45 protein-coding genes and 1 pseudogene (1 of these 46 running past the window's edge) are annotated in these 57,671 nt (G+C 33.7%); 15 read left to right on the top strand and 31 right to left on the bottom strand.

What is annotated here, in order from left to right; translation table 11 throughout:
- A protein-coding gene (gene uhpT / locus IDG66_RS12845) for a hexose-6-phosphate:phosphate antiporter (RefSeq protein WP_001008722.1) crosses the window boundary here: on the bottom strand, positions 1–228 show its 5' portion. 1,152 nt of this gene lie to the left of the window's left edge; only the first 228 of its 1,380 coding nucleotides appear in the window; its start codon is at positions 226–228; its stop codon lies beyond the left edge, outside the window.
- Positions 229–460: 232 nt separating this feature from the next.
- Between uhpT and IDG66_RS12840 the strand changes: the two genes are divergently transcribed.
- A complete protein-coding gene (locus IDG66_RS12840) occupies positions 461–955 on the top strand; it encodes an isoprenylcysteine carboxyl methyltransferase family protein (protein ID WP_000603755.1) in 495 nt (164 codons plus the stop codon).
- Between the two features lie 360 nt (positions 956–1,315).
- Here IDG66_RS12840 and IDG66_RS12835 read toward each other — a convergent pair whose 3' ends face one another.
- The 8 genes from IDG66_RS12835 to IDG66_RS12800 form a co-directional block, all read right to left on the bottom strand.
- Positions 1,316–2,284: a sugar phosphate isomerase/epimerase family protein gene (locus tag IDG66_RS12835; protein WP_000690419.1), complete on the bottom strand. Its 969-nt coding sequence runs from the start codon at positions 2,282–2,284 to the stop codon at positions 1,316–1,318.
- Positions 2,285–2,338: 54 nt separating this feature from the next.
- On the bottom strand, positions 2,339–3,379 hold the full coding sequence (locus IDG66_RS12830; protein WP_000163809.1) for a Gfo/Idh/MocA family protein: 1,041 nt from the start codon (positions 3,377–3,379) through the stop codon (positions 2,339–2,341).
- 24 nt (positions 3,380–3,403) lie between these two features.
- Complete coding sequence (locus IDG66_RS12825) at positions 3,404–4,480, bottom strand: Gfo/Idh/MocA family protein (protein WP_000153469.1); 1,077 nt, start codon at positions 4,478–4,480, stop codon at positions 3,404–3,406.
- Positions 4,481–4,553: 73 nt separating this feature from the next.
- Positions 4,554–5,393 carry a sugar ABC transporter permease gene (locus tag IDG66_RS12820; protein WP_000162661.1) on the bottom strand — a complete coding sequence of 280 codons (840 nt, stop codon included), beginning with the start codon at positions 5,391–5,393 and terminating at the stop codon, positions 4,554–4,556.
- Position 5,394: 1 nt separating this feature from the next.
- Positions 5,395–6,663 carry a sugar ABC transporter permease gene (locus IDG66_RS12815; RefSeq protein ID WP_000166888.1) on the bottom strand — a complete coding sequence of 423 codons (1,269 nt, stop codon included), beginning with the start codon at positions 6,661–6,663 and terminating at the stop codon, positions 5,395–5,397.
- Positions 6,664–6,665: 2 nt separating this feature from the next.
- The gene (locus IDG66_RS12810) at positions 6,666–7,937 is read right to left on the bottom strand and encodes a maltodextrin ABC transporter substrate-binding protein (protein WP_000034961.1); all 1,272 of its coding nucleotides are present in this window, start codon (positions 7,935–7,937) and stop codon (positions 6,666–6,668) included.
- 12 nt (positions 7,938–7,949) lie between these two features.
- On the bottom strand, positions 7,950–9,047 hold the full coding sequence (locus IDG66_RS12805) for an ABC transporter ATP-binding protein (protein ID WP_000818914.1): 1,098 nt from the start codon (positions 9,045–9,047) through the stop codon (positions 7,950–7,952).
- A 382-nt stretch (positions 9,048–9,429) separates the two neighbouring features.
- The gene (locus IDG66_RS12800) at positions 9,430–10,008 is read right to left on the bottom strand and encodes a M23 family metallopeptidase (RefSeq protein ID WP_000166919.1); all 579 of its coding nucleotides are present in this window, start codon (positions 10,006–10,008) and stop codon (positions 9,430–9,432) included.
- A 208-nt stretch (positions 10,009–10,216) separates the two neighbouring features.
- Between IDG66_RS12800 and IDG66_RS12795 the strand changes: the two genes are divergently transcribed.
- Together IDG66_RS12795 and IDG66_RS12790 are read left to right on the top strand one after the other, a co-directional pair.
- The gene (locus IDG66_RS12795) at positions 10,217–10,843 is read left to right on the top strand and encodes an FMN-dependent NADH-azoreductase (protein ID WP_001151450.1); all 627 of its coding nucleotides are present in this window, start codon (positions 10,217–10,219) and stop codon (positions 10,841–10,843) included.
- Positions 10,844–11,032: 189 nt separating this feature from the next.
- Positions 11,033–11,806, top strand: a complete 774-nt coding sequence (locus IDG66_RS12790; RefSeq protein ID WP_000643623.1) for a tandem-type lipoprotein — start codon at positions 11,033–11,035, stop codon at positions 11,804–11,806.
- Positions 11,807–12,118: 312 nt separating this feature from the next.
- On the opposite strand, the gene ggt is transcribed toward IDG66_RS12790, so the two are convergent.
- From ggt to IDG66_RS12770, 4 genes are read right to left on the bottom strand one after another with little or no spacing between them, the layout of a single operon-like run.
- Positions 12,119–14,125: a gamma-glutamyltransferase gene (gene ggt / locus IDG66_RS12785; protein WP_000236409.1), complete on the bottom strand. Its 2,007-nt coding sequence runs from the start codon at positions 14,123–14,125 to the stop codon at positions 12,119–12,121.
- Positions 14,126–14,162: 37 nt separating this feature from the next.
- Positions 14,163–15,938, bottom strand: a complete 1,776-nt coding sequence (locus IDG66_RS12780) for an ABC transporter substrate-binding protein (protein ID WP_001837284.1) — start codon at positions 15,936–15,938, stop codon at positions 14,163–14,165.
- Between the two features lie 16 nt (positions 15,939–15,954).
- Positions 15,955–17,118, bottom strand: coding sequence for an ABC transporter permease (locus IDG66_RS12775; protein WP_000240104.1), 1,164 nt, complete (start codon positions 17,116–17,118; stop codon positions 15,955–15,957).
- Positions 17,119–17,123: 5 nt separating this feature from the next.
- A complete protein-coding gene (locus IDG66_RS12770) occupies positions 17,124–18,602 on the bottom strand; it encodes an ABC transporter permease (RefSeq protein WP_001796914.1) in 1,479 nt (492 codons plus the stop codon).
- Between IDG66_RS12770 and IDG66_RS12765 the strand changes: the two genes are divergently transcribed.
- Entirely contained in the window at positions 18,559–20,151 is a 1,593-nt protein-coding gene (locus IDG66_RS12765) for an ABC transporter ATP-binding protein (RefSeq protein WP_000067350.1), read from the top strand. The genes IDG66_RS12770 and IDG66_RS12765 overlap by 44 nt on opposite strands.
- 264 nt (positions 20,152–20,415) lie before the next feature.
- On the opposite strand, the pseudogene IDG66_RS14230 reads toward IDG66_RS12765, so the two are convergent.
- From IDG66_RS14230 to IDG66_RS12725, 9 genes and pseudogenes are all read right to left on the bottom strand, one after another.
- A pseudogene (locus tag IDG66_RS14230) lies at positions 20,416–20,487 on the bottom strand (hypothetical protein); the annotation flags it as partial.
- A gap of 173 nt (positions 20,488–20,660) precedes the next feature.
- Positions 20,661–20,858 carry a helix-turn-helix transcriptional regulator gene (locus tag IDG66_RS12760; RefSeq protein WP_000794565.1) on the bottom strand — a complete coding sequence of 66 codons (198 nt, stop codon included), beginning with the start codon at positions 20,856–20,858 and terminating at the stop codon, positions 20,661–20,663.
- A 165-nt stretch (positions 20,859–21,023) separates the two neighbouring features.
- Positions 21,024–21,746 (bottom strand): ATP-binding cassette domain-containing protein, encoded by a 723-nt coding sequence (locus IDG66_RS12755; protein WP_000960712.1) that lies wholly within the window; start codon positions 21,744–21,746, stop codon positions 21,024–21,026.
- An 11-nt stretch (positions 21,747–21,757) separates the two neighbouring features.
- Positions 21,758–22,222, bottom strand: coding sequence for a stage II sporulation protein M (locus tag IDG66_RS12750; RefSeq protein WP_001793228.1), 465 nt, complete (start codon positions 22,220–22,222; stop codon positions 21,758–21,760).
- Between the two features lie 37 nt (positions 22,223–22,259).
- Positions 22,260–23,978, bottom strand: a complete 1,719-nt coding sequence (locus IDG66_RS12745; RefSeq protein WP_001837290.1) for a hypothetical protein — start codon at positions 23,976–23,978, stop codon at positions 22,260–22,262.
- 37 nt (positions 23,979–24,015) lie between these two features.
- Entirely contained in the window at positions 24,016–24,237 is a 222-nt protein-coding gene (locus IDG66_RS12740) for a putative cyclic bacteriocin (RefSeq protein ID WP_000915920.1), read from the bottom strand.
- A 206-nt stretch (positions 24,238–24,443) separates the two neighbouring features.
- Positions 24,444–25,622 carry an ABC transporter permease gene (locus IDG66_RS12735; RefSeq protein ID WP_001233397.1) on the bottom strand — a complete coding sequence of 393 codons (1,179 nt, stop codon included), beginning with the start codon at positions 25,620–25,622 and terminating at the stop codon, positions 24,444–24,446.
- Positions 25,619–26,299, bottom strand: a complete 681-nt coding sequence (locus IDG66_RS12730; protein WP_000571408.1) for an ABC transporter ATP-binding protein — start codon at positions 26,297–26,299, stop codon at positions 25,619–25,621. The genes IDG66_RS12735 and IDG66_RS12730 overlap by 4 nt, the downstream gene beginning before the upstream one ends.
- The gene (locus IDG66_RS12725) at positions 26,296–27,051 is read right to left on the bottom strand and encodes an efflux RND transporter periplasmic adaptor subunit (protein WP_001253185.1); all 756 of its coding nucleotides are present in this window, start codon (positions 27,049–27,051) and stop codon (positions 26,296–26,298) included. The genes IDG66_RS12730 and IDG66_RS12725 overlap by 4 nt, the downstream gene beginning before the upstream one ends.
- 125 nt (positions 27,052–27,176) lie before the next feature.
- Here IDG66_RS12725 and IDG66_RS12720 point away from each other — a divergent pair, with 125 nt between their 5' ends.
- Positions 27,177–27,776, top strand: coding sequence for a hypothetical protein (locus IDG66_RS12720; protein WP_000059054.1), 600 nt, complete (start codon positions 27,177–27,179; stop codon positions 27,774–27,776).
- A 146-nt stretch (positions 27,777–27,922) separates the two neighbouring features.
- On the opposite strand, the gene IDG66_RS12715 is transcribed toward IDG66_RS12720, so the two are convergent.
- The gene (locus tag IDG66_RS12715) at positions 27,923–30,712 is read right to left on the bottom strand and encodes a type I restriction endonuclease subunit R (protein ID WP_000331353.1); all 2,790 of its coding nucleotides are present in this window, start codon (positions 30,710–30,712) and stop codon (positions 27,923–27,925) included.
- A gap of 212 nt (positions 30,713–30,924) precedes the next feature.
- On the opposite strand from IDG66_RS12715, the gene IDG66_RS12710 reads away from it, so the two are divergent.
- The gene (locus tag IDG66_RS12710) at positions 30,925–31,206 is read left to right on the top strand and encodes a hypothetical protein (RefSeq protein ID WP_001550030.1); all 282 of its coding nucleotides are present in this window, start codon (positions 30,925–30,927) and stop codon (positions 31,204–31,206) included.
- A gap of 193 nt (positions 31,207–31,399) precedes the next feature.
- On the opposite strand, the gene rpiRb is transcribed toward IDG66_RS12710, so the two are convergent.
- The 4 genes from rpiRb to mupG are packed head-to-tail and all read right to left on the bottom strand — an operon-like array spanning position 31,400 to position 35,695.
- Positions 31,400–32,275, bottom strand: a complete 876-nt coding sequence (gene rpiRb / locus IDG66_RS12705) for a pentose phosphate pathway transcriptional regulator RpiRB (protein WP_000181832.1) — start codon at positions 32,273–32,275, stop codon at positions 31,400–31,402.
- Positions 32,276–32,277: 2 nt separating this feature from the next.
- Positions 32,278–33,732, bottom strand: a complete 1,455-nt coding sequence (locus IDG66_RS12700) for a PTS transporter subunit EIIC (protein ID WP_103143662.1) — start codon at positions 33,730–33,732, stop codon at positions 32,278–32,280.
- An 11-nt stretch (positions 33,733–33,743) separates the two neighbouring features.
- Positions 33,744–34,640 (bottom strand): N-acetylmuramic acid 6-phosphate etherase, encoded by an 897-nt coding sequence (gene murQ / locus IDG66_RS12695; RefSeq protein WP_000432017.1) that lies wholly within the window; start codon positions 34,638–34,640, stop codon positions 33,744–33,746.
- Positions 34,640–35,695 (bottom strand): 6-phospho-N-acetylmuramidase, encoded by a 1,056-nt coding sequence (gene mupG / locus IDG66_RS12690; RefSeq protein ID WP_000145558.1) that lies wholly within the window; start codon positions 35,693–35,695, stop codon positions 34,640–34,642. The genes murQ and mupG overlap by 1 nt, the downstream gene beginning before the upstream one ends.
- Before the next feature lie 584 nt (positions 35,696–36,279).
- Between mupG and ptsG the strand changes: the two genes are divergently transcribed.
- Positions 36,280–38,325, top strand: a complete 2,046-nt coding sequence (gene ptsG / locus IDG66_RS12685; RefSeq protein ID WP_001227724.1) for a glucose-specific PTS transporter subunit IIBC — start codon at positions 36,280–36,282, stop codon at positions 38,323–38,325.
- Here ptsG and IDG66_RS12680 read toward each other — a convergent pair.
- Positions 38,304–38,405, bottom strand: coding sequence for a hypothetical protein (locus tag IDG66_RS12680; RefSeq protein ID WP_000979526.1), 102 nt, complete (start codon positions 38,403–38,405; stop codon positions 38,304–38,306). The genes ptsG and IDG66_RS12680 overlap by 22 nt on opposite strands.
- A 192-nt stretch (positions 38,406–38,597) precedes the next feature.
- Here IDG66_RS12680 and IDG66_RS12675 point away from each other — a divergent pair, with 192 nt between their 5' ends.
- The 8 genes from IDG66_RS12675 to IDG66_RS12640 all read left to right on the top strand — a co-directional run bounded on the left by IDG66_RS12675 (position 38,598) and on the right by IDG66_RS12640 (position 47,782).
- Entirely contained in the window at positions 38,598–40,238 is a 1,641-nt protein-coding gene (locus tag IDG66_RS12675) for an alpha-keto acid decarboxylase family protein (protein ID WP_000813532.1), read from the top strand.
- Between the two features lie 66 nt (positions 40,239–40,304).
- A complete protein-coding gene (locus tag IDG66_RS12670) occupies positions 40,305–40,862 on the top strand; it encodes an isochorismatase family protein (RefSeq protein WP_000606890.1) in 558 nt (185 codons plus the stop codon).
- A gap of 275 nt (positions 40,863–41,137) precedes the next feature.
- A complete protein-coding gene (gene brnQ1, locus IDG66_RS12665; protein WP_000728180.1) occupies positions 41,138–42,493 on the top strand; it encodes a branched-chain amino acid transport system II carrier protein BrnQ1 in 1,356 nt (451 codons plus the stop codon).
- A gap of 252 nt (positions 42,494–42,745) precedes the next feature.
- Positions 42,746–43,930 carry an ornithine--oxo-acid transaminase gene (gene rocD, locus IDG66_RS12660; RefSeq protein WP_032099349.1) on the top strand — a complete coding sequence of 395 codons (1,185 nt, stop codon included), beginning with the start codon at positions 42,746–42,748 and terminating at the stop codon, positions 43,928–43,930.
- A 38-nt stretch (positions 43,931–43,968) separates the two neighbouring features.
- Positions 43,969–45,000 (top strand): N-acetyl-gamma-glutamyl-phosphate reductase, encoded by a 1,032-nt coding sequence (gene argC, locus IDG66_RS12655; protein ID WP_000598483.1) that lies wholly within the window; start codon positions 43,969–43,971, stop codon positions 44,998–45,000.
- 11 nt (positions 45,001–45,011) lie between these two features.
- A complete protein-coding gene (gene argJ / locus IDG66_RS12650) occupies positions 45,012–46,253 on the top strand; it encodes a bifunctional glutamate N-acetyltransferase/amino-acid acetyltransferase ArgJ (protein ID WP_000682611.1) in 1,242 nt (413 codons plus the stop codon).
- 15 nt (positions 46,254–46,268) lie between these two features.
- Positions 46,269–47,033, top strand: a complete 765-nt coding sequence (gene argB, locus IDG66_RS12645) for an acetylglutamate kinase (RefSeq protein ID WP_000668894.1) — start codon at positions 46,269–46,271, stop codon at positions 47,031–47,033.
- 269 nt (positions 47,034–47,302) lie between these two features.
- Positions 47,303–47,782, top strand: coding sequence for a YagU family protein (locus tag IDG66_RS12640; protein WP_001802886.1), 480 nt, complete (start codon positions 47,303–47,305; stop codon positions 47,780–47,782).
- Positions 47,783–48,109: 327 nt separating this feature from the next.
- Here IDG66_RS12640 and ausB read toward each other — a convergent pair whose 3' ends face one another.
- The 3 genes from ausB to IDG66_RS12625 all read right to left on the bottom strand — a co-directional run bounded on the left by ausB (position 48,110) and on the right by IDG66_RS12625 (position 57,639).
- Positions 48,110–48,754: an aureusimine biosynthesis 4'-phosphopantetheinyl transferase AusB gene (ausB, locus tag IDG66_RS12635; RefSeq protein WP_000215724.1), complete on the bottom strand. Its 645-nt coding sequence runs from the start codon at positions 48,752–48,754 to the stop codon at positions 48,110–48,112.
- Between the two features lie 12 nt (positions 48,755–48,766).
- Entirely contained in the window at positions 48,767–55,942 is a 7,176-nt protein-coding gene (gene ausA / locus IDG66_RS12630; RefSeq protein ID WP_103143663.1) for an aureusimine non-ribosomal peptide synthetase AusA, read from the bottom strand.
- A gap of 446 nt (positions 55,943–56,388) precedes the next feature.
- Positions 56,389–57,639 carry an MDR family MFS transporter gene (locus IDG66_RS12625; RefSeq protein WP_000826862.1) on the bottom strand — a complete coding sequence of 417 codons (1,251 nt, stop codon included), beginning with the start codon at positions 57,637–57,639 and terminating at the stop codon, positions 56,389–56,391.
- Between the last annotated feature and the right edge of the window lie 32 nt (positions 57,640–57,671).

The raw sequence follows: 57,671 nt of genomic DNA, 5'->3' as shown, positions 1-57,671 counted from the left end.
CGTGATACTAAATGCTAATCCGATATAACCAAGTTCTAATGTAGATAATCCAATTTCCTCTTTTAAAAACGGTTGGGCCGCCTTAAAGTTGTTTCGAATTAAATACATAGCCATATAAACAAAGAACACTACAAAGAAAGCTTGCATGAAGTTTCTAAGCCATAATTTACGTTGTACCGATAATGGAATGCCTTTGTTCGGAATCTTATGGATATCAAAAAAGTTCATCTCTGTCACCTCAATCATTTTCGTTAAGCCAAATATATCACGTCGGTGTAAGCGCTTAATATCCTTAAAATTATTAAATTATCCAAAATACTGAACATAAACACATACTTAGAAACATATTTATGTACTAAAATTAATAAATAGTTAATAGTATTTGACAAGTTTTATCTATAAAATACTTTATGTTGTCAAAATCAACGCTTATACATATGACATAATGACGGAGGACATCATGATTCTATCTATATTACTTATCTTTTTCTGTATCAGACTTGTCAGCTTAAAGATATCTATTAATCACTCAAAACAATTAAAAGCAGACGGTGCAGTTGAATATGGCGTTAAAAATTCGAAGTTTTTAGCAATAACACACGTTTTAATTTATGTATTGGCTGGTGTAGAGGCATTTATTAATAAAGATACATTTAGCTTTGCAAATGGTATTGGCTTAGTTATATTAATCTTTGCTTATATCATGTTATTTATGGTTATTAAAACTTTAGGTGGTATTTGGACATTAAAATTATTCATTTTACCTAACCATCCTATTATTAAATCTGGATTATATAAAATTACAAAACACCCAAATTACTTCTTAAACATCATTCCTGAATTAATCGGTGTATTATTATTAACACACGCAACATATACAACTATTTTATTAGTACCGTATGCGTATTTCTTATATGTACGTATTAAACAAGAAGAGAAATTAATGAATATTTAAAAAGATGAAAGCCTGTCATCACATTAGTCGACATCGACGTCCATCTTTAAAGTGCGTTCTGAAATATTATATTCAGAAGCCTTTAAAGTATGTCGTGTCTATGACCATTGTGACAACAGGCTTTTTTTATTATCATATACCTCACTATCGAAAAGGTTATATACTCTTTTCAATGGTGAGGATTGTTACTGTGAATGGGTATGACCATCGCTAAACACTTATATAAAGTACACCTTCTTTACAAACAATGACATGATTTAAGGTGTGAAATTTTTGGCAATGGCTTGGCGACATATGCATTTATTCAACACTGCCACCAGTCTTACTTCAGACAAACTTCAGACTAACCTCGAGTTCGTATTATGCCCACCACATGTCTGCTGGCTTGTCGTAAATATTAACAGATTTCAAAGTTTGACAAGCTTTTTGGAAACCTTCTTCTACTGACATAATAGGATCTTCATGTTCAATACTTAATACATAATCATATCCATTAATAATAAGTTGACTTATGATATCTGCCCATACATATGGACTATGTCCATAACCAACTGTACGGAATGTCCATGCTCTTGTCGCAACGTTACCATATGGTTGCATATCAGTTAGACCATACATATTTACATTTTCTTGATTAATATACGTATCTTTAGCATGGAAGTGATGAATTGCATTTGCTTGGCCTAATATGCGAATCGCAGCAATTGGGTCAATACCTTGCCACCATAGATGACTAGGATCTAAGTTAGCACCGATATATTCATTTGTAGCCTCACGTAACTTCAACATTGTATATGGTGTATGCACTAAAAATCCTGCATGCAACTCTATGGCAATTTTTACATCTTGCTCTTTTGCAAACTCAGCTAAATCTTGCCAATATGGTATCAACTTTTCATTCCACTGATAATCATAAATTTCAGAGTAGGCTGTTGGCCAAGGTGTAACAGGCCAATTAGGCTTTTTAGCGGTATCATCTGATCCTGCAATGCCAGAAAATGTATTAACAACTGGCACGTCTAATAGATTTGCTAAACGGATTGTTTTACGTAACGTTTCATCGGCTTCTTTCGCTTCTATCGGATCTGGAGAAATTGGATTGTTATGACAACTGAAACCACTTATTTGTAAGCCTCTGTCTGTGATTGACTTCATAAATGCTTGGCGCTTGTCTTCATTTTCTAACAACTCATCTAACTTACAAAATTTATCTCCTGGGTTACCACCTGTTCCAACTTCAATCATATCCAATCCAGATTCTGAGACATAATCTAACATATCTTCAAAATTTTTATCGTAAAATAATACTGAAAATACACCTATTTTCATTGAAAAGCACTCCTTCTTTTTATATTGAGAATTTTGTATCATATATGATAATCATTAAAGTTGTATGCTCTTGTTATCAAGATCGCTACGATAAATCGCTTCTATAAGGGCATTTACATTGCGTGCTTCTTCCGGTTTCACCACAATCTCTTCTATCCCTAAACACGCATTGACAAAGTTACGCGCCTGTCTCTCACCAGCAATGTCTTCGTTATGCTCAACATTAGCTTTGCTTTCAAAAATAGTTCCAAAGCGGGGCTCATATATTTCAAATGGAAATAAATTGATACCGCCATCTTCTCCTGATAAACTAACGTGAACCTTATCTTCTTTGATATTTGCAGACCACGAACATTCAAACTGCATGCTTGCTCGATTGGCAAATGTCATATAACTAGTAACATGATCATCGACATCAAATTTAGTATGATCAAATGTTCCCCAATCATTAATTTGATTCGGTTGTTTGCTCAATTGATTATATGTTTTTCCTAGCACTTCATGCGGCACCATATCTTTACCTAGTAGCCACAAAGATAAGTCTAACAAGTGGCAACCATAATCGATTAAACTACCGCCACCTTGCAACGCTTTATTGGTAAAAACACCCCAGCCAGGCACTTTACGCCTACGCATCGCTTGTACACGTGCTACTAAAGGTTTACCAACCACACCTGATTCAATTGCTTTTTTAGCAGTAATTGCCACATCTGTGTGACGATAATGATATGCGACAGTTAATAATTTGTGATTTTTATTAGCCGCTTCAATCATGCGATCACACTCTTCCGTCGTCATCGCCATTGGCTTTTCACACAATACATGGACACCATGGTTCAATGCTTCTATAGAAAGATCAGCATGGAATTTATTAGGTGTACAAATGACCACCGCATCAACAAGTTTAAACAGCTCGCTAGGTGTCTCAACTGCATGAGGTATATTAAAGCGCTTCGCAACATCAATCATCTGCACTGTATTAATATCTTGTACTGCAACTAATGAGACTGTGTCTTTGAGTTTCAGCAATGCTGGAATATGACGGTCTTGTGCAATACCACCAACACCTATCACACCAACTTTTAATTTTGTCATGATGTGCCTCCTTACCGTATGATGTTATTCAAAGTAAATTGCTTTGCCTGATTTTGCAGACTGATAAATCGCTTCAAGAATTTTTGTAACTACCATTGCTTGTTCCGGTTTCACAACTGGTTCAGTATCATTTACAACTGCATCAATCCAAGCTTTTGCTTCTTCTTCAGCTTCATCCACTTCATTACCTTCATAAAAGTCGACGCCTTTGTTTTCCAATTCAACGTGTTTGGTATAAAGTGTACCCATGTCTTCACCATGAATACGTAGACCATCTTTCATATCAGCACCTGCTTTAGTTCCTGATAATGAACATTTTGCCTCATCCACTTCTAAAGAATTAATCGCCCAAGCGGATTCTAACATGATCGTCGCTCCATTCTTCATTTTAATAAATCCAAACGCAGAATCTTCAACTGTAAATTCATCTGGATTCCATGAACCCCAAGCGTTTGCCGCATGATGCTGTTTATTTAATTTATGGAATGTTGAACCCATCACTGATTCTGGTTCATAATTATCCATCATCCATAACGTTAAATCTAAAGCGTGTGTACCGATATCGATTAATGGTCCTCCACCTTGAGCTTCTTCGTCTAGAAAGACACCCCATGTTGGTACTGCTCGACGACGAATGGCATGTGCCTTTCCGAAGTAAATGTCTCCTAAGTCGCCACGTTGCGCTGCTTGATGTAAAAATTGACTATCTGCTCGGAAACGATTTTGATAACCTATTGTTAATTTTTTACCTGTTGATTTAGCTGTATCTATCATTTTTTGAGCTTCTGCTGTCGTTTTAGCCATTGGTTTTTCACACATCACATGTTTACCAGCATGCAACCCTGCTACAGTAATTTCACAATGCGAGTCATTTGGCGTACAAACATGGATAACATCAATCGTGTCATCTTTTAACAATGCTTTGTAATCATCATAAACCTTTGCATTGTCAGTTCCGTATGCTTCTGCCGCACTCGCTGCTTTCGAAATGTCTACGTCACAAAATGCGATCATTTCAACATTTTCAACTTTTTGTAAACTTGGCATGTGCTTGCCATTCGCAATACCACCACACCCAATGATTCCAACTTTAATCGTCATCATAACGTCCTCCTTTTAATCTTTATCGTCATTAGTGGTTCTTTATCAATTCTGCCCCACTCCTAATTTCAAACTAACCTTTTGTCGCACCTGTTGTTAAACCTGATACTAAATAGCGTTGCAAGAACAAGAATACGATTGCTATAGGTACTGCAATCATAATTGCCCCTGCTGCAAACACTGTGAAATTATTTGCATACTTATCATTAATAAAGTTGAACAATCCAACTGCTAATGTGAATTTTTCAGGACTTCTTAATAGTATTTTAGGTAATATAAAGTCCATAAATGGCCCCATAAAATTGAACAAAGCAACAACTGCTAAAATCGGCTTAGCTAATGGAAGCATAATTTGTAAGAAAATACGCATATGCCCTGCACCATCAATTTTGGCAGATTCATCAAGTTCTTTTGGAATCGTATCGAAGTAACCTTTCACTAAAAAGGCATTCATCGGTATTGATCCACCAATATATACCAGTGTTAGTCCAAATAAAGAATCTAATAATCCAATTGTATTTAGCAAAATATAGATTGCGACCATTGCCATTAATACAGGGAACATTTGTAAAATCAAAAATGTAATCAGCCCGTATTTACGACCAACAAAGCGATATCTAGAAAAAGCATATGCTGTTAACGTGACAAATATCACACTAAACAGTGCATTTGCAGATGCTACGATAAGCGTATTTTTATACCAAGTCAGGTATTGACTACTGTCATCGAATAGTAAGAATGCATAATTTTTAAATGTTGCATTGTCTGGTATCATTTTGGCACCATACAAGTTCGTACCTGGATTAAGGGAAATGCCAAATGTCCACAGTAGTGGATATAAAATGATGACAAACATCATCGCTATAAAACTGTAAATACCGATTGCTTTTAATATGTTTTTCTTCTTTGTCATCTTATAAACCTCCCTCATCTTTAAACGTACTTGTACGTCTGAATTGAATAAATGCGACAATAGCAACAATAAATCCAATAATTAATGACACAACTGCACCCATGTTGAAGTTGTTAAACTCAAATGTCAGATTATACACCCAAGATATCAAGATATCTGTACTACCAGCATTCTGCCCTGACACTGGTGGACCGCCTTTATTAAATAGATAAATAAGATTAAAATTATTGAAATTACCTGCATATTGCATAATTAACAATGGCGCTGTGGCGTAAATGACATGCGGGAATGTGATGTTTCTAAACTTTTGCCAACTAGACGCACCATCCATATCTGCTGCTTCGTACCAATCTGATGAAATACTTTGCAGTACTCCAGTGAACAGTGCAAAGACAAATGGGAATCCAAGCCATACTTGAATGCCGATTAATGCCACTTTTGCCCAAAACGGATCACTTAACCATGCTGGTGCTACACCTAATAAAGGTTGCAAAATATCATTATTTATCGCACCAAATTCATCATTAAATAACGCTACAAATATTAAAATTGTCACAAATGATGGTACAGCCCAAGGTAGGATTAACACAGTACGGATAAATTTCTTACCTTTGACGACAGGGTGATTTACAATAATTGCCAAAAACAGCCCTAATGCAATTTGAAGTGTCGTTGCAACAAGCGTCCATACTAATGTCCAAGTAATAACACTGAAAAATGTTTTACGCCAAACGCCAATTGTGAATAACGTTTTAAAGTTATCTAAACCAACCCATTCTAATGTGTGTCTCGGAGGCGCGTTGTATAAATTGTAATTTGTAAATGCTACTCCAAACATAAATATTAATGGAAATACAACTACAAATATCAATAAGAATGTACCTGGTGAGATTAGTAAGTATGGGAACGTCTTGTCCCATGTTGCCACCATACGCGCCTTCGGATCCTTTATTTCCTCATTGCGATTAAATCGTTCAGCATTACGATATGCATCTAAAATATTAATGATATATAGCATGATTGCGAAAGCAACGAGTAAGATAGAAATAATACCTTGTGCAAGTAAGACACGAGAATCGTCTAACTTAGGTACTGTCCCTAATGTGAACAATCCCCAAAAACCAATATTTAAAAAGCTATAAAAAACAGAAATAAAACTGATGAAAAAGATAAAAAATATCGTCCCTTTAATGGGTCTTTTATTATAAAACTGTCCCAAACCAGGTATAACAGATAATAATGCCGCTAATTTAGGGTTACGTTTCGTCATAACTAATCTCCTTTCTTATCATTTTGTGATGGATGAAGAATCTTAATATTTTGCGTTATATCATTCGTCGCCTCATCTAACGCTTGTTTAGGATTCTTACCATTTGAAATAAATATGCTTGCATTGCCCATCGGTTCCCAAACTTGTCGCATTTCAGGAATATTAGGCATCGGTTCAGCATGACGTGCTTGCTTTTCAAACACTTTTAAATTTGGATTAGATGATTTCACGTCAACACGTCCAGTAATTTCGCTCATTTCATCTGTATATTTTTGTAATGTATCTTTACTAGTGATATACAGCATTAAATCTTTAGCCCAATACTTATGTTTACTATATTCAGATAAATACCAACCACGTACACCTAGAAATGGTTTCATAGGTTTGCCACCATCTGTAGGTAATGTTGTTACTCCTAAATCTTTACCAAACGTTTCTTGATATTCATTAATGTTCCACGGTCCAGTGACAAATTGTCCTACTTTTCCTTCTTTAAAAAGACCAATCATGACATCATGTGTTGCTGCCTTAGGAAGATACCCTTTGTCGTACCATTTTTGTAATCGTTCAGCATTCTTGACGACATGTTTTGAATTTAGTCCTAGCTGATGAATATCATATTCACTGCCATTTTTCTTGAAAATATAATCATCATTGCCGAATAAAAACGGATAATTAAAATAGAAATTTTTAGCATCAAATAACATACCGTATTGTTTCTTTTTACTATCAGTTAGTTTGGCAGCATTAGCTTCAACTTCTTCTAACGTTTGCGGTGCATTTTTCACTAATTTTTTATTATAAAAAAGTGCGGTTGTTTCAACGATAGCTGGCAATGCTAGTTGCTTATTGTCATAATTCATCGCTTTAAGTGCTTGCTTATTGAAACCTTTCAACTCATCTTTTGATAATTTGATTTCAGCAGCTAAGCCTTGTAGATAGGCACTTCCAGTATTATCATGTGCTAAGAAAAAGATATCTGGACCTTTTCCTGCAGGAGCGTCTAGCGAAATATTTTCTAGTTGATCATTTTGACCAATATTTACAAGCTTTACTTTGATGCCAGTTTTTTTAGTATATTGATCCGTAATTTTTTTATAAAACGCCATTTGCTTGTCGCCATCCACCCACATCGTAAGTTGGTTAGGCTTGTCTTTAGAATTATCTTTATTCAATGCTTTATCAATATCTTCTTTCGAACGATTAGGGCCACATGCAGTTACGATTAATAACATTACCACGGCTAACGTGATACATTTTAAAATTTTAGACATGAATACTCCCCCTTAGACGATACGATTTCCTGTTTTTTCATCAAAAAAGTGACACTTATTCATATCAAATGCTAGTGTAATCTTGTCGTTCGCCATCACTTGAGTTCTTGAATCTAATTTAGAAATCAATTCCATTCCTTGGAATGTGCTATGTACCATAATTTCTGAACCTAACAGTTCGGATACAACTACTTCAGATTCAAATTGTGTCTCTGGAGAAGTTTGAATAAATATTGGTTCTTCATGAATGTCTTCAGCTCGAATACCTAAAATAATTTCCTTGTCTAAGTAGCCAGCAGCTTTTAACTTTTCAAATTTTTTATTATGTAATTTAAAATGGTGTGTTCCTACCTTCAATCCGTCCATTTCAACTGTAGCATTCAACATATTCATTGCTGGTGAGCCGATAAATTGCGCCACAAATATGCAATTAGGGGCATCATATATTTCTCTAGGTGTGCCGACTTGCATAATGTCGCCATCTTTCAAAACAACAATTCGACTAGCCATCGTCAATGCTTCAGTTTGATCATGTGTAACATAAATTGTCGTAGTATTAAGTCGCTTATGTAATTTCAATATTTCTGTGCGCATTTGTACTCGAAGCTTCGCATCAAGATTCGATAATGGTTCATCCATTAAAAAGACTTTCGCATCCCTAACAATAGCTCTGCCCAAAGCAACACGTTGACGCTGTCCGCCAGATAACGCTTTTGGTTTACGACCAAGATACTCAGTTAATCCTAATATTTCAGCTGCTTCATTAACTTTTTGTTCAATCTCTTTTTTATTTACTTTACGTAGCTTTAGCCCAAATGCCATATTTTCAAAAACAGTCATATGTGGATATAATGCATAGTTTTGAAATACCATCGCAATATCTCTATTCTTTGGTTCAACATCGTTCATGCGTTCCCCATCAATATAAAAATCTCCAGATGTGATAGACTCTAGTCCAGCAACCATTCGTAATGTTGTTGATTTACCACATCCCGATGGTCCAACAAATACAATGAATTCTTTGTCAGTAATATGTAGATTAAAATCTTTCACTACAGTATTGTTGTTATCATACGTCTTTTTAATATGCTCTAACTTTAGTTCTGCCATGTTATGCCTCCCATACTTTGTTTACAGTTTGATTGTGCAATACACTTTGTGAAAACGTTTGCACAAATACTTACATAAATCATATATTCAGTCATTATTAATGTCAATCATAAATTGTAAACGTTTACATTACTGTCAGAATTAAACTTTTATACAGAAAATTGATATAGTGCACAACTATTTTCTAGTGTGACAATAATGTTTTTTATGTGCGATATTTCACTGCCAATGCTAACAACCTTGTCTTACATTTTAAGTAATATCTAAATCAAACAAGTATGACTTAGCATTACGATTTTCATTGAAAAAAGCAACCATTATGTAAGTATCATACTCACACAATGATTGCTTAATTTTTTAGACTGCGGGCACCCTTCTATAACTACAAATCATATAGGCTACGTTCCCCATCAGGTAACTGATCGATAAACGGTTTTGGATCTTCTGCATATGCATTACCTACGCCACCCTTCATTCTTTGAAAATGTAAATGTGCGCCTGTCGTTTGTTTACCTGTATTGCCTGAATATGCAATAATATCACCTGCTTTGACTCGATCACCTACTTTGACATTATATTTGTCTAAGTGTAGATACCACTGGTGATATTCTCCATTGTCTTCGGCAATCTGTAATACCTTGCCGCCCAATTCATTATTAAAGATACGTGTTACTTTACCATTCGTCGGCGCTTTAATTGGTGTACCTTTTGGCAATGCAAAATCAATGCCATAATGCTTACCATCAAATGGTGAATGTTGATATTTACCAAAAGTCTCAGTAATCCGACTCCCTCTAAAAAAGTCTTCCCATTTTGAGTGTCCTTGTCCTTTATGATTTTGTGTCAATTTATCGGTATATTGGTTAAACCATTTTTGAATGTCATCTATATAAATAATCGTAAATAATAGTGAAAGAAAAATGATAATTGTTGCCAAAATACGTTTTGGTCGCTTTGTCATAGTGGCATCCATCCTTCATATATTTTGGGTATTAAGTATATATTCTAAATCAACTATTTCATAATTAAATGCACTCATACTTTAGTAGTACTGCCAAATATAGATGAAGAAAATGATGGTAATTTGAATATTTTTATTGATATTAAATTTTATATCTAGTATAATAATTATACTCAAGAAAATAACAGAAACAGAGGAGAATTTTCAAATGGCAAAAGTATTATATATTACAGCACACCCTTTTAATGAACTGGTATCAAATTCTATGGCGGCTGGTAAAGCATTTATCGAAACATATCAACAACAACATCCTGATGATGAAGTGAAACATATTGATTTATTTGAAACTTATATTCCAGTTATTGACAAAGATGTATTAACTGGTTGGGGAAAAATGAGTAATGGCGAAACGTTAACTGATGATGAACAAATGAAAGTTTCAAGATTGAGTGACATTTTAGAAGAATTTTTAAGTGCAGATAAATATGTATTTGTAACGCCTATGTGGAACCTTTCTTTCCCACCTGTAGTTAAAGCATATATTGATGCTATTTCAATTGCAGGTAAAACTTTTAAATATTCTGCTGAAGGACCACAAGGTTTACTAACTGACAAAAAAGTATTACACATTCAATCACGTGGTGGATATTATACTGAAGGACCTGCTGCTGATTTTGAAATGGGTGACCGTTATTTAAGAACAATTATGACATTCTTAGGTGTGCCATCATATGAAACAATCATTATTGAAGGACACAATGCTGAACCTCATAAGACTGAAGAAATTAAAGCAACTAGTATTAATAATGCTGAAAAATTAGCAACAATTTTTTAAATTTTTAGTTACACTGTGTGACGTCTCAAACGTCACACAGTTTTTAATTGTATGCATTTCCTACTTTTTTATAAATACCTATTATTTCCACACATTTAAAGTTTGATATTCACTTTAATACTGATGTAAATATTTTTAAAATATATTATTATAGTGTTAATTAAGTATTTTAAGAAAAGGTGTGAATGTATGAAAGCACATAAAATTTTCTGGTTAAACTTAGCAGCAATTATTATTATTTCAATTGTAGTCAGTGGCGGTATGTTTTTGGCAATGAAGTGGGAACAAATTCATTTGAAAGATGGTCTTAAAAAAGTACTAAGTACGTATCCTATTAAAAACTTAGAAACGCTTTATGAAATTGATGGTCACGATAATCCCCATTATGAAAATAATGATCAAGACACATGGTATATAGAATCCTCTTATTCAGTTGTTGGATCAGATGAGCTTTTAAAAGAAGACCGTATGTTGTTAAAGGTAGATAAGAACACACATAAAATAACTGGTGAATATGACACAACTACAAACGATAGAAAAAATGCTACTGACTCGACATACAAAAGTTATCCAGTAAAAGTAGTTAATAATAAAATCGTTTTCACAAAAGACGTAAAAGATCCCGCGCTGAAACAAAAAATCGAAAACAATCAATTTTTGATTCAAAGTGGTGATTTAACAAGCATTTTAAATAGCAATGATTTGAAAGTCACACATGATCCTACCACTGATTATTATAATTTATCTGGTAAGTTGTCGAATGATAATCCAAACGTTAAACAATTAAAACGTAGATATAATATTCCCAGAAATGCATCAACAAAGGTGGAATTAAAGGGAATGAGTGATTTAAAAGGCAATAATCATCAAGATCAGAAACTTTATTTTTATTTTTCAAGTCCTGGAAAAGACCAAATTATATACAAAGAAAGCCTTACTTATAATAAATTAAGTGAACATTAATACTTATGATGTAATTATAGAAATAACCAAATCATTTATTATCGTTTAACATACTAAAATCACACATTATAAAAACGCCTCACATCATTCATTTAATTGTACCGAATCACATCAAGTTAGATTTTAGACTAACTATTGTGGTGTACATCAAAAACGAATTTGTGGGGCGTTTTATATTTTACAAAGGCGACTAGCGTTTCTTATAACAACTTCAACATTACTACACTCAAGCGTCACGCTAAAGTTCAAAATCGAATCCTTTCATTCAACAAAAGCCCTTATCCACTACAAACTTCATATCAAGCGTATAAACTATCTTGTGATACTATCTCGATCATATCTATAGTATGCATTTGTGTTCCGTTTCACTGAAGTATATGTATCATCAGTTAAGTATAAACCATCATCTTTCAATGCCACTTGATAACCTTTCTTTCGTGCTAACCAGGCAATATCTATATAATTTTCTCCTGCGTTTTCATAACTTCTTAAATCTTCAATATGTGCACTAACTTCAGAGAAGATGATTCTAACGACACTTTCATCAACCCAATATTTGTCATGCATCCATCGCACTTGATCTGCCAATAAAGGTAACTGCACATCATTGAAATATACACGATGGGTGTCATTATCGTATATTTCGGGACTAAGTAATGGTTGTTTTCTAATTGATAATACCTCACCACCCATCACTGTACCTTCCCTCGTATCATCAGCACCTCCCGATGCGTCACGTGTATTCAAGTCAACATGTAGTCCATGTACATCTCCAATATAGGCATCTGGTTTATGTTCCATTGCATGTCCACGTGCAATCAATGCTAATATTGTAGATTGTGAAAATTGAGGCTCCCATTCAATGCGATTAGGATGGCTACTATAAACTCTAGGTTCATCTATAGCCTGCTGAATATCCATGCCAAACACTAATACATTGATTAATGTTTGCGCAACACTAGCAATGATACTTATGGCACCAGGTGCACCTACTGTTAATATTGGCTTCCCGTGATACATCACAATCGTTGGAGCCATGTTACTTAGTGGTCGTTTATATGGTGCAATTTCGTTAATACCACCATCTACTACATCAAAGCCATCCATTGTCGTATTCAATAACACGCCGTAGCCTGGAATCGTGATACCCGATCCGTAAATCATACCGATTGATGTCGTAAATGAAGCAATATTACCTTCCTTATCAATCACACAAAAATGAGTTGTTTCGGTATGATTTTCTTCAACATCTGTATGACTAATGCAATCAGACACAACACCATGCTCTATATCAATATTTGCTTTATTGCTATCAATGAGCGTACTGCGTGCTTTTAAATAATTGTCATCAATTAATGACTGTACAGGCACCTCATGAAAATTATCATCCGCCAAATATTGCGCACGATCACTATATGCTAAATGCATCGCTTGTATCAAATGATGCAAGTAATCAACAGATCTTGGACCCATAGATGGTAAATCGACATGTTCTAATAACTTCAATATTTGAATTACCGTGATACCGCCAGAACTAGATGGTCCCATTGAATAAATGTCATAGTCTTTAAATGTTGCACTGATTGGCGCTTTAATCTGAATGTCATATTTGGCTAGATCCTCTAAAGTGATTGTCCCACCACATGCTTTGACAACATTGACTAATTGTTTCGCAATGTCACCTTTATAAAATGCATTAAACCCTTGTTCTCTTAATATTTGAAATGTCTTACCTAATTCGGGTTGTACAATCCAATCACCTTCACGCCAATATTGATTTTCATGCGTAAATACTTGTGCCGTTTCATAATACTTTGTCAATCGTGCGTGTTGCTGGCGCGAATATTTTTCAGTAGCCCAATTGGCTGCATGACCTTCAATAGCTAGTTCAATTGCAGGATTAATTAAATCTTCCAATGACAACTTAGCATAACGCTTGTGAATATAATCAAACAGCTTTGGAATTGCTGGCACAGCGACAGTTTTACCATGTGTAGTCATATCAAAAAATGATTTATATTCGCCTGAATCATCTAGATAAAATTGTTTATCTACATGTGCAGGGGCTGTCTCACGCGCATCAAACGCAGTTATACTGCCAGTACTTTGCTCATAATATAGCAAATACCCGCCACCACCAATACCTGATGCAAATGGTTCTACCACATTCAACGCCAGTTGAATTGCAATCACTGCATCCATGGCGTTGCCACCTTGATCTAATACATCCTTACCAATTTTAGCCGCAAGAGGATGTGATACGGAAATTAACCCTTCTTTAGATGTTTTTGTCTGTTTGTCATTTAAGTTAATGACCATACTATATCCTCCTACTTTCTGTTAAATATTTAAAACATTATTGATTGATGGCTTTTTCTACTTTTTCTAAATCTTGACGTTGCTCGTTACCAGTATCGACAAGTGGTGTAATCGGTGATGCAATTTTAAATTTATCGCCACGATAAAACTTAATAAATTGATCCTGATCTATCGCATTAACTACTGCTTGTCTCAAGTTTGGATGCGTCTTAAATATACCTTTTTTAATATTTAGCATTAAAAAGACTGACTTGCGTCCATTTTTGCGAATAATGCTTAAATTTTTATCCGACTTAATTAAATCAAAATGTTTTTGATTCACATCTGCCAACATATCAATTGAATGATTTCTAAGTTCTGACAATGCATTATTCGGGTCACCATTAAACTTCAATGTAATATTTTTAATTTTAGCTGGTCCATAACTACCTTTTTCTGTTTCGTTGAATCCTGGATTACGTTGAAACGTTGCTTGATATGCATTTTTCTGTGTCATAATGTATGCGCCACTTGCATACAGCGCATTTTTCCCATCTGAATTTGCAGGAATTGTACTGCTATCCCCATATCCTTTTGGATATTCTTGATTTACTTGATTAACAAATTTTTTAGATAAAATGCCTGCCGAAGAGTGTGTTAAGTAATTTACCTCTCGAGGCATCGATTGATCTGTCGTAATTTTAACAATTTGATAAATACCGTCTTTATTATTTACTTTTTGACCATCTGTCGTTAACGATTTGACGTTATAAGCTTTAATCAACTTATCATAGATTGATTTATCGTCCTTGTCTTTCTCTTTACGCAACTGATCGATGTCCTCATCTTTTAATATCTTGATGTCATTTATATGTTTGTGCATATTGTAAGTATTATTGTTAGGCACAGACTTTTTATCACGTGCTCTATCTAAAGAAAACTTAACATCTTCACCCGATACACGCTCTCCAGTATTACGTGCTTGTCCATTGACCACTTTCGCAAAATAATCATCATCTCTTAACAAGAAATAAAATGCTTTATTGTCCTTATTCACAGCATAATCATGACTTAACGAACCTTTCGTTGTTAAATGATCATTTTCATCTAATAATAATAACCTTGTGTACATATTCATATTAATTGAATATACTGACGGCGCAATTGAACGTATTGGATCCAATGTAGGAATTTCACCATCTTGTTGTGTCATCACAAGTGGCCGCGTATCTCGTTCTCTACTATTGTTGTAATCAAATTGTTGCCATATTAATGCACGTGAATTTGGCAATCCAACACTATTTTTATCTAACACTTTATTGTCATATACTAAATTCTTTTTTGATCCATATAAAGGCGCCATATACCCTTTATCAAATACAACTTCATCTTCAATTTGCTTATATGTTTGTTTAACATCTGCTTCATTTTGAGTAGAAGCTTTATTTAACAACTGGTCTACATGTTTATCTTTCAATAAACTATTTGATCCTGTAGAACTAAATAATGCCGTCATAGCATAGTTCGGGTCACCAAACACTGTCATCCAGTCATCAATTTGGATATCATAATTGCCGGCTTGACGTTGTGTACGATAGCTACCATAATCTGGTTGGATATTCATCTTCACGTTAAATCCTGCATTTTCCAATTGATCTTTAACGATATTCATATCATTTTCATAACTTGCTTGTCCTAGGAAATGTATTGTTGGTCGCTCGCCTTTCACTTCAACTTTCGATGACTTTTGAGCCACTTCTGATTTCGTAGGGACACCACAACCACTTAATACCAACGCTAAAACTATAATTGCGATACTAATGATTTTCTTCACATCTATCCCTACCTTTTTAATGAATTCTTGGATCTAGTGCATCACGCACTGCATCACCTATAAAATTAAATGCTAAAACGACGAACATAATACAAACACCAGGTACAATAGCTAAATTACTGTGCGTTTCCAAGTAGTTACTACCGGTACGTAAAATGTTGCCCCATTCAGCTACATCAGGTGCAACACCAAGTCCTAGGAAACTTAAACTACTTGTTGTTAATACAACCACACCTATATTTAATGAAAAACGTACAATCATAGGCGCAATCGCATTCGGTAAAATATAACGCCATATGATATTCCAAGTGTTTTCACCAGTGATACGTGCTGCATCTACATATTCCATGCGTTTAATTTCTAAAACACTGGCACGCATTGTCCGTGCAAATGATGGTATATTACCGATACTTAAAGCAATAATTAAATTTGGAATACTTGCTCCAAATGATGCAATAATTGCCACCGCTAACAATAATGATGGAATTGCAAACACTACATCTAAAATTCGCATTATTAAATTATCAATATGATTAAAATAACCTGCGATAGTGCCTAGTAACACACCAAAAATAACTGCAATAACTACTGAAATAATTGAAATTGAAAATGTCAGCTTCGTTCCTACAACTACGCGTGTAAATAAGTCTCTACCGAAATCATCAGTACCAAACGGATAGGCTAGACTCGGTCCATGTAACAGTGCATTGAACTGATTTTTAGTAGCCAATGTCGTATCAAATGTAAATTGTGACACAATTGATAATGTCAGCATGTAGACTAAAATAAGTAACCCGATAATCGCAATACGATGTCTAGTAGTTTTTCGTATAAACGATTCCCACCCGTTATAACTATGTATTTGCGATGTACGTTGGTAACGTCTAATACTTACAAACATTAATAATGTAAATACGTTGCCTGTTAATGTCATCAACAATAACAACACTTCGACGATACGTCGCCATAAGTCATGATGCTTCCATGTTTGTTCCGTTGTTAAAATGATAATTAAAATGATGGTTAAAACGATTAGCAATGTTTCAGCAATATAGAACGTATCGGCCACATAACCTTTAAAAAGATTTAATGCACTCGTTAATATAACTAAAATATAAGTTGCTATAGCATAACTTGCGAATAGTTTTAAGGAAGCTATCTTTGTTGTAAGTTTTACCATATGCCTCACTTCCTTTCGTTAATTTCACTACGTAATTTTGGATCGATTAAAGCATAAAATATATCAATAATTAAGTTTGCTAAAGATATTACAATTGATATATATACGACCCCACCCATGACTGCTGGGATATCAGGTATTAGTTGTTTTTGGACGATATAACGCCCGATACCATTAATGTTAAATACTTGTTCCGTCACTGCTGAACCGCCTAGTAACTCTGCCACTAGAAGACCAACTAACGTTACAATTGGAATAATGGCATTTTTCAAAATATGTTTAATAACAACTTGTGTCGTCGATAATCCTTTTGCATAAGCAGTTAAAACATAATCGCTGCGCATTACTTCAAGTACAGAAGACCTTGTCATACGCGTGATAGAAGCAGCAATACTTGTTCCAATGACAAGTACAGGTAAAATCAACGATATTGGATGTTCTGGCATATAAGATGGTGGCAAAATATCCAATTTCAATGAGAACGCTAAAATGAATAATAGCCCTTGCCAGAAACTTGGAATAGATAAACCAATTAATGCAATTATCATTAACGTGATATCAAGCCAACTATTTCGCTTCATCGCACTGATAATACCAATTGGTATTGCAATAATTAATGCCACAATTAGCGCTAATACTGCGACAATTATTGTAATTGGAATTCTTTCGCCAACTGCTTTAGTCACAACCTCATTCCCTTTGTAAGTCGTACCTAAGTCAAAGGTAAAAACACCCTTGATGGTATCCCACAATTGAATAAAATAAGGTTCGTTAAGATGATGTAATACATTGAATTGATGTATCTGTGCCTTTGTTGCATTTTGTCCCAGTATGCTATAAGCCGCATCAAGCGGTGAAAAATACAGAATGGTAAACACACTGACAATAACACCAATGATGACAATCACAGCCATGACAATTCTCTCAAAAATATATCTAACTAATGGCTGTAAATAAATAGTCAATAAGATGAACATCGGCAAGGCCAATATTACTTTGATCATGATGAACTTATGAAATAATAAATTTTCAAAGTATGTTGAAAAATGTGCTTGTTCAATATTCTTTGAACTCGTATTAGAACTTTGTGCCTTGAATATTTTTAATGCTTCTTTATGTATTTGTGTGGATGACTTTTGCTGCGATAAATATTTATATTTTTGATGTAACGCTCGTTCAATTTCTGAAATTTCAGAATTATTAGCGTAAAAATTTTTTCTCTTAGCAGAAAAGAAAAACTTTATCACTGCATATAAAAATATTGGCAAGCTTAATACCGATAATACAAACTTGTAAAATGCCTTGTGATACAACGACTTAAAAGATTCTAAATAAGTAATTATGATAATCACTCCTTGTAAAATAATCTTGAGTAGATTACTATGATATACAAAAGTATAGAATAAATTTACACATTTGTGAATAGGGAGGCACAACATCATGTCAAATTTATTAGAAGTCAACAGTCTGAATGTACAATTCAATTATGATGAAACTACAGTTCAAGCGGTAAAAAATGTCTCTTTCGAATTACGAAAAAAACATATCCTAGGTATTGTTGGTGAATCAGGATCAGGAAAAAGTATTACTGCTAAATCTATTTTAGGGCTACTACCAGATTATCCAGATCACACATTAACAGGAGAAATTATTTTTAATGGGCAATCGTTAAATAATTTATCAACTTCAGCGTTACAACAAATTCGAGGTAAGGATATTTCAATGATTTTTCAAGATCCACTCTCTTCGTTGAATCCAAGATTAACGATTGGCAAACAAATTACAGAAGTACTATTTCAACATAAACGTGTATCTAAATCTGAAGCAAAGTCGATGACAATAGACATTTTAGAAAAAGTAGGTATAAAACATGCAACTCGACAATTTGATGCTTATCCACATGAACTTTCTGGTGGTATGCGTCAACGTGTCATGATAGCAATGGCATTGATTTTAAAGCCACAAATTTTAATCGCAGATGAACCAACAACGGCATTAGATGCCAGTACACAAAATCAATTACTGCAGTTAATGAAGTCCCTTTATGAGTACACAGAAACATCTATTATTTTTATCACTCACGATTTAGGCGCTGTGTATCAATTTTGCGACGATGTGATTGTAATGAAAGATGGAAGTGTCGTTGAAAGTGGCACGGTTGAAAGTATTTTTAAATCGCCACAACATACCTATACAAAACGCTTAATAGATGCGATTCCTGATATTCATCAAACGCGTCCGCCAAGACCGTTAAACAATGATATTTTATTAAAATTCGATCGCGTGAGCGTGGATTACACATCACCGAGTGGCAGCCTATACCGAGCAGTTAATGATATTAACTTGGGTATTAGAAAAGGCGAAACATTAGGCATTGTCGGTGAATCAGGGTCAGGGAAATCGACATTAGCTAAGACGGTCGTCGGTCTAAAGGAAGTGTCAGAAGGCTTTATTTGGTATAACGAATTACCATTAAGTTTATTTAAAGATGATGAATTGAAATCTTTACGACAAGAGATACAAATGATTTTTCAAGATCCATTCGCATCTATTAATCCAAGATTTAAAGTCATTGATGTGATTAAACGACCACTAATCATTCATGGGAAAGTCAAAGATAATGATGACATTATTAAAACTGTCGTATCGTTGTTAGAAAAGGTTGGCCTAGATCAAAGTTTCTTATATCGCTATCCACACGAATTATCTGGTGGGCAACGTCAGCGTGTAAGTATCGCGAGAGCACTTGCTGTAGAACCTAAAGTGATTGTTTGCGACGAGGCAGTGTCCGCTTTAGACGTTTCAATTCAAAAAGATATCATCGAGTTATTAAAACAATTACAGTTAGACTTCGGCATCACTTATTTATTCATCACACATGACATGGGTGTTATCAATGAAATATGTGATCGCGTTGCAGTTATGAAAAATGGCGAAATCGTTGAACTGAATAACACAGAAGATATTATCAAACATCCGCAATCAGACTATGCAAAGCAACTTATTTCAGAAGTAGCAGTTATTGCTAAATAAAAGTCATGCGTTGTGCAACTGTATCACTGTATGGTCTGGAATAAATCAGGCAATCTCTGATGTGTTATGTTAGATGACTTTGTCATACTAACTATATTGTGCTAAGTTAGGGCTCGGCACCATATCAAGTTTTAGGTGCTTTGCCATGATTTAAGAGTCACCCCCATACTTTGGGCATTTTGACGCCAGAATAAATCCCCCGCCACTATGTGAAGTGCGGGGGATTATTTATATTTTATTAGAATATTCAGATTTTTGAGTGTGTCAACTTAGCTTAGTCAATGTATATTTAACGTCACTTACTCTTTTTCTTTCATAATTAACACATTCAAATAAATGACATTTAATACTTTTCTCGATTAATTTTCTTTTTTAATTCTATTTTTGATTTAATAATGCTATATTTCGGTATTTTAAATTTATAATACGTGTGTTTTCTTTTCAAAATAATAGCAGTTTCTGAGAAGAAATATATTGTCGACTTTTAGATTATCTTTCAATAAGCTCTTTTATTGTGGTTTCTCTCCAAATATCTCATCCAAATTTTTATTCAACACCGAACAAATATTTTTACATAGTGATAGAGAGGGGTTATGTACACCCTTTTCTATAAGAGATATTGTTTGTCTAGTTACTCCAACTTTATTTGCTAGCTCCTTTTGAGTCATAGATAGTGAAACTCTAGCTATTTTCAAATTATTTTTCACTTTTAATTATTCCGGCTTCTTTTTTTTATAAGATTAACTAGACATATATAACCAAAATAAATAATTGGGAAACCAACTACATATGTAAAAAATTGTTTACTTAATCCATTAATGTAGAACATTATGACTGAAGTTAAAATATATACTACACTCATTACTAACAAATCATTTTTCTTCATAAGGTATCACCTCTTTTTGACTTTCTAACAACCATGTTTCTAACGTGGTTTGATTAAATGACTGTGCTTTTCGTTTATCTGTAAAACATCCATCTTTTAACAAATAAATATTTTCTGAGAGTTCTAAAATTGTATTAGGCAAATGACTAGTGAAAATTATTATCTTTTCTTTAGAAACTAATCCCTTTAAAATTCGTGTGAAATTTTTTTGAGCAACATGGTCAAGGGCATTAAATGGTTCATCTAATAATAAAACATTTGAATCTACTAATAACATAGAAGCAAAATTTAGTTTTTGCTTCATACCACTTGAAAAATTATATACAGGTATATTTAGATCTTCTATATTCAAACCTACATCTTTAATAGTTTTCTCAATAGTTATTTGATCTATTTTCCGATTATATAGGCTACATATTAAGTACAAATTATCTTTAGCACTTAAATTTTCATAAAAAAAGGGATTTACTGGTGTGTAAAAAATCTCTTTTTTTAGTGTGCTATTTTCAAAAATACTTTCACTATTTAAATATACATCACCTTTTGTTGGCATCAATATACTACTAATAATATTTAACAAAGTCGTTTTACCTGCCCCATTTACTCCCACTATGCAATTGATGCTCCCACTTCTAAACTTAGCATTCACATTATTCAAAACCATTTTTGAATTAGTAAATTTTTTTTGAAGATTATTTAAAACTAGCATGATACACTTCCTTAATTTATGGTTACATAAACTTCTAATAATGATGCGATTATTGTTAATACAATAACAGTTATTATTGTTGTTACAAAATTATGGAACATCTTATTTTTTATTTTATTTTTCTTTACCATTCTTTGATAAAGGTATGATAAAAAACCTAATGAGAATGTTGAAGCAATTAAAAGTGCTAAAATCTCAAATATAGCGTGTGGCGCTAATACTAATAGAATAGATTTTAATTGATTGCTATAGATTCCATGTGCTATAAAAAAGCCTAACATCCCAGAATTTATGAGTAACATACCTATATTTAACAGACCAAGTGTCAGAAAACCAAATATTGCAGAGAAGAAATAAATTAAATTATGAAAGAAAATCTCTTGTAAATTTAAATCTTGAGCAACTATCATTTTACCTAAATCAATATTTAATAAGTAATAAACCAAGCATCCCAATAATCCGCCTATTATTAACACCAATATATTAAAAATAAAAATTTTTTTGTATTTAATACTATAAATATAAATCCCTCTTTCTCCAAGACTTTGTTATTTTTTGTTTAGAAAACCTAATAAACAACGAAACAAGTATTAAGGCTAAAATGTTGAAAATAATTATAAAAATCATTATGTCAATATAATTACGTTGAGATAAGTAACCTACAAATAGAATTAAAAAATATGATGACGATAAAAAATTCTTAACTTTATCAAAAACAGTATCTTCAAGAAAAATTTGTTCTTCAAAAGACTCTAATTCACTGTAATGTTGATGATTGAAATGTGGAGATAAATACGAAGGTAATAATGATAAATTAGGAATTATTACTGTATTGATGATTATTATTTCAAATCCAATTATATATAAATATATGTCTTGATTTAAAAATATTGCTAATAAAATAATAGCAAGTATTGTTTCTTTAAAACCAATAAAGCGAATTAGAGATAATTTAGAATCGTAAATTTGTTTAAAATCAGTGTTTGACATCCTATACAAACCGATACTTTTTCTATCTGAATCAAAACGTAATGATTTAGTAAAAAAATCCGTCCCCGCAGAAAAACTATCACGAGTTATAGTGTTTAATATCAAAATAAAAATAACTGCATTAGCTAACTGATTATATGCCATCTGTGAAAAATAGATTAAACACCCTAAAAAGAACCATATTGAATAACTAATATAGAAGAAAGGTTTATGTAAATTAACTTCTTCTTTGTTACTTATCCAGTGTTTTAGCTGTATTGTTGTTATAGCTTTTATTGAAATTGGCAACGAAAAATTAATATTTGTTGAAGATAGATAGATATCTTCTTTTCTATACCAAAACCCTATTTTATTTAAATAATATAACGCTATAAATAAAGCTATTGTAATAATCACAAATGATATATTCACAAAGTTTAATCTCATAAAAATAGTGTGAGGTGATATATAATCTAATAATTGCATAACTTTTTCATTAATAATAATGACTTCGTTCTTTATATCCTGAAAATAACTATACCATTCAAAAGTTTTCTTACTTTTTATTACATATGTCGAAAAAACTAAAAAGGGCTTTATTAATAAATTTACTAAAAGAAATGAGACGACAAATCCAATAACAGAAACAATGCTTCCCATCATAAAATTAAAAACACAATAGTGATAAGAAAATAATTTTTTTGTGCTTATGACTTTAATATTTATAAAAATAATTTGAATTACATAAGAGATTGTTGAAAAGTATATTAGTGCACAAAAAACCTTGAGGTTAAATATAAAAGGACTAATATGATATAAACTAATAGCCATACCAACTATCAACAAATTAAAATATCCAACAAACTTTTTTAAAACGTCTGAAGCATATATCAAGTTAAAAATGTCAACTTCTCTCAAACTAGATCTATATAACAGCTGTTTATCCATTGGATTGATCAATAATTTAGTTCTAGGTATTAATGGTATAAATACAATGTAAATAAACATACTCGCATAGAAATAATATTCTATAAAATCAATATAATCACTGAAATAGTCAGCTAACATAATAGTTGAAATAAATAATAATAGTGACGAAAAAATCAATTTAATTAAAAACAGTATTTTTGTAGTAACATTAAGTCGCGACCTTTTTACAATTTCAAATTTTCTACGGATAAAATATCTAAGATTAAATTTTAAATAGGTATAAAATATTGAATTATTCATTGAATCTCCTTTTTTAAAAAGAGGCTTTCCCAAAAAAGAAAGCCTCTCTTATAAAGAATTAGATTATCTTTTACCAAGCAGCTGTTTTTCGTACGCCCCAACGTTTGATAAATCTCATTACTGTTGCACGACCAAGAGCTGCAACCGCAGTACCAGCGCCACCACCAAAAGCAATACCAGCAACAGCTAGCGCGTTCCAAACACTACTTCCATTATATAAGGCAGTAATAAATGTAGTTATAGCTGAACCTTTGATTCCTGTCCAAGCTATTTTTTTATGTAATTTTAGCATAGGCCTTCCACCTCCTTCTCAAAAATATTATATAATATTTTTTTACATCTTAAAAGTAATATGTTATTTTTTGCGTAAATTAAATATATAATTTACATTTTGCAATACATATCTTACTTTTATTCTAATACGCATTTCCATCGTTGGTGTTGATAGTCAGTTTAATATGATAATTAGTCTTCAGTACTTTTACCATTTTAAATTTACTATTTTATAATATCTATGAGCTCTTTCTTAGATGCTGCGCGAGCTGGTATCCATCCAAAAAGAAGTCCAATTAATATCGACACACTAACCGCAATTATGACAGAACTCAAACTTACTACACTTTTAATATAATCTGGTGTTAATACATCAATTATTGTTGCAAACACAACACCTAAAATAAGTCCAATAAAACCACTTGTCACACATATTAAAATGCTCTCTATTAAAAATTGTAGTTCAATATCTCGACTTTTTGCACCAAATGCACGTCGTATCGCAATTTCTTCTGTTCTTTCAGCTACAGATATATACATGACATTCATAACTCCAATACCAGCAATAAAAAGTGAAATACCGGCAACAGCTGCTACAAAATAAGTAATACTATCAAAAATTTTATCAATACTTTTGATAATTTCTTCAGTGTCTGTATATGTATACTCACCTAAAACAGAGCCCGATCCTTTTTTATTTAATAGTGATTCTACTTTTTTAACTACAGTTTTTTTATTGTAACCATCTTCAATAATTATCTGTAAGGTAGGCAGACCTTGATGTAAGTGTCCCATATAGTAGTTGAATGTATTTTCAGGCATTATAACGGTAGATGAGTCAGAATATAGTTTATCCGTAATTCCTATGACTTCAAATCCCTGTCCCTCAATATATAGCGATTTACCAATAGCATTATTATTGAATACAGTTTTTGCTACTTGATCATTTATAACCACTATTTTCTTACGTAATTCATTATCCTCTTTATCAAACCCTCTACCTACTTTAAAAGAGTGTAAATTTTGTTTTTTTATAATGAAGATGTCACTTTTTTTCTGGACATTAGTTATTGTGGCTTCAATTCCTTCTTCTTTATTTTCCTTTAGCTTCGCATCTAGTACGCCATCAACTTGATTTACCAACTCTATATCTCTTTGATTAAAAGGATACTTTTTGATTTTCTCATCAACTTTAAAAGTAAAGCTAATCAACGCTTCTTGTTTTCCGGCGCCAGCATCTGAAAATTGATCAGCAGCAGTTTTTTTAAAGCCATTTCCCAAAGACATTATCGTAATAACAGAAGAAATACCGATGATTATACCTATCATTGTAAATATATTTCTACCTTTATTTTTCAATATTGATTTAAAAGCTATTGTAAAAATATTTAAAACTTTCCTCATTTAATCACCTCTTCATGTTGTATACGACCACCCAAAATATGAATTATTCGATCAGCTTTTTCTGCTACTTTACGATCATGTGTGACTAAAATAATTGTAGTATGATTATCTCGGTTTAATGATGTAAATATGTCCATAATAATTTTAGATGTATCTGAATCCAAAGCACCCGTTGGCTCATCTGCAATAATAAACTTTGGATTATTTATAATGGCTCGCGCAATTGCAACACGTTGTTGTTGACCGCCTGATAGTTTACTAGGAGTAAAATCACCTTTGCCATCTAGGCCTACAGCACTGAGCACAGTCATAACTTTATTCTTTCGTTCTATCGTATTCATATTTGTATATACCAGTGGCATACTTATATTTTCTAAAATAGTATTATTATGAATTAGTTTAAAATTTTGAAAAACAAATCCAACTGTTTTATTTCTTATGTTTGCCAATTGATTATCAGATTGTGTCTGATAATTACTTCCTTCAAACAAATATTCACCATGATACTCTCGATCTATAAATCCTAAGATATTAATCAGTGTGCTCTTCCCTGAGCCTGATGGTCCCATAATCGCTATGAATTCACCTGCATTGATATGTATATTAATGTCTTTTAAAACTCGAATATTTTTATCACCGTTTTTAAAAGTCCTATAAACATTCTTTAATTCTATCATGACGAAATCTCAACCTTATCACCATCATTCATTGTACTTTTAGGTTGTTTAATTAACTTGTCTCCAGGTTTTAACCCCTTTTCTACAATAATGTCACCATTGATTCTTTTTATACGAATATTCCGTTTTTCCACAATACTATTTTTATTAACAATAAAAACATTATTGCCTTTTGTTAATACTGATTTAGGTATTTTAATCGCATTTAATGGGACTTTAATTTCCAACGAATAACCTGCACGTATTGGTAGACTAAGATCATCAATTATAACTCCATACTTTGATAATTCAGAGTTGTTATTACTCTTAAATATTGGAGATGCCGAAATCGATTTTGAATTTGCTAATTCCCCATCGTTGTTACTTTCTGGTAAATGCAGGGCATCATTTTCGTGAAGACTTAAATTCTCTTCATAACTAATAGGCAACTCAGAGATTTGTTTTATAATCCCCGCTCCTGTTTTACCCGTACTCGTAATACTTAAGTTAACTTTGTCTCCTTTTTTGACTGTTTGCCCGTCCGCTACTTGCACACCCAAATATGTTCCAACCTGATTATTTTTATAATATGTTTTAACTTCACGTGGATATGCCTTACCTTGTAAATCTAATTGTCTTTCTTTTTCAACCGTATATGTATTGTATGCTTCTTTACTCTCAGTTCCATAGTTAAAATGTTTCAAAATTTGTGATATCGTAATCAATACTAATAATACACAAATAACAATTAGCCATTTCCTTTTACGCCTCAATTTATGTCCTCCTATAAATGTTAAATACTCTTCAAACCATTTTTTATACTTATTTTTAATAAAATATATTTTTTATATTATTTTTATGATAAAATATAGGAGAATTATATCATTAGGAGGTCTATATGTCATTATCAAAACTACCTTTGCTTAATCACTTTGCAAATATCCGCATTCAACCAAAGTTAATCATTAAGCTGTTTCTGACTTTGATAATAATTGTTACATATACATTTGTTAGTGGACTATCTGTGGACTATAAAAAGTTATTGAGTGAAGCAGGACTCTCAGAGACATCATTAGCACAAATAAAAATTTTTAGTCAAATTAGTATTTTTTTCTCAAGAGTTTTCAGCGTATTATTTACATTTTTAATCATTCTAGTTATCTCTAGAATTATGCGCTCAGATGCTAATACAAAATCTATATTCTCTGCAACGTTAAGCTACATACTGTTTACAAATGCTATTAGTTTAATTATACTTACCATCCAAATAAGTGCCGGTTTATCATTAATTGACTATTCTATTACTAGTTTAAATATTTTTGCTAAAGGAAATCGCATTCTGGGTACTTTCGACTTACAATTTTTTGTACAAGCATACATACTTACAGTCATGCTAATTGGTACGTCGAAACTTTCTATACGAGCATCCACTATTTGGGGTATTATATATCTTATTTTAATTATCACTTTTTCTTTGATTAGTATTAGCATTCAGTGATATTTTCAGATAAAATGTCTCTATTAATTAATAAGTTTAAAACAAGGAACATTCGTTATATTCTTGATAAGATGAATTTAACAAATGAGCCTTTTCTAATGAAATAATAATGCCCCCTACACTAATCTAGCGAGGGGGCTGAATCATTACACACCGTATTTTTCAGTTGTTTCTGCCACGAAAGATTCAATGGCTTTTCTTGCTTTACGCTTTTCTTTCAATGGCAAATCACCAATCATTTTTTTAAGGTGATGTGGGTTTACAACACCACTATACTGGTAGTCATTTGAAATTGTTTTTAGGGCTTGTTCATCGATAGATCTCTCTCCAGCAAATCCTTTGAACTCCGCTTCTTTTTTAATACTTTCGAAATTAACATATTCTTGATCGATATCATCATCCTTATTTAAAGAAGGTACAACATTGTCGATGAATTCTCTAATTAGATCTCGTTTTAACCTCAATGTCGGATCATCTGCATGATCTAAAATGCGTCTAATTTGTTCTTGGTTACGACGTTGTTCCGCTTTGTCTTCAAGATCAATTTGTCTCAATATATTCATAATATAATTCACATTAATCGTATCATTACGCATCATTTCTATTTCGAAATCAATATCATTTAAAATGGATACTTTATTTTTCTCAGCCGTCGCTCTTTTTACTTGATCGTACACAGCTAAATATTTACTTTTATAGTCTTCATTCTCTTGTTCATCCATTCCAATTTCATCAATTGTAAACTCAAACTCGTCAAATGCTTTTAAACGTAATATTATTTTAGCTAATAAACGATAAGCTTCAACAAAGCGCTTTAGCTCTTCTTCATCTTGAATGTCATCAACCATGTGTGGTGTCGGCACAATCATTTTAAGCTCACGATAAGCGTCCATAAATTCTTTTTTATACTCTTCATAACTGCGCATTAAAATTGTATCCGTATCATTTGTTTGTGAGAATACTCTCAGTGCATCGTCTGTCTCTTTTTTCAAGTCACGATAGTTTACAATTTTACCAAATGGCTTTGATTCTTTTTCAACCCTATTTGTACGTGAATACGCTTGAATTAAATCATGATACATTAAATTCTTATCAACATATAAAGTGTTCAGTACTTTACTATCAAAACCAGTTAAGAACATATTAACAACGATTAAGATATCAATTTTACTATCTTTAACGCCCTTTTTAACGTTTTTTGAAATATGATTAAAATACTCATTAGTTGTGTCTGTTGAAAAATTCGTCTCGAACTTTTTATTATAATCACTAATCATTATCTCTAATTTTTCACGTGAATGATATGGCACTTCACCATCACGATCATCTTCATTAGGTTTAAACGTAAATATACCAGCTATCGTTAACGGTTGTTCCAACTTTTTGTTAAGTCGCTTAAATGTCTCATAATATTTAATAAGCGCGTGAATACTTTGGACTGTAAATATACTTGAATATTGACGATTACGTGTATATTTATCATGATTATTGATGATATGTCGTGTTACTAATTCCACACGTTTATCCGCTAACCATACTTCTTCCGTATCAATTGCTTCAACCATGCTGTTATCTTCTGCTTTTAAAGCTTTATTTTTAAAAGTATTAATATAGTCAACTGAGAAACCAAGTACATTACCATCATGAATGGCATCTCTAATTAAATACGTATGTAAGCATCTACCGAAAATATCTGCAGTTGTTCTACCATCTTGACTACTATTTTCTGGAAAACGTGGCGTACCAGTGAATCCAAAGTATTGGGCATTTTTGAAATGTTGTTTAACTAGACGATGCATGTCACCAAATTGACTGCGATGACACTCATCAATAATAAATACAACTTTATTCGTTTTATACTGTTCTAATAAATGGGCATTCCCTTGAATCGCTTTAGCCATTTTTTGAATCGTCGTTACAATAAGTGGCAAACTTTTATCATTTAGTTGGCGTACCAGTTGCGAGGTATTAAAAGTTTTGTCTACAGCACCCTTAGCAAATTTATTAAATTCCTCTTCTGTTTGACTATCCAAGTCTTTACGGTCAACCAAAAAGATAACTTTCTTAATGTCATCTTGCTGTGATAAAATCTGACTCGCTTTAAAAGAAGTCAACGTCTTACCACTTCCAGTTGTATGCCATACATATCCATTATTCCCTGTCTCAGTCGCTTGTTGAATAAGTGCTTCTACCGCATACACTTGATACGGACGCATTGCCATCAGTATTCTATCTGTTTCATTAATAATCATATAGCGCGATATCATCTTAGCTAATTGACAAGGTCTCATAAATGACTCAGCAAACGATTGCAATGTATTGATACGGTTATTCTGTTTATCACTCCAATAAAACATGTGACTCTTCAATAGTTCGCTATCATTATTAGAAAAGTATCGCGTTTCAACACCATTACTAATGATAAACATTTGTATGTAGCGGAATAAGCCTGTGTAATTTTGTTTGCGGTAACGTTTTACTTGGTTAAACGCCTCATTAATATCAATACCTCGACGTTTCAATTCAACTTGGACAAGGGGTAGTCCGTTGATTAATATCGTTACATCATAACGTGCTTTATATGTATCCTCGACAGATACTTGATTCGTCACTTGAAACTTATTTTTACACCAACTTTTCGTATCTAAAAACGACAAATAAACCTCAGACTCATCATCACGTCTAAGTGGTAATTTATCACGTAAAATACGGGCACTCTCGAAAATACTTTTTCCATCAATCATCGTTAACAGACGTTGAAATTCTTTATCTGTTAAGGGATTGCCTTCTAATTTGTCCGCATGACGCTCATTTAAAATCGTTCTAAAATTATCAAGCAATTGCTTATTATCACGTATCGTTACTCTTTCGTAACCCAATTGTTCAAGTTGATTCATCATTTCATTTTCTAATGCGTATTCACTTTGGTATGCCATTCATATCCCCTTCCATACACTTTCTATTGCTCTAAATATATCATAAACTTTAATGAAAAATGTTTGTTTTTTATCTTCAAACGTAAATTTATTCTAATTTTATTGTCTTATCTTTTAATATTTGTCTTTGAGGTAAGTCGTATACTAAAATTTGAATACAAATAATCAAATCATTGATAAATTTTTTGTCTACGATTAATGGAGGGACTTGAATGGTGTTAATTACCTATCAAATCATTTTATTTTTTATTATTAGTCTAAGTTACTATTTAACTTTAAATCATTACATGGCAGTCACTGTAGGTAACTTCACTTCAATATTCGGCATGTTCGCAGCCATACTCTTTATGTACTACTACCTACTCTATAAAAGTCCCGAATACAATCAACGCAAACGATTTAAACATTTCATTCATATCACTAATTTGATAATAATTGCTTTTAGCACCTTCGTATTAGTTCATTTAGCATTAAAATTATTCTTCAGCATTTAATTTCCATCTATGAAAAAAGCAAAGCTCAAATCTGAACTTTGCTTTAATTTGTCACGCCTTTATCATTTTCAAAATAGCCTCTATGCCAGTTTTACAAACTTGTAGCAACAATTTTTCATCAAGCAACTGAATCACATCAAAAACTTCAATTGTTTACGTTGCAACTAACTTTATGTTAGAACGCACACAATATCTAATGTTTAAAATCTATCGTCGCAAGATGCTTCCTGTAATTATCAAGTGCCATTTTCGATTGGGTTATACAATCTAGAATCGCATGATAATTTAATGCTACAAATCGATAGTACAATATATCTACCGTGAATAACTGTGCAAATAGTGACGTTGTAGCCGCCATACGCATTTCATTTTCATCAGTTCTGCCATAAATCAATGCATAGTCTGCAATTTGAGCCACTGGATTATTAGCTGTACTAGATATAGTTATGATGGGAATACTGTAATGTGTGGCCACCTGTGCAATTGACTGCAATTCACTATGACTACCTTGATTCGTCACAAAAATCATGCAATCTCTATCATCATGCGTCGCAAATGTTGACACAAGTAAATGCGTTTCATGTAATAACCTGACATTTAAGCCAATACGAGATAACTTTTGAAAAAGATCACCAATAGTCAAACTCGATGCGCCAAATCCAAATAAAAATATTGTCCTGGCATTTTTCAACACATCACAAATTGCATCAATTTGCGCATCCATAATATTAGTAGCTACAAATCGCATCGTATTCGTTGCTCTAGCAATCATTTTATTTTTCAAAGTTTCTACAGATTCATTTTCAATCAATTCTAAATGTGGATTGGTTGCAATATCTTCGGGTAAGTATCGAGATATCGCAATCTTTAGCTCTTGAAAACCTTGATGTGTCATTTTCCGACTAAATCTAACAATTGATGCTGTACTAACATTCGTAACATCTGCCAAATCATTCACAGTCATATCAATGATTTTATGTGGATTCTTTAAAATGTAATCAGCGATTATCTTTTCTGTCTTCGTAAAATCACTCAACTGCTTATCAATGCGATATAAAATATTTGTCATCATTAATCACCCAACAAATCTGTCTGTCGCATCGCCTTTGTCGTTCCAAATAAATATGTACAAACGAATCCACCAGCATACGCAGCAAGTAATCCTACAATATAACCTAAATACATATTATCTGAGATTAATGGTAATAGTGACACACCACTTGGGCCTATTGCTTTGGCACCAATATGTCCAATTCCACCTATTACAGCGCCACCAATACCACCACCAATACAAGCAGTTAAGAAAGGTCGACCTAATGGCAAAGTCACACCATAGATTAATGGTTCTCCGATACCTAGGAAACCAACTGGCAATGCACCTTTTAAAGTATTACGTAATGTTGTGTTGCGTTTACATCTTACCCAAAGTGCTAATGCGGCACCTACTTGTCCAGCACCAGCCATCGCTGCAATTGGCAATAAGTAAGTAGCACCTGATTGGTTAATCATTTCTATATGAATTGGCGTAAAAATATGATGAAGCCCTAACATAACTAACGGTAGGAAGCTTGCACCAATGATAAATCCACTAAATACGCCACCAATACTAATAATTCCGTTAACTACTGAAACTAAACTGTCTGAAACAAAACCTGCTAATGGCATAAAGATAAAGATAGTTAATAGTCCTACAATCAACAATGCAATAGTCGGCGTTACAATAATATCAATCGCATTTGGCACAATTTTATGTAATCTCTTTTCGACAATACTTAAAATCCAAACGGCAAAAATAACGCCAATAATCCCACCTTGTCCAGGTTGCAATGGTTCTCCAGTGAAGACATTCATTAAAATATTTTTACCAGCAATACCCGTTAATAACGTTGTACCACCAATCACGCCACCAAGTCCTGGTGTCGCACCAAATTCTTTAGCCGCATTAATACCAGTGAAAATAGCTAAGTATGCTAACATACCGTCTTTAATGACATTAAATACTGTTATAAGTTGCGTAATCCAAGCACCTGAAATATAGCCTGCCACCATTAAGTTACTCAGTACTGCTGCAATACCACCAATTAATCCAGCTCCAATAAATGCAGGAATCAACGGTATAAAGATATTGGCAATTGATTTCAATACTTTATTCAACTTACCATTCTTTTGTTTTGCTTTATGCGCTTCCTTATTCGCCTTTGCTTTATCAGCTGCATATGATTTATAGTCCATTTTTTCACTATCATTGTGATGGTGTGGTATTGGGTCACCTAGTTTAACACCACTTAATTCCGCCATATGATTAGCCACTTTATTGACTGTACCAGGTCCAACCACAACTTGAATACGTTCATCGTGTATAACACCCATGACACCATCAATATGCCTTAGTTCTTGGTCATCTACTTTATTCTCATCTAATACTTTAATACGCACACGTGTCATACAGTTCATGACACTATCTATATTATCCATACCACCTACTGCAGCAATAATTCGTTCTGCAAGTTGTTGTTCTTTGGTCATTTAAATCCCTCCTAAGGTTGTCTATCTCTGATTGCTCGTTTAACAATGTCACCATTGTTTAATAACCGTCTTGTTGCTTCTTCCTTAGAAATGCCACACATACCCATAACTGTCGCAACTTTCACATCATGCTCAGATACCTGATATAACGCCATTGCTTCATCATATGTGATAGCACATATTTCTTGAATAATACGCACTGAACGGTCGATCAGTTTTTGATTGGTTGCTTTAACATCAATCATGAGGTTATCGTAAACTTTTCCGACACCAACCATTGTGATGGTTGAAATCATATTTAAAATTAACTTTTGTGCTGTACCAGACTTTAAACGTGTTGAACCAGTTAATACTTCTGGACCAACTTTAACTTCTACTGGATACTGCGCAATTTCACTTATAACTGCATGTTCATTGCATGAAATAGATACTGTTGTAGCACCGATTGTGTTAGCAAATGTTAAACCGCCTATAACATATGGCGTTTTGCCACTCGCGGCAATTCCTATAACGACATCTTTTGATGTTAAATCTATATTTTTCAAATCTTCTTCCGCTAATTTTTTGTGATCTTCCGCACCTTCTACAGCCATCGTCATAGCATGTTGTCCACCAGCAATAATACCTATAATTTCATGAGGGTCAGTATTGAATGTAGGTACACACTCCGCTGCATCTAAGACACCCAACCTTCCACTTGTACCTGCACCGATATAAATCAATCGTCCACCCTTTTTATACTGTGCAATTGTTTTTTTAATTACTTTTGTCAATTGTGGTATTGCCTTTCGAACTGCTAACGGGACTTGCTGATCTTCTTTATTCATCGTAATTAAAGCCTCTTCCACAGTCATTTCATCAAGATGCATCGTCGCTTCATTACGCGCTTCGGTCGTACTATTTTCCATCACTTCTTACACTCCCTAGTTTTTTGAAAATCAAATGTATCATTCGGCTCGATACAACTTAACAGTGGTAAGTCTTCTTTAATAATTTGTGCAACAACATTCACATTGTCATGTGCACTAAGCGTTTGTCTCACAATTTGCATTTCGCCTTGATAACGTCCGTTATTCAAATTATCAACGGTTACTGAACCAATGCGTCGTTGCGTCGTAAACTGTGGTTGAATCGAATGTGGACATATTTGTCTTGACGTTTCCGAACGAATGACATTTTCCGGATTATCCGGGCGTACTTTATGACACATATCGAAAAGGTAAGTCACTGTCGTATCAAACACTTCTTCAATACATAACGTGAAATGCCTATGCTTGCAAAAATCTATAAGTTGTTTTGCCTGCCTCATTTCAATCAATGAGTCTCCAACTAACACTTCAGATACACCAGTTTCTTGTAATAATTTAGCTGCAACGACAGGATGACTATGTCTCGTTGCTTCAATTGTTGGCAAGCCTTTATGCAAAGGACCTCGCAAATCACTCCCTACAATAAAACCATATATTTGTGCCTTTGGATTAAATTGATAAATGAGTTCATTTTTCTTATTGACCAAGTCAACAGATAATCCCGTATCTGGTCTTGGATAATAGTTATGACAAAATGAAAGTAATGTAAAATCATTCAATTGTTGATGTAAGCTTGTTAACAATTCCCGGGAAATAATACTTGCATTCAAACAGCACTTTAAACCCTGTGCCATTATCGCTTCGATTGCCTCAATTGATGTACTATGATCGATACGAATCATAAATTGCGCATCATATTGTCGAAGATGCTCATAAAAAGATGGTGTTAATATAGATGGATTAGCATCTATGAGGTAAGTCACTTGTTCATGTTTTAATAAATTGAGTAGTTTTGTGAAATAATGATATTTTGTCTCGTCATCTTCTTCTGGTATTTGTACAGATGTAAAAATCATTTGGTAACCTTGTTTAATCATTCGCTTAATATACGCTTCATCTAAAGGTTGTCCTAAATACACTGAAAAGCCTGTCAAAGTAGCCCTCCTTAACAATATAATTATTAGGAAAATATAGTTGAGTTGTGTAATCGCTTACATTTTACTATAAGAGAAAACACATTACAATATTAATCAGTTAAAGCCTGTTCATTGTAATAATCTTACATATTTCTGTCACAAGTTAATTATTACACCATCAAAGATTATCCTTTCTTTTAAGTGCTGATAATAGCTGCTACTGCTGGATTATTACAATAACTTTTATACATTTTATTCAGGATTATCTTATATTATGTTTTAATAATAATCTGTGAATAATTAAGAGATTTGAAATTGAATTTAATAATTGTATTGAAAACGCATACTTCACCATGCTAAAATAGGAGTCGCAAACAAATAAGATTCAATAAGATGTGATGGTAAGCTAGATAAACTAACGTATCAGTTTTATATACTACTTAGTCAATTGCTTCTTTTACATTAATTACATACACCAACGTGTTACTAAGTAAGATTAGGCATGAGTTAAATTAAGCTGTGATGGTTACCAACACAGTCTATTTGCTCGTGTCTTTTTTATTGAATCTTAAATATTACATACAACTTTGGAGGTTGGACAAGTGAGGAAGAAACTTTTCGGTCAATTGCAACGTATTGGTAAAGCGCTAATGTTACCTGTTGCAATTTTACCAGCAGCGGGTCTGTTATTAGCTATCGGTACAGCTATGCAAGGTGAATCATTACAACACTACTTGCCGTTTATACAAAATGGTGGCGTACAAACTGTCGCTAAATTAATGACAGGTGCTGGTGGTATCATTTTTGATAACTTGCCTATGATTTTCGCATTAGGTGTCGCAATCGGATTAGCTGGCGGTGATGGCGTAGCAGCTATCGCAGCATTCGTCGGTTACATAATCATGAACAAAACAATGGGCGACTTTTTACAAGTTACACCTAAGAATATTGGTGATCCAGCGAGTGGTTACGCTAGCATTTTAGGTATCCCAACATTACAAACAGGTGTGTTCGGCGGTATTATAATCGGGGCCCTGGCAGCTTGGTGTTATAACAAGTTCTATAACATTAACTTACCATCTTATTTAGGTTTCTTCGCTGGTAAGCGTTTCGTACCTATTATGATGGCTACAACATCATTTATTTTAGCATTCCCAATGGCATTAATTTGGCCAACGATTCAATCAGGATTAAATGCATTCAGTACAGGATTATTAGATTCAAATACTGGTGTTGCCGTATTCTTATTTGGTTTCATCAAGCGTTTATTAATTCCATTCGGTCTACATCACATTTTCCACGCACCGTTCTGGTTCGAGTTTGGTTCATGGAAAAATGCAGCTGGTGAAATTATTCACGGTGACCAACGTATCTTTATCGAACAAATTCGTGAAGGCGCACATTTGACAGCTGGTAAATTCATGCAAGGTGAATTCCCTGTTATGATGTTCGGTTTACCTGCAGCAGCTTTAGCAATTTATCACACAGCTAAACCTGAAAATAAGAAAGTAGTAGCAGGTTTAATGGGTTCTGCTGCTTTAACATCATTCTTAACTGGTATTACAGAACCATTAGAATTCTCATTCTTATTTGTAGCACCATTATTATTCTTTATTCACGCAGTACTTGATGGTTTATCATTCTTAACATTGTACTTATTAGATCTTCATCTAGGTTATACATTCTCAGGTGGTTTCATCGACTACTTCTTACTCGGTATACTACCTAATAAGACACAATGGTGGTTAGTTATTCCTGTAGGTCTTGTATACGCAGTTATTTACTACTTCGTATTCCGATTCTTAATTGTAAAATTAAAATACAAAACACCAGGTCGTGAAGATAAACAATCACAAGCGGCTACTGCTTCAGCAACTGAATTACCATATGCAGTATTAGAAGCTATGGGTGGCAAAGCAAACATTAAACATTTAGACGCTTGTATCACACGTCTACGTGTTGAAGTTAACGACAAATCTAAAGTTGATGTTCCTGGTTTGAAAGATTTAGGCGCATCTGGTGTATTAGAAGTCGGCAATAATATGCAAGCAATTTTTGGTCCTAAATCTGACCAAATCAAACATGAAATGCAACAGATTATGAATGGTCAAGTAGTAGAAAATCCTACTACTATGGAAGACGATAAAGACGAAACTGTTGTTGTTGCAGAAGATAAATCTGCAACAAGCGAATTGAGCCATATCGTGCATGCACCATTAACTGGTGAAGTAACACCATTATCAGAAGTGCCTGATCAAGTGTTCAGCGAAAAAATGATGGGTGACGGTATCGCTATCAAACCTTCACAAGGTGAAGTTCGTGCACCATTCAACGGTAAAGTACAAATGATTTTCCCAACAAAACATGCAATTGGTCTTGTATCAGATAGTGGTTTAGAATTATTAATCCACATCGGTTTAGACACTGTTAAATTAAACGGAGAAGGCTTTACTTTACATGTTGAGGAAGGTCAAGAAGTTAAACAAGGTGATTTATTAATCAACTTTGATTTAGACTACATCCGCAATCATGCAAAGAGTGATATTACGCCTATTATCGTGACACAAGGAAACATTACAAACCTTGATTTTAAACAAGGTGAACATGGCAACATTTCATTTGGCGATCAATTATTTGAAGCTAAATAATGCTTACTATAAACAGGTGCGTATACCTTCATAAGGTGACGCGCCTGTTTTTTCTTTGCTATTGTATTTTGCAGCATCATTGATAGTTCGCTCTCCCCTTAAATTTTGAATTTTAAGATCATCAATTAAAGCCCCCCTTCATACTCATTTCCTAAAAAATATTAATTGTTCACTATTGTTAGCGTTTTCACAACAAAGTCAACTTCCTTGACCTTACACTATATTCGAGGCTATCATTTTAAGTGTAAATATAGAGAAAAGGTGGTTTTTTTATGAAACAACGCATTGGAGCTTACTTAATTGACGCTATTCATCGAGCAGGCGTCGATAAAATTTTTGGTGTTCCTGGTGATTTTAATCTCGCTTTTCTAGACGATATTATCAGCAATCCCAATGTAGATTGGGTAGGAAATACAAATGAATTAAACGCAAGTTACGCAGCGGACGGTTATGCCCGTCTTAATGGACTCGCTGCATTAGTTACTACATTTGGTGTTGGCGAATTAAGTGCCGTCAACGGTATCGCAGGTTCATATGCTGAACGCATACCTGTCATTGCGATTACAGGTGCGCCGACACGTGCTGTTGAACATGCCGGTAAATATGTACATCACTCACTTGGTGAAGGTACATTTGACGACTACCGAAAAATGTTTGCACATATAACCGTTGCACAAGGTTATATCACACCTGAAAATGCAACAACCGAAATACCACGTTTAATTAATACAGCAATCGCCGAAAGACGCCCAGTTCATTTACATTTACCAATCGATGTCGCAATCTCTGAAATTGAGATACCGACACCATTTGAAGTAACGGCAGCCAAAGATACGGATGCATCAACATATATAGAGTTATTAACATCTAAATTGCATCAATCGAAGCAGCCTATCATCATTACTGGACATGAAATCAACAGTTTTCACCTTCATCAAGAATTAGAAGATTTTGTAAATCAAACACAGATACCAGTAGCACAACTTTCATTAGGAAAAGGTGCTTTTAATGAGGAAAATCCATATTATATGGGTATTTACGATGGGAAAATTGCCGAAGATAAAATACGAGATTATGTGGACAACAGCGATTTAATTTTAAATATTGGAGCCAAATTAACAGATTCAGCAACAGCAGGTTTTTCATACCAATTCAATATCGATGATGTCGTTATGTTAAATCATCACAATATCAAAATTGACGATGTTACAAATGATGAAATATCTCTACCATCATTGTTAAAACAGTTATCCAATATTTCATATACGAATAACGCAACGTTCCCTGCGTATCATCGTCCAACATCACCCGATTATACTGTTGGCACAGAACCATTAACACAACAAACTTATTTTAAAATGATGCAAAATTTCTTAAAACCAAATGATGTCATCATTGCTGATCAAGGTACATCATTCTTTGGTGCTTATGATTTAGCATTATACAAAAACAATACTTTTATAGGGCAACCGTTATGGGGTTCTATCGGCTATACATTACCTGCAACATTAGGTTCACAATTAGCAGACAAAGATCGTCGTAACTTATTATTAATTGGTGATGGCTCATTGCAACTAACTGTTCAAGCTATTTCAACTATGATTAGACAGCATATTAAACCGGTATTATTTGTGATTAATAATGACGGCTATACGGTAGAACGACTTATTCACGGCATGTATGAACCTTATAATGAAATTCACATGTGGGATTATAAAGCTTTACCAGCTGTATTTGGTGGTAAAAATGTTGAAATTCATGACGTTGAATCATCAAAAGATTTACAAGACACGTTTAATGCAATTAATGGTCATCCCGATGTGATGCATTTTGTCGAAGTCAAAATGTCTGTCGAAGACGCACCGAAGAAACTCATCGATATCGCTAAAGCTTTTTCACAACAAAATAAATAATTTCATCGTATACAGGGTATAAGTTTAAGCGAATACTTTATTAAACGAATAGGACTCTGATATAAGATGATTAATTTTAATAAAACCGCTTTAGTGTTAATCGACCTGCAAGAAGGTATTCTTAAAATGGATTATGCCCCATATACAGCTGAAAATGTCGTTCAAAACGCTAATAAATTAATAGATGTTTTTAGAAAAAACAATGGCTTTATCGCTTTTGTTCGCGTGAATTTCTATGATGGTAAAGATGTATTGCAACCAAATGCAATGATCTCATTACCACCAAAAGAAGGCGACGACTACAGTCGTTTCCATCATTTATTAGACAAGAGAGATGACGATTTTGTCATAGACAAACGACATTTTAGTGCATTTGTAGGAACAGATTTGGACTTACAATTGCGACGTCGAGGAATTGATACGATTGTTCTTGGTGGTGTCGCAACGCATATTGGCGTAGATACGACAGCGCGAGATGCCTATCAATTAAACTACAATCAGTTTTTTGTTACAGATATGATGAGTGCACAAAACGAAACGCTACATCAATTTCCAATAGATAATGTATTCCCATTGATGGGACAAACAATAACTACAAACGACTTTCTAAATATATTGAACTAAACATATACTTCCCCCCTTCGATCATGTTGAGGGGGATCTTTATTTCACAAAGTATTAATACGTCGGGTTGTCTAACCTTCTATATTTAACATATTCTATATCTGTTAAATCGTTCTTAACTTACGCCCCTACTACATAAAAAACAGTATTTATTCCGGAATTTTCAAAAAATTTAGTATTTATTGCAAAATTATGTATCACTTTATGTTTAATTTTTGATATTATCTTAATTAAGTAGATTTTTATAAGTTCTAAAAAGGAGAACAAATACATATATGAAGAAGAAACTAACATTTAAAGAAAACATGTTTATAGGTTCTATGTTATTTGGTTTATTCTTTGGTGCCGGCAATCTTATCTTCCCAATACACTTGGGTCAAGCTGCTGGTTCTAACGTTTTTATCGCTAACTTAGGATTTTTAATTACAGCAATTGGCTTACCATTTCTAGGTATCATTGCTATTGGCATTTCAAAGACATCTGGTTTATTTGAAATTGCATCGCGTGTTAATAAAACATATGCTTACATTTTCACGATTGCCTTATATCTAGTTATCGGACCATTTTTCGCCTTACCTAGACTGGCAACGACATCATTTGAAATTGCATTTTCGCCATTTTTATCACCAAAGCAAATCACTTTATATTTATTTATTTTTAGCTTCGTCTTCTTTGTGATTGCATGGTTTTTTGCGAGAAAGCCATCAAGAATTTTAGAATATATCGGTAAATTTTTAAATCCGGTATTCTTAGTATTATTAGCAATTATTTTATTATTTGCTTTTATCCATCCATTAGGTGGCATATCTGATGCACCTATTAGTAAACAATATCAATCAAATGCCTTATTTAACGGCTTTTTAGATGGATACAATACCTTAGATGCGCTAGCGTCATTGGCATTTGGTATTATCATTGTTGCAACGATTAAAAAGTTAGGTATCGAAAATCCAACTGATATCGCTAAAGAAACAATTAAGTCTGGTACTATCAGTATCATTATGATGGGGATCATTTATACCCTACTAGCAATCATGGGTACATTAAGTATTGGTCATTTCAAACTTAGTGAAAATGGTGGTATTGCCTTAGCGCAAATTACTCAATACTACTTAGGTAACTACGGTATCGTCCTGTTGTCACTTATCGTTATGGTTGCTTGTTTAAAAACAGCCATCGGTTTGATTACGGCATTTTCAGAAACATTCGAACACCTTTTCCCTAAAATGAATTACCTAGCGATTGCAACAGTTGTAAGCTTTATTTCGTTCTTATTCGCGAATGTTGGTTTAACTAAGATTATTATGTACTCAGTCCCAGTGTTAATGTTCTTATATCCATTAGCAATTGCCTTGATTGTACTAACATTATTTAGTAGCAAATTCCATCATTCAAAACTTATTTATCAATGTACCATTTTCTTTACAATGATTGCTGCATTAGTAGATGGATTAAAAGCTAGTCCAGAGTTCATTTCAAGCACATCATTCTCACAAACTTTGATTAATTTCAGCCAAAAATATTTACCATTATCAGACATTGGTATGGGCTGGGTTGTTCTCAGTTTGATTGGTTTCATTATCGGCTTCATTATTTATAAAATTAAGCATCGTAAAATTCCACAAGCATAATACTATGCCACAGTCATATGTTAAACATATGCTTGTGGCATTTTTTATTCATACTACATTAAACTGCAATCGTATACATACATATCAATGATTATCCACAAAAAATATTAGTACTTTCATTTTACAAATCACATTAATACAAACACAACCTTATCTTTATATTATTAAATTTACATTTGACACTTATATTGAACAACTGTAATATATTAATATTAATTCTTTAAAATGTATAAATATAAAGGAGGGAGACCGATGAATTCAATCATTGAATTAACTGATTATTATAACTCTAATAATTATGCACCACTTAAGCTTGTCATTTCTAAAGGTAAAGGTGTCAAAGTTTGGGATACTGATGGCAAACAATATATAGATTGCATTTCGGGTTTTTCAGTTGCAAACCAAGGCCATTGTCATCCAACAATTGTTAAAGCGATGACAGAACAAGCTTCAAAGTTGTCTATCATTTCACGTGTCCTTTATAGTGACAATCTCGGGAAATGGGAAGAAAAAATTTGTCATCTTGCTAAGAAAGACAAAGTACTCCCCCTTAACTCTGGTACTGAAGCTGTTGAAGCAGCCATTAAAATTGCTAGAAAATGGGGCTCTGAAGTTAAAGGCATTACTGACGGACAAGTTGAAATCATCGCTATGAATAACAATTTTCACGGTCGTACACTTGGCTCATTATCACTATCTAACCACGACGCATATAAAGCAGGATTTCACCCCCTACTTCAAGGCACTACAACAGTAGATTTTGGAGACATTGAACAATTAACACAAGCTATTTCACCGAATACAGCAGCAATTATTTTGGAACCAATTCAAGGTGAAGGTGGCGTTAATATACCACCGAAAGGATATATTCAAGCTGTGCGTCAACTATGTGATAAACATCAAATATTATTGATTGCAGATGAAATTCAAGTTGGTCTTGGTAGAACTGGGAAATGGTTTGCTATGGAATGGGAGCAAGTCGTTCCAGACATTTATATTTTAGGTAAGGCATTGGGTGGCGGCTTATACCCTGTATCTGCTGTACTTGCAAATAATGATGTCATGCGTGTTCTAACACCAGGTACACATGGTTCAACATTTGGTGGTAACCCTTTAGCCATTGCAATATCGACGGCAGCGCTTGATGTACTTAAAGATGAACAACTGGTTGAACGATCAGAACGCTTAGGTTCATTTTTATTAAAAGCGTTGCTACAACTTAAACATCCTAGTATTAAAGAAATTAGAGGTCGTGGTTTATTTATAGGCATAGAGCTTAACACAGATGCTGCACCTTTTGTGGATCAACTGATTCAACGTGGAATCTTATGCAAAGACACGCATCGTACTATCATTCGATTGTCTCCACCTCTAGTCATTGATAAAGAGGAAATCCATCAAATTGTTGCAGCTTTTCAAGACGTTTTTAAAAATTAACAATTAATCATTTATATATGACATAGGAGGGATTCATGATGATTAAAGTAGGTATCGTTGGCGGTAGCGGTTATGGCGCAATTGAATTAATTCGATTGTTACAAACACATCCTCATGTAACGATTGCACACATCTACTCACATTCAAAAGTAGATGAACCGTTGAAATTAACATTTCCACATTTACAACATATTATGCAACATTTCGAAGCACTTACAGTGGACAATAATGACTGTGATGTAATTTTCTTTGCGACACCAGCACCCGTAAGTAAAACATGTATCCCTCCCTTAGTAGAAAAAGGTATTCATGTTATCGATTTATCTGGCGCATTTAGAATTAAGAATCGTGAAATATATGAAGCATATTACAAAGAAACTGCTGCAGCACAAGATGATTTGAATCATGCTATTTACAGCATTTCAGAATGGCAATCGTTTGATAACAATGGAACGAAGCTCATTTCTAATCCTGGCTGTTTCCCTACAGCAACATTATTAGCATTACATCCACTTATTAGCGAAAAAATAGTAGATTTGTCATCTATTATTATTGATGCTAAGACCGGCGTGTCAGGTGCTGGTCGTTCATTATCACAACGTGTTCATTTTTCAGAAATGAATGAAAATCTAAGCGCTTATGCAATCGGAAACCATAAACACAAACCGGAAATCGAGCAATATTTATCTATCATTGCGGGTCAAGATGTATCAGTCATATTTACACCACATCTCGTACCAATGACACGAGGTATTTTATCAACAATATATGTCAAATTATCATCTGAATATACGACTGAATCATTACATAAATTAATGACCTCTTATTATGCTAATCAGCCATTTGTCAGAATTAGAGATATTGGGACTTTTCCAACCACAAAAGAAGTACTCGGTAGTAACTACTGCGATATCGGCATCTATGTAGATGAAACAACGCAAACAGCAATTTTAGTATCAGTGATTGATAACCTTGTCAAAGGCGCAAGTGGGCAAGCCATTCAAAATTTAAATATATTATATGATTTTGAAGTGACGACTGGCCTAAATCAATCACCAGTTTATCCATAAGGGGTGTTAGAATGAAACATCAAGAAACGACATCACAACAATATAACTTTTCAATTATTAAACATGGCGATATCAGTACACCTCAAGGCTTCACGGCTGGTGGTATGCACATCGGTTTACGCGCTAACAAAAAAGACTTTGGGTGGATTTACTCATCGTCTTTGGCAAGTGCAGCTGCCGTATATACTTTAAATCAGTTTAAAGCTGCACCACTTATTGTCACTGAAGACACTTTACAAAAGTCTAAAGGAAAATTACAAGCACTTGTTGTTAATTCAGCTAATGCAAATTCTTGTACCGGTCAACAAGGCATAGATGATGCACGACAAACACAAACATGGGTTGCTCAACAACTTCAAATACCATCTGAGCATGTTGCTGTTGCTTCAACTGGGGTCATTGGTGAATATTTGCCTATGGATAAAATTAAGACTGGGACCGAACATATTAAGGATGCTAATTTTGCAACGCCAGGTGCGTTTAACGAGGCAATTTTAACAACTGATACCTGTACAAAACATATCGCTGTATCACTAAAAATCGATGGTAAAACCGTTACAATTGGTGGTAGCACCAAAGGTTCAGGTATGATTCACCCAAATATGGCTACCATGCTTGCTTTTATAACAACCGATGCATCGATTGAATCGAATACACTTCATCAATTATTAAAATCTTCGACTGACCATACATTTAATATGATTACTGTTGATGGCGATACAAGTACAAATGACATGGTATTAGTCATGGCAAATCACCAAGTTGAACACCAAATACTTAGTCAAGACCATCCACAATGGGAAACATTTGTTGATGCATTCAATTTTGTCTGTACATTTTTAGCTAAAGCTATAGCCAGAGATGGCGAAGGCGCAACAAAGTTAATCAGCGTCAATGTGTCAGGCGCTAAATCAATATCAGATGCAAGAAAAATCGGTAAAACTATCGTAAGTTCAAATCTAGTAAAATCAGCTATTTTTGGCGAAGATGCCAATTTTGGTCGAATCATTACAGCTATTGGCTACAGCGGATGTGAAATTGATCCTAACTGCACATATGTTCAACTGAACCAAATACCTGTCGTTGATAAAGGTATGGCTGTACTATTTGATGAGCAAGCTATGTCGAATACATTAACTCATGAAAATGTCACAATTGACGTTCAGCTTGGTTTAGGTAACGCTGCAGCGACTGCATACGGTTGTGATTTATCCTATGATTATGTGCGTATCAACGCATCATATCGAACATAAGGTGGTGTTGGTTAGATGAAATTTATTGTCATTAAAATTGGTGGCAGTACACTTAGTGACATGCATCCATCAATTATTAACAACATTAAGCATTTACGATCAAACAACATCTACCCCATTATCGTTCATGGCGGTGGCCCATTTATTAATGAAGCATTATCAAACCAGCAAATCGAGCCACACTTTGTTAATGGCCTAAGAGTGACTGATAAAGCAACCATGACCATTACTAAACACACGCTCATTGCAGACGTTAACACTGCATTAGTAGCTCAATTTAACCAGCACCAATGTTCTGCAATAGGCTTATGTGGTTTGGATGCACAGCTGTTTGAAATTACATCTTTTGATCAACAATATGGATATGTCGGTGTTCCGACCGCTTTAAATAAGGATGCTTTACAGTATTTATGTACTAAATTTGTACCTATCATCAATTCGATTGGTTTCAATAACCATGATGGAGAATTTTACAATATTAATGCTGACACGCTTGCCTATTTTATTGCATCATCATTAAAAGCGCCTATTTATGTATTAAGTAATATTGCAGGTGTACTCATCAATGATGTTGTTATACCTCAATTGCCATTAGTCGATATTCATCAATATATTGAACATGGTGATATTTATGGAGGTATGATTCCCAAAGTGCTAGATGCCAAAAATGCGATTGAAAATGGCTGTCCTAAAGTTATCATTGCATCAGGAAACAAGCCAAATATCATTGAATCTATTTACAATAATGATTTTGTTGGCACAACAATCCTTAATTCATAACTATGAAATTAAGGCCTAACAAGTTTTGACACGCGAGATGATTCCAGTTCGATTATCCATTGCGCTAAAACATTTATTTACCGTTCATCTCGTTAACAATTTTGAATACAGTACGATACAATATGAGATGTAAAAAACTAATAACCTTTTACAAATTTGTTTATCAAAATATTTTAAGTTTTGCAAAGCTTTTTATTGTGATTATTTTCACAAAATACTATAATGAGGATAGTAAATAGAGAGGAGTCCTTAAGTTGACGAAACGACAAATGGGTATATTCATTTATGCTGGAATTATCGGTGGCTTGTTATCTGGAATTGTAAAATTAGGTTGGGAGGTCATGTTTCCACCTCGCACACCAGAACGTAATGCAACGAACCCACCTCAAGAGTTATTGCAACAATTAGGATTTAGTAGTGAGTTTACGCATCAAACATATACATTTTCAAATATGGAATTGCCTTGGGTAAGCTTTATTGTCCACTTTAGTTTTTCTATCGTCATTGCAATTATTTACTGCATATTAGTTAAAAAATACGCTTACTTAGCAATGGGACAAGGTGCTGTTTTTGGTATTGCTATTTGGGTATTATTCCACCTTATCATTATGCCAATCATGCATACTGTACCTGCTGTGTGGGATCAACCATTCCAAGAGCATCTGTCAGAATTCTTTGGCCATATCGTCTGGATGATGACAATTGAATTAGTGCGACAACATTTTGTCTATCGCTATAAATTAAATTAATACACTGACTAACATTAACGTGAGTTTTAAATCATCGTTTGAGTATGATGATTGATGCTCACGTTATTTTATTAACTGACATGATATGATTCCAGCCAACTTACGTGAGCATTAAAGTCTCAAATGCGTCGTAACAAACTATTATTTTCGGTAATTTCAATATTGCTCAGTATATTTTTACCTTATCACTTACTTTAATCTCGTCATGATTTTGAATGATGCCATCGTGTATTCACCTTTCATTTTTCCAATAAAAAAACATCTAACAGTAAACATTTAGGCAGTATAGTTTAAAATCACTGCGCAATGATACTGTCAGACGTCATATTAACTACTCAATAACTGAAATACAGACACTTTTTTATACCCCCAGGGTGCCTGTCCTAAGAAACATACCTGTACCATAAACTGATCAAAAATAAATTGTTTGAACTTCACTTCACGTGATTGATAAAAGTGTGATTGTGTCATATCATAAATGTCCAATCCTTTGATTAAACCTTCACCAATCAATTTTGTAAAACTTTCTTTTTGTGTCCATATTTGATAAAAATCATTTAAACTACATATTTGATGTGCTTCGTTTGTAGAGAAACACGTCACTAACGTACGCCAGTCTAAACGTTGTGATATCTTTTCGATATCAATACCAACTGGTTCTTTATCGACAACACACACGATATAAGGATAACTATATGATAAGCTCACATAGATGGGCTGTCCATCACGATTGTGTTGAACAATATCTGCCTTACCTCGTGGCGAAATGTGATAATGCCATTCATGTGGTAATAAACCTGTGTCATGTTGAATTCCATATTGCACTAAAATATCTCCCAATCTGTGCATGAGTTTATCTTGATTGTATCTATAGTTGACTGTACGCGGTTTTTTATATGACCAACGACTTTGTGATATTAATTCTTCAATACTTTTCAAGTTACTCTGTAATTGCATTACAAATACTGTCATAACTTTCCCTACTTACTTATTGAATATTGTTTTGATATATTGTGCCCAATGATACAGCCAATTGTTAGTTATCGTTGGCCATTTTTCACTGATGTGATTCATTATTTTTAATGTTAATGTTGTATCTATCATTGCTAGTTGTTGTTCACGGTCAACACTAGTTAATCCAATCGTTTCGTACATGTCTTGTTTCTGTAAAATTTCATTAAATGATTCATCGCTGACGAGTTCAATTTCTTTGCGCTTAACGCATTCTAACAAAGATTTCACCGGCATTTTATTAGGTGATAGCACATGGTAAATGATTTGTGGTGTGTTGACCTGTGCTAATGCGACAATTTGTCTTGCAGTCGTATCCACAAAAGAAAAATCTACAGGCATTTCAGCCATGCTAACCCCGATACAATCCAGTTGTAACAAATCATTCATTACCATTGAAAAACGGTTAGTCTTTATATTTCTCATATGCCATCTTCCATTGTAAGGACTCGTCAAATTACCAACACGTACAATCCGACCATCTAAGCCATTATTTACAGCTTCTAATACTTTTAATTCACTATAAAATTTGCTCCGTGTATATGGTGATGTTAGTAGTTGCCCTTTATAGACATCCGCTTCTGAAAATGTCACATCTTCTGTGTCTATATCAAAATAAGTTCCCACACTTATCGTAGACACATATATTAACCTTGCATGATGTTGTTGTGCCAAACGTATGACATCAACAGTACCTTGAACATTTACTTTTTCAAATTCATCATCATCACCAAAGTGATCTGTACGAGCACCTGCATGAATAATCGTATCCATGTTTTCTGGTAAAACAACATCATCCATACACTCGAAATCACCAACAATGACTTCAATGTTTGATAACATCATTTCAACCGTCTCTTCTGAAAAATAATCATTTAAATTCGTCATCAACTTATACCTTGCTATTTCCTCATTATCAGCACGTATGAAACAATAAATGCGATGACTGTATCCTTGTAGTGCTTCAATCAGATAAGCACCTAAAAACCCTGTCGCGCCAGTCAATAGTGTATTTCCTATAGGTCGATGACTTAGACTATCCTCTAAAACACCCAAATTATAACGAGACATAACAATCTTTTGTAATTCCGAAAGATTATCCGGTAATGCAACTAATGATTGTTGATTTTGGTGTATATAATTAACAATCTGTCGCACGGTTTTATATTGGTATAATGTCTGCATTGAAATATGATGGCCAAATCGTTTTAAATGCGAGACAACTAACATCGCCTCTAATGAGTTACCACCAAGTTCAAAGAAATCATCGTCAACACCGACATCATTTTGTTTCAATACCTCTCCGAATACATCAACAAATGTCTGCTCAATTTCATTAGATGGTTCGCTATACACTTTATTAGACTGTTGTATAGTTGATGGATTTGGCAAACGCGTAGTATCCACCTTGTCATTCGTGGTTAATGGCATATAATCGATATGCGTTATAGTCTTAGGAATCATATACTTAGGCAGATGATCATTTAAATATTGCTTCAAATCCTGCTCCATTTGTTGCTCTCCGACATAATAAGCATTCAATATATCATGCGTATCAAAGTGACTTACTGTAACAACACAATCAGATATACCACGAATAGCTAATATTGCATTTTCAATTTCATCAAGTTCAATACGGTACCCGTTAACTTTCACTTGTTTATCTATTCTTCCTAAAAATTCAATTTGACCATCAGATGTATAACGTGCTAAATCACCACTATGATACAACTTTCCTTTACCAAATGGATTATTTTGCCATTTATCAGCCATTAATTCTGGACGGTTAATATATCCTATCGCTAAACTATCACCTGCAATACACAACTCGCCTGGCATACCAATACCGCATAACAAACCATCTGACATAATATACACTTGGATGTTAGATAAGGGTTTGCCAATTGGAATCGTCTCAGGTATCAAATCACCACATTGATGTGACCAATACGATGTGATGACTGTTGACTCAGATGGTCCATAGGCATTGAAATACGTGCCACAATGCTTCTCAATATATTTAACAAAGGATGCCGTACTAGTTGCCCCGCCTGTAATCAACTTTTCAATATAAAAGTCTTCCATAACACTACACATCTGTAACGGAATCGACGCAACCGTCACACGATGCTTATTAATGAGTTGTTGTAACTGTTCTGGATTAACACGTTCCTCTCTATCTGGAATCACAAGCGTATGACCATTTAACAAACAACAATAAATCTCCATAACTGATGCATCAAAAACAATATTTGCATGTTGCAAAAATACTTCATTGTCGCCTAATTGCAATTCAGTTGACCATGCATGCACTAAATTCAACAAATTTCGTTGTCGTATGGCAACCCCTTTAGGCATCCCGGTCGTACCAGATGTGTAAATAGCATACATCTCATTATCTAACATCGCTGTGTTTTCAAGTTGATTGCCATGTAAATCATCATATTGTTCATTTTCCTTTGATTCAACAAAGCCTTTAGCATTTTCCAATTGAATGACTGGTAATGTCGTTTCAATTTCAACGCCGTAAGACATGACTGCAGTTACTTTAGCATCCTCCAAAATTGCACCTTGTCGTTTATTCGGAAAATCAATATCGATAGGTATATAAGATGCACCTACTTTAACTGTCGCCAACATCGCCGCAATCATTTCAAAACTACGTTCTGTAAACAAGGCAACCCGTTGACCATTGCCCACACCATTTGATAGGAGCATGTGCGCAATGGCATCCACATAGTTGCGTAATGTTTCATACGTCATTGTCAAATCATTCATGACTAGCGCAACATGATTACCTTGTCGTGAGACAACTTCATTAAAGTAACTTATGATAGATTTATTTCCCGGGACATTAAGCATTCGATCGTTAACATGCGTATTGACCCAATTTAGAAGTTCCTCCGTGCCGTTTGGTATATCACAAATTTGTAGTGTATCTTGATGCTTCAAAATATAATCAATCATAATCATACATTGATTACCCATGTGACGAACTGTTTCTGAGTGATATAAATCGGTATTATACTCGATATTGATTGTATAGTCATCGCGATCTTCTTCAATGATGAAAGATAAATCAAATTTCGCCGTCACTGATTTGGGTTGAATGTGTGTTAATTTACTATGCCCAAAATGAGCATGATTCGTTTCATTGTTTTGTAGTACTAACATGACATCAAATAATGGATTCCGTGAGGCATCATGTGATTGATCTAAGTCATTTACTAAACATTCGAATGGGTATTCTTGATGCTCGTATGCCTCCAAACTCATTTCCTTAACCTCTTGTAAAAACTGTGTCCACATTTTATCAGGTGACGGTTGCCCTCTATATACCAACGTATTAGCAAACATGCCTAGCATTTGCTCCGTGCCTTTATGCATACGCGCACTCATCACACTACCGACAACAACATCATCTTTTCGAGCATATCTACTTAACAACGTCATGACCACACTCATAAAGAACATAAAATCAGTAATTTGATGCTTTTCTACATACTTTTGAAGTAGCTGTCTCATTTGTTGATTCATTGTAAATGACATCATTGCTCCATTTGTCGTTTTAATATTTGGTCTAACATAGTCTGTCGGTAAGCTTAAAATAGGTACTTCATCTTTGAATTGAGATAACCAATATTGTCTATGTTTCGTCATATCACGATGCGACATCCACTCACTATAGTCTTTATATTGCAATTTAAGTGGTAACAATAATTTATGTTGATAAAGTGCGTTAAGATCATTCATTAATTGTATATTACTCATACCGTCATTAATGATATGATGCGTATCTATAAAGAGGTATGCATGTAAGGGACTTCTAATGTATCTCACTCTAATTTGACTTGGCTTTTCCAAATTAAAAGGTGCTACAAATTGGCGCATGATTTCTTGTTCATCCGTAAAATGCGTGTTAACTTCTTCAAAGTCAACTGCAACATCTGCCACAATACGTTGTCGAACCTCATCATCTACAACAATATATTGTGTTCGTAAAATCTCATGTCGCGCTATCAAACGCTGCACTGCTTGTCGCAATTGAGCTACATTAAGTTCTGATGATAACCGCCATAAAAAAGGTACGTTATACACCGTATCTTTATGGTTTGATTTCCATAATAAATACATACGCTTTTGTGCAGAGCTCAGCACATAATCATCTTTAACTATAGTTTCTGGAATCACTTCATAGTTTTGTTCTTGAACCTTAGCAATCGCTTGTGCTAGTTCAAATACAGTTGGCTTTTGTAATAAATCACCAATTTGTAATCGTTTCCCAGTAGATGCCTCTATCCGATTCACCACTAACGTTGCTTTTAATGAATGGCCACCTAATTCAAAGAAATTATCATGAATACCTACTTGATTCACATGTAAAATATCTGCAAAAATTTGGCATAGCAAGTGTTCGGTATCTGTACTCGGTGCTACATAGGCATCCGTATCGACATAGTCCATGATAGGCAATGCCTTCTTATCTAATTTCCCATTAATAGTAATAGGAATTTGCTCAATATGCATGAAATTAACTGGTATCATGTACTCCGGTAAGGTCATACGTAATTGTGATTTAATCTTATTATGTGATAATGTATGCATCGCTTCATAATAAGCAACGATATACTGATCTTGATCATGATTTTGAACAATAACAACTGCTTTATTAATACCTTGTATACGCTCGAGCGCATGCTCAACCTCTGACAACTCAATCCTAAACCCTCGAATCTTAACTTGTTTGTCCTTTCGATATAAATAATCTATGTTGCCATCGGGTAACAAACGAACGATATCACCACTTCTATACATCAGCTGATTTATATTTGAATCTTTGATAAATTTATCTGCTGTCAATTCTGGCTGATTTAAATAACCTGCAGCTAACCCAAAGCCACTTGTACATAATTCTCCAGGAATACCAACGCCACACCGACGCTCGCCTTGCATGATATAAACATGAGTACCCAGAATCGGTTTACCAATAGGAATACGATTTGGAACTTTGTTAGGTATATTATACGTCGTTGTAAATGTTGTATTTTCAGTTGGTCCATAACCATTAATAATTTGAGGATGCTTCGGTTTTTGATTAAGCAAATCCACCCACTTAGCATTCAATACTTCTCCACCAATTAATAAATACTTTAACGGTACCAATACTTCTATTCGTTCACTAGCAATCTGATTAAATAATGAGGAGGTTAACCACATAGTATTAACGTCATTTTCATTGATTAATTGTTCTACCGCTATTGGATTTAATAATTGTTCTTTTTTAGCAACAATCAGCTTTCCACCATTGAGCAATGCACCATATATTTCAAATGTTGCAGCATCAAAGGCTATAGTTCCTGATAACAAAATCGTCGTCTCTTCATTTAATGGTACATAATGATTTTGATGGACCAAGCGAACAATACCTCGGTGCGGAATTAGTGTCCCTTTAGGGTTACCAGTTGTCCCCGACGTGTAAATAACATAAGCATGATCTTCTAACGTGTTACATTTAGAAAGATTATCAATATTTTTCCACGCTATCTTATTCAAATCAATGTGATTAATATTTTGTTTACCATTTTCATATAAAGCTTGGTACGTTATTACAACTTTAGGCGTTACATCTTTTAAAATGTACTCCTGACGATCACTTGGATAGTTCAGATCAATTGGCACGTAAGCCCCACCAGCTTTCAACACACCTATCATCGCTATTATCATCTCAATACTTTTTTCAGCTATGACAGCGACACGATCATTAGGTTCAACACCATACTGGTTTCTCAAACGGTGTGCTAAATCATTCGCGCGTGCATTCAATGTTTGATATGTTATAAACACTCCGTCAAATTGCACAGCGACATGATTCGGCGTTGCTTCAACTTGTTGCTCAAATAAGGTAACAACTGTTTGCGCATCATCTATCTCAGGCAAACTTAAATTGATATCGTCATATAATTGAATATCACGTTCTGTCATCAAATTAAGTTCATCTACAGTTGTTCGTTTATTTCCATTTTCTTCAGTAATTTGCAAATAAATATTTCGAACTAAGTCACTCAGCGTCTCGATTGAGAGCAAATCATATGCTGCACTGTTATATATAATTTTGAACCCGTGTTGATGTGGAAAAATTTCAATATCCGCTAAAGATGTATGTGCATCATGTATTTGATGTACATCCTCAATAACATCATTACAACAAGACATCATATGATGATAACAATGAAAAATAGTCTCTAGTGAAAGCGAAGACTTCGCGCACTGTAATTGCGACATATTTTGCAACACACATTTATTAAAATCTGTTGTAAAACGTTGACATACATCTTTTGCATCGATTGTTAACGTTAACGGCACAATATTTCCGTGTAAATCATTTGGTAAATGTGATGGTACATGTATACCTAATGTGACATCATGTTGTTGACTCATTATATGATTAGCTAAATACACACTAACAGCCAACGATGCCATATCTATTGATGTCATATCATCAATCAAATACGTTTGATATAAAGCTTGTTCAAATGGATGCTTAATTGGAAAATAACTATCAATATGGATGTCAGAGTTATTCTCTAACCGAAAATAGTTTGAGTCTAATGCTATATGCGATGCATCTTGATTGTCTTTATCATCATTTCTATTTATATGTGCATGCTGTCGAGTATTGTTAATAACAGTATTGCCACGATATGCATTGCATAAATCATCAAGAAAAATATCAATTTGACTATCATCGAAAATGGACACATGAAAATCTAATAGTATATATGCAGCATCAGCGAACTGAAACAATTTAACTTTGAATAAAGGTGAATCATTAAAATGGTAAGTACTTAATTCTTGCTTAAAAAAAGCTTCTAAATCATAGTTTGCGGAAGAAGATGGAACTTGTTTTATCTCAATAAAAGGCAGAAATTCATGAAGTATCATTGTTAAATTGTCATCGGTAGTAACATCAAAAAAATGTCTTATAGATGCATGTTGTTGCACAATTGTCGATAATGCATACATCATTTTAGTAGCTTCAACATTTTTAGCGAGTTTAACCCAATACGCATTACGGTGTGTCGTTGATTCTGTATTATTTTTGTATATACGAAAATATTCCTGTTGAAATCTCAAATTACCCATAATCATAAAAAGTCCTTCTTTCATATCATAATACTCATTACTTACTGAAATTGCATGATGATATGATAACCGACGAAATGTTAATTAACTCGTTATGTAATGATTAATATAAAACACCATTCGCAACATATGAGCGATATATTCTACCCTAAAATACATCTTGTATCATCGTTACAATTGGTATATTTTTCAATGTAAATTACATACATCTTCGATAAATAGCACACTACAACTCGTTAATCACTTTCTGTTGTTCACATCTCATTGCAAACTCAATATTGTTGTTACAAAATATCCATGAAGCAAGTTTATATTAAACAAACAACTCGCATAAAACAATTGTTATCCTTAAATTTCAACAAATTCTTAATAAATTTATCTCTATTTTAATTACGACCAAATTAATAGGTTTTCCATATAAAAAGATGCATAAAATAAATATTTAAATAAATTCAATTTGTATTCACTTGTTTTTGTCCCCCAAATACACCAGCAACAAGCATGCTAGCACCAATTGTTAAAACGATAAACATATACAGTCCCATTTGTAATGACGTTAAGAAAACACCCAACACAATCCCTAACCTAGCTAGTGTTTCTGAAAAATGAATACCTAATGCATTAACTGCACTATATGTTCCTCTTTTAGCTTTAGGAATAATTTTAAAGCGTTGTTCTGAAACTATAGGCGAATAAATAATTTCACCTACAGTCGCAATTATCATAAAAACAACTAATAAGCCAAACTGATTAAGATAGGTTAGACCACTATAGCCAACAATATAAATCAGCAAACCAGTGATTAAAGCTTTTTTAAAATCTATTTTCAATACAACTTTCGAGATTGAATACGTGAGTAAAATGACGACGACCGTATTAATCATTAGCAAGATTGCTAACATCTTAGCACCTGTAATATCATATGAACCTATACTTATTGTTTCAAACTGATCCTTTAGTCTAATAGCAATATATGAGGAGATTGAAAATTCACCCATCATGATGATACTGAACCCCGAAATCAATAACATATAATTACGGTCTTTCAAAACTAATTTATAACTGCGAAATATATTCATTATTTGTAATTTTTGATAACGACTTGCATGCCTCTTGTCATCACTTTGCTTTACTTGATTTCGGTCTTGAGGTAACCAAATATATAAAATAAAGAGTACAATTAAAAATATACAAGCTGCTATTAAGAAAAGTAGTAACATACTGTAGCCATACATCAAGCCACCTAACAATGCCCCAATAGCTACCGATAAGTTCGTCATCCAATAGCTAATCTTGTAAATATAATGTTCCACGTCTTCGGTAATTGCATCCATAATTAATGTGTCCATAACTGGGAATTGTAATCCCCAAACGATTGTAAATATGGCATATGCAACACAAAAACCAATAATTTGCCACAATTGATGTGACCCAAATACGCCCATGAACACAAGCATTATCACCATCGTCGCTTGATAAATAAGTACTAGCAACTTTTTCGGAAAAATCTCAATAAGGTAACCAGATATAATGGACAATGGAAATTTTAGAACCACTAAACCAACAAGATATATACCGACAATTGATTGACTTAACATATCTGTTAAATATAGTGCTATAAACGGTATAAATGCTGTCGTAATAATTAGCTGTAAAAAATTGCTAATCAATCGTACTTTCAAAGTCGTACTTAAGCGTTTCATTAATAACTACACCCCTATCCACATATATACAC

Source organism: Staphylococcus sp. EG-SA-18, assembly GCF_017151825.1.
Taxonomy (GTDB): Bacteria; Bacillota; Bacilli; order Staphylococcales; family Staphylococcaceae; genus Staphylococcus; species Staphylococcus aureus.
Note: the sequence above shows the minus strand (reverse complement) of the source record. Positions and strands in the feature narration are given on the sequence as shown.

Excerpts from the sequence above, each read along its gene's own strand:
- IDG66_RS12730 (WP_000571408.1), bottom strand. The coding sequence starts at position 26,299 with ATGATAGAATTAAAGAATGTTTATAGGACTTTTAAAAACGGTGATAAA.
- brnQ1 (WP_000728180.1), top strand. The coding sequence starts at position 41,138 with ATGAAGAAGAAACTAACATTTAAAGAAAACATGTTTATAGGTTCTATG.
- IDG66_RS12805 (WP_000818914.1), bottom strand. The coding sequence starts at position 9,047 with ATGGCAGAACTAAAGTTAGAGCATATTAAAAAGACGTATGATAACAAC.
- IDG66_RS12840 (WP_000603755.1), top strand. The coding sequence starts at position 461 with ATGATTCTATCTATATTACTTATCTTTTTCTGTATCAGACTTGTCAGC.
- IDG66_RS12740 (WP_000915920.1), bottom strand. The coding sequence starts at position 24,237 with ATGCTAAAATTACATAAAAAAATAGCTTGGACAGGAATCAAAGGTTCA.
- IDG66_RS12815 (WP_000166888.1), bottom strand. The coding sequence starts at position 6,663 with ATGACGAAACGTAACCCTAAATTAGCGGCATTATTATCTGTTATACCT.
- ggt (WP_000236409.1), bottom strand. The coding sequence starts at position 14,125 with ATGGTCATTAACTTAAATGACAAACAGACAAAAACATCTAAAGAAGGG.
- IDG66_RS12715 (WP_000331353.1), bottom strand. The coding sequence starts at position 30,712 with ATGGCATACCAAAGTGAATACGCATTAGAAAATGAAATGATGAATCAA.
- IDG66_RS12800 (WP_000166919.1), bottom strand. The coding sequence starts at position 10,008 with ATGACAAAGCGACCAAAACGTATTTTGGCAACAATTATCATTTTTCTT.
- IDG66_RS12640 (WP_001802886.1), top strand. The coding sequence starts at position 47,303 with ATGGGTATATTCATTTATGCTGGAATTATCGGTGGCTTGTTATCTGGA.
- argB (WP_000668894.1), top strand. The coding sequence starts at position 46,269 with ATGAAATTTATTGTCATTAAAATTGGTGGCAGTACACTTAGTGACATG.
- IDG66_RS12765 (WP_000067350.1), top strand. The coding sequence starts at position 18,559 with ATGTCAAATTTATTAGAAGTCAACAGTCTGAATGTACAATTCAATTAT.
- IDG66_RS12795 (WP_001151450.1), top strand. The coding sequence starts at position 10,217 with ATGGCAAAAGTATTATATATTACAGCACACCCTTTTAATGAACTGGTA.
- ausA (WP_103143663.1), bottom strand. The coding sequence starts at position 55,942 with ATGATTATGGGTAATTTGAGATTTCAACAGGAATATTTTCGTATATAC.
- IDG66_RS12625 (WP_000826862.1), bottom strand. The coding sequence starts at position 57,639 with ATGAAACGCTTAAGTACGACTTTGAAAGTACGATTGATTAGCAATTTT.
- IDG66_RS12710 (WP_001550030.1), top strand. The coding sequence starts at position 30,925 with ATGGTGTTAATTACCTATCAAATCATTTTATTTTTTATTATTAGTCTA.
- IDG66_RS12790 (WP_000643623.1), top strand. The coding sequence starts at position 11,033 with ATGAAAGCACATAAAATTTTCTGGTTAAACTTAGCAGCAATTATTATT.
- IDG66_RS12830 (WP_000163809.1), bottom strand. The coding sequence starts at position 3,379 with ATGACAAAATTAAAAGTTGGTGTGATAGGTGTTGGTGGTATTGCACAA.
- IDG66_RS12680 (WP_000979526.1), bottom strand. The coding sequence starts at position 38,405 with ATGATGCTGCAAAATACAATAGCAAAGAAAAAACAGGCGCGTCACCTT.
- argJ (WP_000682611.1), top strand. The coding sequence starts at position 45,012 with ATGAAACATCAAGAAACGACATCACAACAATATAACTTTTCAATTATT.
- IDG66_RS12820 (WP_000162661.1), bottom strand. The coding sequence starts at position 5,393 with ATGACAAAGAAGAAAAACATATTAAAAGCAATCGGTATTTACAGTTTT.
- rocD (WP_032099349.1), top strand. The coding sequence starts at position 42,746 with ATGAATTCAATCATTGAATTAACTGATTATTATAACTCTAATAATTAT.
- IDG66_RS12700 (WP_103143662.1), bottom strand. The coding sequence starts at position 33,732 with ATGACCAAAGAACAACAACTTGCAGAACGAATTATTGCTGCAGTAGGT.
- IDG66_RS12775 (WP_000240104.1), bottom strand. The coding sequence starts at position 17,118 with ATGGTAAAACTTACAACAAAGATAGCTTCCTTAAAACTATTCGCAAGT.
- IDG66_RS12675 (WP_000813532.1), top strand. The coding sequence starts at position 38,598 with ATGAAACAACGCATTGGAGCTTACTTAATTGACGCTATTCATCGAGCA.
- IDG66_RS12810 (WP_000034961.1), bottom strand. The coding sequence starts at position 7,937 with ATGTCTAAAATTTTAAAATGTATCACGTTAGCCGTGGTAATGTTATTA.
- rpiRb (WP_000181832.1), bottom strand. The coding sequence starts at position 32,275 with ATGACAAATATTTTATATCGCATTGATAAGCAGTTGAGTGATTTTACG.
- IDG66_RS12835 (WP_000690419.1), bottom strand. The coding sequence starts at position 2,284 with ATGAAAATAGGTGTATTTTCAGTATTATTTTACGATAAAAATTTTGAA.
- IDG66_RS12735 (WP_001233397.1), bottom strand. The coding sequence starts at position 25,622 with ATGAGGAAAGTTTTAAATATTTTTACAATAGCTTTTAAATCAATATTG.
- argC (WP_000598483.1), top strand. The coding sequence starts at position 43,969 with ATGATTAAAGTAGGTATCGTTGGCGGTAGCGGTTATGGCGCAATTGAA.
- IDG66_RS12670 (WP_000606890.1), top strand. The coding sequence starts at position 40,305 with ATGATTAATTTTAATAAAACCGCTTTAGTGTTAATCGACCTGCAAGAA.
- murQ (WP_000432017.1), bottom strand. The coding sequence starts at position 34,640 with ATGGAAAATAGTACGACCGAAGCGCGTAATGAAGCGACGATGCATCTT.
- IDG66_RS12720 (WP_000059054.1), top strand. The coding sequence starts at position 27,177 with ATGTCATTATCAAAACTACCTTTGCTTAATCACTTTGCAAATATCCGC.
- IDG66_RS12825 (WP_000153469.1), bottom strand. The coding sequence starts at position 4,480 with ATGACGATTAAAGTTGGAATCATTGGGTGTGGTGGTATTGCGAATGGC.
- ausB (WP_000215724.1), bottom strand. The coding sequence starts at position 48,754 with ATGACAGTATTTGTAATGCAATTACAGAGTAACTTGAAAAGTATTGAA.
- IDG66_RS12755 (WP_000960712.1), bottom strand. The coding sequence starts at position 21,746 with ATGCTAGTTTTAAATAATCTTCAAAAAAAATTTACTAATTCAAAAATG.